This is a genomic window from Actinoallomurus sp. NPDC052274, assembly GCF_040679475.1.
Taxonomy (GTDB): Bacteria; Actinomycetota; Actinomycetes; order Streptosporangiales; family Streptosporangiaceae; genus Actinoallomurus; species Actinoallomurus liliacearum.
The window spans coordinates 1-57,103 of record NZ_JBFAUT010000046.1 but is presented as its reverse complement, the minus strand read 5'-3'; the positions used below and the strand labels follow the sequence as shown (position 1 = coordinate 57,103).

Sequence of the window (57,103 nt, the reverse complement as noted above, 5' to 3'; positions counted from 1 at the left end):
TCCTCGAGTTGACCGATGTCCACGTCGTGCACAAGGCGCGCTCGGGCGGCCTGTTCACGCGTGACCGCGTGTACGCGCTGACCGGCGCGGACCTGACCGTGCGACCCGGTGAGACGATCGGCGTCGTCGGCGAGTCCGGCTGCGGCAAGTCGACCCTCGCCCGGGTGCTGGTCGGCCTGCAGCGGCCGACCACCGGCACGGTCGCCTTCGAGGGACGTGACGTCTGGTCGATGTCCGGCGCCGCCCGCCGCGAGGCCATCGGATCGAGCATCGGCATGGTCTTCCAGGACCCGTCCACGGCCCTGAACCGCCGCCTGCCGGTCCGCCGGATCGTGCGCGACCCGCTCGACGTGCAGCGCGTCGGCACCCCGGACGAGCGCGAGGAACGCGTCCGCGAGCTCATCGACCTGGTCGGCCTGCCCGCGAGCGCGGCGGACCGGCTGCCCGCCCAGCTGTCCGGCGGGCAGCGGCAGCGGGTGGCGATCGCCCGCGCGCTCGCGCTGCGGCCACGGCTGCTGGTCGCCGACGAGCCGACCAGCGCGCTCGACGTCTCGGTCCGCGCGCAGATCCTCAACCTGCTGCGGGACCTGAAGGAGCGGTTCGGCCTCGCCATGGTCTTCGTGTCCCACGACATCCAGACCGTGCGGCGGATGAGCGACCGGGTCGTGACCATGTACCTCGGCCGGATCGTCGAGCAGACACCCGCCGAGGCCGTGCCGGGCGCGGCCCGGCACCCGTACACGCGGGCGCTGTTCTCCGCCACGCCGGGCCTGCTGTCCCCGATCGACCCCATCCCGCTGACCGGCCCGGTTCCGTCGGCGACCCGGCCGCCCTCCGGCTGCCCCTTCCGCACCCGGTGCTGGAAGGCCGACGAGACCTGCGCCGCCGAGATGCCCGGCCCGGAGGAGGACGCCGGCGGCTTCTTCCGTTGTCACCACCCCGTCCTCGCCGGCGCGACCGACCGCGAACTCATCACCCAAGCACAGGAGCGTTCATGAGCAACGCCGCACCGTTGTCCGGCGTCATTCCCCCCGTCTGCACCCCGCTGACCCCGGAGCGGGAGGTGGACACCGCCTCGCTGACCCGGCTGGTGGACCACCTGCTGGAGGGCGGAGTGCACGGGCTGTTCGTCCTCGGCTCGTCGTCGGAGGCCGCGTTCCTGCCCGACGGGCACCGCCGGGCCGTGCTGGACACCGTGATCGGCCACGTCGCGGGGCAGGTGCCGGTGCTGGCCGGCGTCATCGACATGACCGCGCCCCGGGTCGCCGACCACGCGCGGGCGGCGGCCGAGGCCGGCGCCGACGCCCTGGTGACGACCGCGCCCTTCTACGCCCGCACCCATCCGGCGGAGATCGCCACGCACTTCCGGACGATCGCGGCCGTGGCGGACGTCCCGGTGTACGCCTACGACCTGCCGGTGGCCGTGCACAGCAAGCTCACCGCGAACGTGCTGCTGGAGCTTGCCGCCGACGGCGTGCTCGCCGGGCTCAAGGACTCCAGCGGCGACGACGCCGGGCTGCGCGAGGTGATCCTGGGCCGCCGCGACCGCGGCCTGGAGTCCTTCGCGGTGCTGACCGGCTCGGAGCTGACCGTCGACTCCGCGCTGTGGATGGGCGCCGACGGCGTCGTCCCCGGCCTGGGCAACGTCGACCCGCACGGCTACGTGCGCCTGTACGACGCCGCGGCACGGGGCGACTGGACCGCCGCGCGCGAGGAGCAGGAGCGGCTCTTCCGCCTCTTCGGGCTGGTGCACGTCGGCGGCCCGCACATGGGCCGCAGCTCCTCCGCGCTGGGGGCGTTCAAGGCGGCGCTGTTCCTGCGCGGCGTCATCGCCCACCCGACGACCGCGCTGCCGCAGGTGCCGCTCGACGGCGCCGAGATCGACCAGGTCAAGTCCTTCCTGTCCGAAGCCGCCCTCATCTGACCCGTACGGAGGCCAGCGTGGCTCACCTCAGGTTCCCCCGCCGTACCGCGGCCGTGGCGCTCCTCGCCGCGGCGCTCCCGCTCGCGTCCGCCGGCGCCGCGTCGGCCAAGACGGCGCCGGAGTTCGACGAACAGGTGCTGTTCGCCCAGCACACCGACGGTTACTACTGCTTCCGCATCCCCGCCGTCGTGCAGGCGCTCGACGGCACCCTGCTCGCCTTCGCCGAGGGCCGCGTGAACAGCTGCGGTGACAAAGGCGACATCGACCTGGTGCTGAAGCGCTCCACGGACGGCGGCCGCACCTGGGGACCCCTCCAGGTCGTCCTGCCCGGCAACGGAGACACCCGCGGCAACCCGGCGCCGGTCGTGGACCGGCGCACCGGCCGGATCATCCTCATGACGACCTGGAACCCCGGCGACGACGACACCATCCGCCACCCGTTCGTGCAGTACAGCGACGACGACGGCGCCACCTGGTCCGGGGCGCGCGACCTGACCGCCGAACTCGTGAAGCCGGAGTGGAACTCCTGGTACGCCACCGGGCCCGGCCACGCCGTCCAGCTCCAGCACGGGCCGCACAAGGGACGCCTCATCGTCCCGGCCAACCACGAGGGCGACGGCGGCGCGCTGAAGGGCGGCCCGCAGGGCGGCCACCTCAATTACAGCGACGACGGCGGCCTCACCTGGAAGATCGGCGCCGACGACACCCGCCGCACCAACGACGTCAGCCCCGGCGAGCTCAGCGCGACCGAGCTCCCCGACGGCAGGATCTACGTCAACGCCCGCGACAACACCGGAACCGACCCCGGCAACCGGAACACCGCCACGAGCAGCGACGGCGGCCTGACCTTCGACCATCCGTTCCGCACCCTTCCGAAGCTCGCCGCGCCCAAGGTCCAGGGCTCGGTCCTGAGCGCCGGCCGGCGCGTCTACCTGTCCGTACCCGACCACCCGGTGACCCGCGAGGTCATGGCGGTCCGCGCCTCGGCCGACAACGGGCGCGACTTCGAGAAGGTCGGCAAGGTCATCTACTGGGGCCCGTCCGCGTACTCCGACCTCGTGCGCCTCGGCGGCGACCGGCTCGGCCTGCTGTACGAGGCGGGGCAGGCCGGCCCGTACGAGCAGATCCGGTGGGCGCGGTTCAACACCGCCTACCTCGCGACGCCCAACGGCACCCCGCCGGGCCTGCCCAAGCCGCCGCAGCCCGGCCCGACCAGCCCGGACGGCTCCGGTCACCACAACGACGGCTACGTCCGCGGCGGCATGACCGCGGCCGATGAGTTCGACGGCGTGGACGACTTCGTCCAGGTGCCGTGGAACCGCTCCCTGGACCTCGGCTCCGGCGACTTCACCTGGTCGGCGCGGATCCGCTACAGCGACACGGGCGGCACGCACTCGATCCTGTGGGCCTACCGCGTCGGCAGCGGCGCGCCGCAGATCTGGCTGCGCGCCGAGCCGGCGAACAAGCGGCTCATCGGCACCGTCGGAACCGGCGCGGGCACCGCCATGGTGAGCACCGCGCAGCCGTACAACGACGGCCAGTGGCACGACGTCGTCCTGCGACGCGCCGGGGGACGGCTCACGCTCAGCGTCGACGGGCAGGCCACCTCGGTGGCCGACCCGGGCGGTTCGGTGACCGAGGGCAAGCAGTTCACGATCGACGGCATGGACGTCGGCCAGCGGCTGGATGGAGCGCAGCGTTTCCACGGCTCCATCGCGGACGTACGGGTCTTCGCCCGCGCGGTCCCGGACGAGGAGATCGCGACCGCCCGCCGCGACCTGCGGCTGTGGCTGCCGCTCGACCGGATCGACGCGGAAGGCGCGAACGACCGATGAACCGGATCGACGGTCTGCGGGACCGCGTGGGCATCGCCTACGGCGGTGACTACAACCCCGAGCAGTGGCCCGAAGAGGTCTGGGACGACGACGTACGGCTGATGAAGGAGGCCGGCGTCTCCCTCGTCAGCGTCGGCATCTTCTCCTGGGCGTCGGTCGAGCCGCGGCCGGGGGAGTACGACTTCGGCTGGCTCGACCGGGTGCTGGACCGGCTGGCCGCGGGTGGCGTCGCGGCGTGCCTGGCGACCATGACGGCCTCGCCGCCGCCCTGGCTCACCAGCCTGCACCCCGAGATGCTCACCGTACGAGCGGACGGCTCGACGATCTCGCCGGGCGGGCGGCAGCACTACTGCCCCTCCAGCCCGGCCTACCGCGAGCACGCCGTACGCCTGGCCGAGCAGGTCGCCACCCGCTACGCCGGTCACCCGGCCCTGGCCGTCTGGCACGTGAACAACGAGTACGGCAACGTCATCCCGTGCCACTGCGACGTGTCGGCGGCGGCCTTCCGGCGCTGGCTCGCGGACCGGTACGGCTCCGTGGAGGGCCTCAACGAGGCGTGGTCGACGCGGTTCTGGGCGCAGGGCTACGGGTCCTTCGAGGAGGTGCTGCCGCCGCGTTCGCCGGCGCCGTTCACCAACCCCGCGCAGGAGCTGGACTACGCGCGGTTCACCTCCGACGAACTGCTCGCCTGCTACCTGGCCGAGAAGGAGGTGCTGGACCGCGTCACGCCGGACGTGCCGGTCACCACCAACTTCCCGCCGTCGCTGCGGCCGGTCGACCAGTGGGCCTGGGCCCCGCACGTCGACGTCATCGGGTACGACGCCTACCCCGATCCGCTCGACCCCGGCACCGAGGCCAAGGTCGCCTTCTCCTACGACGTCATGCGCTCACTGCGCGACGGGCAGCCGTGGCTGCTGATGGAGCAGGCCCCCGGCGCGGTGAACTGGCGCCCCCGCAACGCCCCCAAGCCGCGTGGCGCGATGCGGCTGTGGAGCTGGCAGGCCGTCGCGCACGGCGCCGACGCGGTCATGTTCTTCCAGTGGCGGCAGTCCCGCGGCGGCGCGGAGAAGTTCCACTCCGCGATGGTCCCGCACGGCGGCCCGTCGACCCGGATCTTCGACGAGGTGCGCGAGCTGGGCCGGGACCTGGCCGCCGCCCGCGGCCTGGCCGGCGCACGGGCACCGCGGGCCGACGTCGCGATGGTGCTGGACTGGCCGAGCTGGTGGGCGCTCGAAGGTCCGGCCCACCCCAGCTCCGACCTGCGCTTCCTCGACGCCGCCTGGGCCTGCCACCGCCCGCTCCACGACGCCGGCGTCGCCTGCGACGTCGTACGGCCGGACGCGGACCTGTCGGCGTACCGGGTCGTCGTCGTGCCGAACCTCTACCTGACCTCCGAGGAAGCCGCGCGCAACCTGGAGCGGTACGTCGAGGAGGGCGGCACGCTCGTCATGTCGTTCTTCTCCGGCATCGTGGACCCCTGCGACCGGGTTCACCTGGGCGGCTACCCGGCGCCGTTCCGGCGGATGCTCGGCCTGACCGTCGAGGAGTTCCATCCGCTGGCCGAGGACGCCTCCGTCGGGCTGTCCCAGGGCTCGGGGAGCCTGTGGTCCGAGGAGGTCCGTCTCGAGGGCGCCGAGGCCGTCGAGCGCTTCACGACCGGCGCCCTCGCAGGGGAGCCCGCCGTCACCCGGCACCGCTTCGGCCGCGGCGACGCGTGGTACCTCGCCACCCGGCCCGACCCGGCGGCCATGCGCGGGCTCTTCGACCGCGTCCGCGCGGCGGCCGGCGTCGAACCGGTCCTGCCCGGCCTGCCCGACGGCGTCAAGGCCCGCGCCCGGGACACCGAGGACGGCCGGTGGTACGTCGTGCTGAACCACGGCGCCGAGCCCGCCGACGTGCCCCTGCCGACGGCGATGCGCGACGTGCTGACCGGCGCGGAGCCGACCGCCTCGGTGCGCCTGGACCCACGCGGAGTCGCCGTGCTACGCCCGGCCTGACCGCGTCACCGAGCGCGCCGCCCACTTCAGCACCTGGGTGGCACGGGCCACCGCCCGGCCACCCAGGGCCGCGCCGACGACGACTCCGCCAAGGAGGGCGACGCCGCCGACGAGCACACGGAAGGGGCCGAACGACGCCGGCAGCAGCCAGATCAGGGACAGGCCGGCCATCCCGCAGAGCATCGACACCGCGAGCACGACGACGACGATGAGAGCGGCGGCCAGGCCCGCGCCGCGAGGAGAGGTCCGCAGCCGCCGGTAGCCCGGCGCCCGCCGCCACAGGCGTGCGCCGTCCCGGTGCTGCGGCCGGGGCAGTCCCGCCCGGCCGCAGAAGGCGACCAGGTCCGCGCCCCAGGCCCCTTTGGCGCGCAGGAGCATGCGGTCCTCGCCGTCGAGGAGGACCAGGCCCTGGCTCGGCCCGCTCCGGTACCGCCGCCGGTAGTAGTGGCCCAGTGCCTTGACCGACGACCGCGGGACGGCCACGCGCTGGTCGCCGAAGCCGTAACCGACGAGCAGGTCACCTTCGACGCGAAGCCGCACGGGCGTCCGGTCGAGCAGGTCACGCGCCGGCCTCCGGGGCCGCAACTCGACGACACCGCCGTCCGAGCCGCCGCCCTGCGGCTGCGCGACCTGATGGCCCTTCCCGGTCCGCCTTCTGCCCACCGCGGCATGTTATCCAGGGCGAACGCGAGCGGGATCGACCCGGTCACGGTGAGCCGACGTTGACACGGCGTCGGCGACCGGTCAGGGACCAGCGGAAACCTTGACCCTCTTGAGCCCGGCTGTTAGTTTTTGCGCACACTTTATGGAATAGCATTCCGTATCGCGGAAATCTGCCGTATGGGGGGATGACGGCCGGTACTGCGGAACGCGGAGGCGTCGGCGAAGGAGACCCCGATGAAGAGAATCGCGCCGATACTCGCCCTGCTGCTCATCGGCACGGCCGCCTGCTCGTCGGGCGGCGGGGCCGAGCCCTCCGGCCCGGTCGAGATCACGATCTGGCACGGGCAGGCCGACATCGCGGCCAAATCCATCGAGGGATTGGTCGCCAAGTTCAACAGCACGCACCCGAACATCAAGGTCACAACGGACTCCGGCGGCGCCACCGCCGACGCGATGCTGCCGAAGGTCACCGCCGCCCTGGCTGCCGGCACCTACCCGGACATCGCCTACGTCTACGGCTCATGGGCCGCGAACATCGCGCGCAGCCCGAAGGCCGTCGACCTGAGCACGGTCGTGCGCGACCCGAAGATCGGCTGGAACGACTTCTGGCCGAACACCCGGCAGGTCGCCACGGTCGGCCACAAGGTGATCGGGTTCCCGGCCTACGTCGATGACCTGACCGTCCTGTACAACAGGAAACTGCTCGCCAAGGCCGGGTTGCGACCACCCTCACCCGACTGGACGTGGGACGACTTCCGGACCATGGCCCGCAAGCTCACCGACGCCAGGACGCAGACGTACGGAACGACCTGGGCGACCAGCGGTGGCGAGGAGACCACCTGGACCTACTGGCCCCTGCTGTGGCAGAACGGCGGTCAGATCCTGTCTCCCGACATGAAGCGCTCCGCGTTCGACGGCCCGGCCGGCGTTCAGGGACTCACGCTGCTGCAGCAGATGGCCGTTCAGGACAAGTCCGTGTACATCGACTCCAGTCCGGCGGAGAAGGGGCAGAAGCTGTTCGAGTCCGGCCGGCTCGGCCTGTTCCTGGCCGGCCCGTGGGTGCTCCCCGACGTCAAGGCCGCGAAGGTCGACTACGGCATCGCCCCGCTGCCCGGCACGAACGGCGACCACCAGACGATCTCCGGTCCCGACGACTGGGTCGTCCTGGATCACGGGTCCCGGCGGGTCAAGGCCGCGACGGAGTTCCTGACCTGGCTGACCGCACCCGAACAGCAGCTGGTCTGGATGAACGACACCGGCTCCCTGCCGACCCGCCAGTCGATCACCAAGCTTCCCGGATACCAGGCGTACCTGGAGAGATATCCCGGCATCGACGTGGTCACCGCGAACCTGGCCAACGCCCGGCAGGTCCGTCCGGCCTCGACCAAGTACCCGCGCGTCTCCGCCTACATGGCCGGCGCGATCACGGCCGTCCTGCTCGGCAGATCCGACCCGAAGGCCGCGCTGGACGACGCGGCCCACAAGTCCGACGCGCTCCTCCGGGTGCCGGGCGCATGAGCGGGCGAAGCGAGCGAGTCAACGACACAGTGCCTCTGGTCACTCCTCCGACGAAGGAGGCCCCCGTGAACGCGCCGGCGGTGACGAGTGACGCGGACGGCCGCCGTACGACCCAGGGGAGTGAACCCGCGCGGCGCGGTGTTCGCGGCCGCGTACCCACCCGGCTCGGCGAGCACCTGGCCGGGTGGACGTTCGCCGGACCGTCGACGCTGCTGGTGCTCGGCTTCTCGCTGCTGCCGATGGCCTGGGCGCTGCGGCTCTCCCTCACCGACTCCGACCTGGTCACGTCCGGTCATTCGGTCGGCCTGGCCAACTACCGCGCGCTCGCCCACGACCCGGTGTTCTGGCAGTCGATCCGCAACACCCTGACGCTCATCGTGATCTACATCCCGGTCTCGCTGGTGCTGGGGCTGCTCGTGGCGCTGCTGCTGAACAAGCCGATCAGAGGGAGCGCGTTCTACCGCTCCTGCTTCCTGGTCCCGTTCGTCGCCTCCGCGGCGGCCGAGGGCCTGCTGATGGGCTTCGTACTGGACAAGAACTTCGGCGCGGTCAACGGCCTGCTGACCCGCCTGGGCCTGCCCGCCCAGGGGTTCCTGGACAGCCCCTCGCAGGCGATGTACGTGATCGCCGGCATCTTCGTGTGGACCCAGTTCGGCTTCAACGTCGTCATCTACCTGGCCGCGCTGCAGGAACTGCCCGCCGAGGTGCTCGAGGCGGCGGCGATCGACGGGGCGGGCCCGTGGGCGACCTTCCGGCGCATCATCGTTCCCTCGGTCCGCTCGATCTCGCTGTTCCTCGCGATCTGGGCTCTGATCGACAGCCTTCAGTTCTTCGACCTGATCCTGACCACGACCAAGGGCGGCCCGCTCAACTCGACGATCACGATCGTCTACTACGTCTGGCAGCTGGCGTTCCAGTACTTCACCGCGGGATACGGCGCCGCCGTCGCGTACGTGCTGTTCGCAGGGAGCCTGCTCGCGATCGTCGCCGGACTGGCGTTCGGCCGCAGGAAGGGGTTCCTTTCGTGACCACCTCCACCCTCTCGGCACGGCGACGCGGCAGGCCGAGCGCGCGGCATCTCGTACTCGCGCCGCTGTCCCTCCTGATGGTCGCGCCGTTCCTGCTCATGCTGGTCAGCTCGGTGATGACCAAGGCCGAGCTGAACCGTTTCCCGCCGCCCGTGCTGCCCGAGCGGATCGATCTCACCGGGTACCGCGAGCTGCTCTCGAGCTCGCAGTTCCCGCGCTGGTTCCTCAACAGCGTCATCGTGTCGGGCGTCATCGTGGTGTCCCAGGTCGTGCTGTGCAGCATGGCCGGGTACGCCTTCGCCCGAATGCGGTTCGCGGGGCGGCGCCTCGCGCTGGCGCTGGTCATCGCGACCACGCTCATCCCCTTTCAGCTCACCGTGATCCCGACCTTCTTGATCTTCCACAAGATCCACTTGATCAACACGCTCGGCGCGCTCATCGTGCCGCAACTCGCCTCGGCGCTCGGGGTCTACCTCATGACCTCCTTCTTCCAGAACTTCCCCCGAGAGCTCGAGGAGGCGGCCCGGATCGACGGCTGCTCGCGGTTCGGCGTGTTCTTCCGGGTCGTGCTGCCGGTGGCCCGCCCCGCGCTGGCCGCGCTGGCGGTGATCACCTTCATCTACGCCTGGAACGACCTGTTCTGGCCGCTCATCGCCATCACGTCGAAGGAGAGGTACACGGTGCAGGTCGGCCTGACCACCTTCCAGGGCGCTCACCAGGCGGACTGGCCGCAGATCATGGCCGGTACCGTGCTCACCACCGTGCCGGTCCTCGTCGTGTTCATCATCGGCCAGCGCCGCTTCGTGCAGGCCCTGGCCGGCGCGGTCAAGGGCTGAGGCCGTGACGTCCCCCGGCCGCCCGTACGGACGGCCGGGGGACGCCGCCATGACGCGGTCCGGGTCCGCCCGGCTCGCGCGGAGGGCGCCGGCCGCAGCCCACTCGCGGCCGGCCTCGGGCCTTCTCAGAGACGGAGGAGGCGGGCCGCGTTCGCGGCGTAGACCCGCGTGAGGACGTCCGGCGGCAGGCCGAGACCGCTGATCGTCCAGCGGCCCATCAGGGGCGGGTCGTCGGCGGAGTGCGCGAACGCCTCGTCGAGGGTCTCCAGGAACCGGAAGTGCGTCGCGTAGACGTCGGCGTCCGGCGGGAACTCGTCCGTGCCGAACAGCACGCGGTCGGGAAAGCGAAGGACCAGCTCCCGGGTCGCGCGCGGCTGGCGGCCCAGCTCGGCGATCCTGGCGGCGATGTCGATGTACAGGTTCGGGTAGGAGGCGAGCATCCGGGCGACCCAGGTCAGGTCCTCCGCGTTGCAGCCCGCGTGCACCGCGACGAACGTCGTGCGCGGATGCCGGGCGACGAGGGTCTCCAGTGCCCGCATCAGCCGTTCGAAGCGGGGGAACCGCGTCGTGTCCGCGAAGGACCAGGCGGGGTTGGCCATGAGTTGCTCGTACCGCTCGTTCCGGCCGTCCACCGGGTCGAAGAACGCGACCGGGTCGGCGGTGTGGATCGCCACCGGGACGCCGAGGTCGGCGGCGGTCTCCCACAGCGGGCCGAGCCGCCGGTCGTCGGGCAGCAGCAACGCGCCGGCGGGGTCCCTGACGTGCAGTCCCAGGTCCTTCCAGACCTTCAGGCCGCGGGCGCCGGCGGCGACCGAACGCGCCAGACTCTGGGCGGCCGCCTCGCCCGGCAGACCCCAGTCCACGTGGCAGAACGTGACGAACCGCCCGGGGTACGCGCGGTCGTACCGGTCCAGGTTGGCCTCCAGCTCCTCGCCCCACCGGCCGTCCAGGTTGACGATGGTCCGCACGCCGCAGGAGTCCATCAGACGGATCAGCTCGGGGACGTCGGGAACCGCCCAGTCCCCGGTCAGCCAGCGGCCGAGGTGGTTGTGCGCGTCGATGGCGGGCACGGCCGCGCGCGGGACCTGGGTCCGTTTGACGCGCAGCCGTGCGCGCGGCCGGTACTCACTGAGCTCCATCGGCGTACCGCTACCGCCGGATGCCGGCCGGCATCGCGTCGCCGTGCGCCTCGATCATGTCGTCGACGAGGTCGTGGATCCGCGAGAGGGACAGCGTCGCCGAGGTGTTCGGGTCGAGCATCGCGGCGTGGTAGACGTGCTCGCGGCGTCCCTCCAGGGCGGCCCGTACCGTCAGCTCGCCGACGTTGAGGAAGGTCCGGTTCAGCGCGGCGAGCTGCGGCGGCAGGTCACCGATCCTGGTCGGCCGCACCCCGGACCGGTCGACGACGCAGGGCACTTCGACGCAGGCGTCCTCGGGCAGGTTGGTGATCAGGCCGCCGTTGCGGACGTTGCCGTGCACGACGCGCCGGGTGCCGGTCTCGATCGAGTGGATGATCTCCGAGGCGAGCTCGGAGGCGGGTTCGATCTCCACGCCCTCGCCGGCCTCCAGCCGCCGTACCGTCTCGGCGTAGCCGTCGAGGTTCTCCTGCGACCATTCGAGGTAGGCCCCGATCTGGATGCCGAAGTGCTCGACCTGGTCGTCATGGCGCAGGAACCACGGCAGGTACTCCGACCCGTGCACGCTCGACTCGGTCGGGAAGTGCCCGAAACGCTGGAAGATCTCGGCGCGTACGGTCCGCCGCAGCGCGGGGTCGGCGTCGATGACCTCGGCGAGCCGCGGGTACAGGTCCTCGCCGTCGCGGGTGAAGCGCAGCACGAACGCCTGGTGGTTGACGCCCGCGGTCACGAAGCCGACCTCCTCGACCGGCACGCCGACGAGCGAGGCGAGCCGGGCCTGCGTGTCGCGCACGGAGTGGCAGACCCCCACGACGTTGCGGAACGGCGTGCCCGCGTACACCGCTCTCGGGATCATCGACATCGGGTTGGTGTAGTTGAGCAGGAGGGCGTGCGGGGCCAGCTCGGCCAGGTCGTCGCCGAGCGCGACCATCACCGGGATGGTGCGCAGCGCCCGGAAGATGCCGCCGATCCCGAGGGTGTCGGCGATCGTCTGCCGCAGCCCGTACCGTGCGGGCACCTCGAAGTCGATCTTCGTCGCGGCGAACCCGCCGACCGCGATCTCGTTGATCACGTAGTCGGCGCCGTCCACCGCGCGCCGCCGGTCCGCGTGCGCCTCCACCTTGGCGGGCAGGCCGAGGTGGCGCACCATCCAGTTCGCCATGGCCTCGGCGGTGGCCAGCCGTTCGCGGTCGATGTCGTGGAGGACGAGGGTCGAGTCGCCGAGACCCGGCAGCGTGAGGACGTCGGACAGGATGTTCTTGGTGAACTCGACGCTGCCGGCGCCGATGAAGACGATGCGTGCCATGGCCGGGGTTCCTTACATGATCGCCAGCTGGCCGCCGTCGACGACCAGCTCGGCTCCGTGGATGAAAGACGCGTCATCGGACGCGAGGAAGGCGTACGCCGCCGCGACCTCGTCGGCGTGGCCGGCCCGCCCGAGGGGGATGTGGTCCCGCTCGTACGCCGCGACGAACGCGTCGTCCGGCGTTATGGAGGCGTTCAGCGGCGTCCGGATGTAGCCGGGGCACACCGCGTTGACCCGGATGCCGTGGGCGCCGAGCTCGACCGCCATGGTCTTGGTCAGCAGCAGCACGCCGCCCTTGCTGGCGTTGTAGTGGGCGTACTCGGCCTCGCCGCCGAGGCCGTTGGTGGAGGACATGTTGACGATCGCGCCGCGGGTGCCCGCCGCGACCATCGCCCGGCTCACCGCCTGCGCGACCAGGAACATGCCGCGCAGGTTCACCCGCATCAGCGCGTCCCAGTGCGCCGGGGTGATCTCCAGGAACGGCTCGCGCCAGGCGGTGCCCGCGTTGTTGATGAGCACGTCGACCGCGCCGAGGAAGCCGGTCGCCTCGGTGACGAGCCGCGCGACGTCCTCCTCCCGCGACACGTCGCAGGCGGTCCCGGCGATCTCGCCGAGTCCCGCCAGCTCCGTCAGGGTCGCGGCGACACCCTCCAGCCCGCAGACGAAGACGCGCGCGCCCTCCTCGAGGAAACGCCGGGCCGTCGCCTTGCCGATGCCGCTCGTGCCGCCCGTGACGAGCACGCCCTTGCCGCCGAGACCGCGCATCAGCGCACCCGCCCGCGGGCCGCGACGGCGAGTTCACCGGCCGGGGCGCCGCCCCGTACGCCGTGGGCGTGGTCGAACAGGTTGCTCACCGGACAGACGTGGTTGGGGATGAGCTCCAGCCGCTCGCCGATCTCGGGACCGCCGTCGGCCGGGCACCGGCCGACGCCGTGCTCCTCGCTGAGGAACCGCATGCCGAGCTCGGGACGGCCCGCGACGACGATGTCCTCCGGCCGCCCGTCGGCGGCCAGGCACTTGGTGCCGGCGTCCACCACGAACCGGTCGGACGCGGGCCGGGCGACCACGGTCGCCAGGATCCGCGCGGCCGCCGTCGCCTCGGTCGCCACGCCGAGACGGATCATGGTGGCGTCGTTGAAGACGTAGGTGCCCGGCCGGATCTCGGTGACGCCGGGGACGGCGGCGGCGTGCCGGGCCGTCGGCGTCGAGCCGACGCTGATCTCCAGTCCGCCGCCGCACAGCCCGGCCGTCTCGACCAGGTCGGTGACCTCGCGCTCGGCGACCCGCCGCAGCTCCTCCGAGGTGGTGGTCCGGTAGGCGTGGCCGGCGTGGGTCAGCAGGCCCGCCACCCGGACGCCGGGCACCTTCTCGATCGCCCCGGCCAGCTCCGCGGTCGGCCGGCCCGGAGGCCTGCCGAGCCGGCCCAGCCCGGTGTCGACCTCGACGAACACCTCGATCGGAGCACGGCCCGCGACCCGGCCGAGCTGCTCGGCGACCTCGACGGAGTCCAGGCTGACCCGTACGCGGGCGCGTTCCCGCAGCGCCCGCAGCCGCTCCAGCTTCGGCTCGCCCCACAGCGGGTAGGCGAGCAGGATGTCCGCGCAGCCGGCGTCGGCCATCACCTCGGCCTCGCCGAGCTTGGCGCAGGTGATCCCGGCGGCGCCCGCGGCGAGTTGCGCCGTGGCCAGCTCGGGCATCTTGTGGGTCTTGACGTGCGGGCGCAGGGCCACGCCGTGCCTGGCCGCGACCGCCGCCATCTCCTCGACGTTGGCCCGCACGCGGTCCAGGTCGACGATCAGCGCCGGGGTGTCGATCGTCTCGTAGGGAACGGTCATGGTCCCTCGCCTGGCAGATAGAGGACGGCGTCGATCTCGACGAGGATGCCGGCCAGTCCGGTGGCCACCGTCGTACGGGCCGGCGGCGGCGCCGGCGTCGCGGCGGCGTAGGCGGTGTTGAACTCCGCGAAGTCGCCGATGTCGGCGAGGTAGGCGTTGATCTTCACCACGTCGGCGAGCGAACCTCCGGCCGCGCCGGCGACGGCCGCCAGGTTACGGAGGGTCAGTGCCGTCTGCTCGGCGACCGTGCCGGGCACGACCTCGCCGGTTCGCGGGTCGAGCGGGCCTTGGCCGGAGACGAAGACGAAGTCCCCGGCCCTGACGGCCGGTGAGTAGTGGCCCGCCGGAGGGGCTCCGGCCGGTGCCGCGATGGTCTGTCGTGACATGGTCACACTCCAAGGACGATGGGGCGCCCCACCTTGGGCACGAGATATTCCTGCTCGGGGAACCGCCGGTCGAGCACGTCCACGAAGGTGGCGACCGACTCGGAGTTCACTTCGAACAGGTCGTGGTGGCTGGGCAGCAGCCACCGGGCGCCGGCGACGCCGGCCAGGTGCGCGGCCTCCGCCACGGTCAGGTTCCCGACGATGCCCATCTCCTCGCGGATCCGGTCGCGGCCGTTGACCGGCAGCAGCGCCACTCGGGGCCGCAGCGCGGTCAGGGCGCGGTCGATCGACGGGTGGAGGACGGTGTCGCCCGCGTGGTAGACGGTGACGCCCTCGTCGACCTCGACGACGTAGCCGAGGAACCGGTGCGCGCCGTCCCGGACCATGACGTCGTAGCAGTCCGGTCCGGTGTACTCGGGGGAGTGCGCCGCCGGCACGGGGTGGATCCGCACCCCGTCGAGCTCCAGAACCTCCCCTGCCAGGGCGGCCCGGAAGTCCGCGCCGAGCCGTTCCACGTCGGTCTTCAGCACCGGAGGGGCGACCACGGTGAACCGGCGCCGCGCCAGCGCGGACGCGAGCGTCACGGTGTCGAAGTGATCGGCGTGCTCGTGCGTGACCACGACGACGTCGGCGTCCAGATCCGCCGGGGCGAACGGCGGCGGGAACCGCCGGGCCCACCGGCCGGGCGGCCCGAACTCGGAGTCCTCGGCGAGCCGGTCGGACAGGTAGGGATCGATCGCCACCACGGTGCCAGAGGCGCCCTTGACCAGGAAGCCGGCCTGGCCGAGCGCGCAGATCGCCACCGTTCCGGGCGGTACCCGCAGGTCGCGGAAGCCGTCGCTGACGTTCATCGACCACTCCGTGGGGACAGCAGCGCCTTGACGGGTTCGGCGCCGCCGTTCATCAGGCCGGTGAACACCGCGGCGCCGTCGGCGAGGGGGAAGGTGTCCACCCAGCTCGGGTCCCAGTCCGCCGCGATCTCGACCGCCTCGGCGAACTCCTCGCCGGCGTAGCCGAACGATCCGAGTACCCGCTTCTCGGTGCGGACCAGCTCGGTGGCGTCGAACGCGCTCTCCGGACTGAGCAGGCCGATCCAGACGGCGGTGCCGCCGGGGGCGAGCCGGGCAAGGGAGGCGGCATGGGTGACGGGCAGCCCCACGGCGTCGACGATCACGTCGAACTCACCGTCCAGGGCCGGACCGGCGTGGTCGGCGCCCTCCTGACGGGCCACCTCGCGGCGTCGTTCGGAGGTGTCGGCGACGGCGATCGACGACGCCCCCCACAGACGGGCGAGCCGCATGCACAGGAGCCCGATGGACCCGCAGCCGATCACCCCCACCCGGGCACCCTCGGGGCGGCCGGCGAGATTCCAGACGTGCACGGCGTTGGCGACGGGCTCGACGAGGCCGGCGGCGGTCCAGGACATGCCGTCGGGCAGGTCGTGCAGTGCGGACCTGGGCACCGCGACGCGCTCGGCGAAGCCGCCCGGCCGGTGCACTCCCAGAAGCGCCCGGTCACGGCAGAGTTGGCCGCGTCCTCGGGCGCACAGGTCGCAGCGGCCGCAGGAGATGATGGGATTGACCGCGACACGGCGGCCGTCGGAGGTCGTCCCGGCGAACTCATGACCCATCACGAGCGGTGGCGTTCGGAAGCCGGGGGTCCGCACGCCGTGGAGTTCACTGCCGCAGATGCCCGCGGTGGCCACCTCGAGGATGATCTCGCCGACGTCGGGGGAGGGTTCATCGACCGTGCGTAGCTCCACCACACTCGGTGCGGTGAAGACCAGTGCCTTCATCACGCCGCGAATGTAGCAGCAATCCATGATGCGGGCTAGGATTCCGTCATGCGGAAATATAGGAGTCAGGACGAATGACCGACAGCAAATCGCCCGTTGGCAGCGTCGACCGCGCGCTGCGCATCATCCAATTGCTGTCCGACAGCGGCCAGGGCGTCACCCTGGATGACCTGGCGACCCGCTCGGGCATCCCGCGCAGCTCGCTGCACCGGCTGCTCGGCGCGCTCAAGCACCGGGGCTTCGCGGCGCAGCCCGAGCCGAACGGGCCCTACTTCCTCGGTAGCGAGCTCATGGCGGCGGCGTTCCGGTTCCACGACCGGCTCGACCTGCGGGCGCTGGTCCAGCCGGTGCTGGTGCGGCTGCGCAAAGAACTCAACGAGACGGTCCACATGGCCGTCCTGGACGGCGCCGAGGTCGTGTACGTCGACAAGGTGGAGGCGATCCATCCGATCACCATGTCGTCGGTGATCGGCGGGCGGAACCCGGCGTACTCGACGGGGGTCGGCAAGGCGCTGCTCGCCTGGACGTATCCGACGGACGAGGCGATCCAGGTGTGGGTCAAGGCCCATGGGCCGCTGGCCGCCAGGACCCGCCACTCGATCACCTCGGTCACGGCGCTGGCGGAGGAGATGCGGCGCATCCGTGAGCAGGGGTACGCGCTCGACATGGAAGAGAGCGAAGAGGGCGTACGCTGCGTCGCCATCCCGCTCTTCCTCGGCCGTACGGTCCCGGCGGCCGGGGTGAGCGTCACGGCGCCCAAGGACCGCTTTCCGCCGGCTCGGCTCACCGAGGCCGCCGAACTGCTGCGCAAGGTCGTGATGGAGGAGATCGACCGCCGCGTCGGCTGACGCGCGGGGCGGCCGCCGTCCGACCGGGTTCGTCCGACCGGATCGCGTACTCCGGTCCGGCCTTGGCCGGGTGGCCCTGCGGGCGCGGCGTCACCGCCCATGGCCGCCGATGCCCGCGGCGGCGGCCGCTCGGGTGATCGACCGACGTGATTGACAGAACGTGCCCGCTCCTGGTTACTCTGGGCGTCCGAATTCTTGGAAAGCGATTCCGTATGACGGAATCATCGTCGGGCGGCGTCGACGGTCGGCCCATCGACACCGCTTCCTGGACTCCATAGGAAGCTGACATGCGACTTCTCACGTTCCGTAGCGAGAGCGGCACCCGGGCCGGGCGTCTCGACGGCGACGGCACGGTCACGACGCTCGACGCGCCCGATGTCGGCGCCCTGCTCGCCTCCGGCGCCGACTGGCGCGAGCGGGCCGCCGCCGCGGCCGGGCCTCGGGTCGCCCTCGACGGTCTGGACCTCGCCCCGGTCGTCCCCTCGCCGAGCAAGATCATCTGTGTGGGTCTCAACTACAAGCTGCACATCGCGGAGACCGGCCTGGCCACGCCCGAGTACCCCACTCTCTTCGCCAAGTTCGCCCGTGCCCTCGTCGGTGCGGGTGACCCGATCGTCCTGCCCGCCGCCTCACGAGAGATGGACTGGGAGGTCGAGCTCGCCGTCGTCGTCGGCCGTACGGTCGGCGGCGCGGACGCCGCCGACGCCCGCGAGGCCATCGCCGGCTACACCGCCGCCAACGACATCAGCGCCCGCGACTTCCAGCGCCGTACCGCGCAGTGGCTGCAGGGCAAGACGTTCGACTCGACCACACCGCTCGGGCCGGTGCTGGTCACCGGCGACGAGATCGGCGACGCGACCGACCTCGAACTGACCTGCGCCGTCGACGGCGAGGAGATGCAGCGGGGCCGCACCTCGGACATGCTGTTCGCGCCCGCCGAGCTGATCTCCTACCTCAGCCGTATCGTCACCCTCGATCCGGGGGACGTGGTGCTGACCGGCACGCCGTCCGGCATCGGGGACTCCCGTACGCCTCCGGTCCGGCTCCGCCCGGGCCAGATCGTGACCACCGCCATCGAGGGCATCGGCACGCTGACCAACGTGTGCACGGGCTCGGCCTGGTGAACGAGGTTCCCGCCTCCCGCGTGATCACCAACCCGGGCGTCATGGCCGCACGGAGACGGCGACCTACATCCGATCTTCGTCTTCGAAGCCTTCCGGCGGGGGAGGGGCGGTGGCCGAGGCGCTGGGAGAGGACGGCGGCGCCCTCGCGGACCAGGGCGCTCCACTCCTCGCGCCGCCGGTCGTCCCAGCGGATGCTCGGCACCGAGATGCTCATCCCGGCGACCATGACGGTCGTGTGGTCGTAGACGGGGGCGGCGACGCAGAACACGGCCTCGTTCGACTCGCACTCGTCGTACGACAGGCCCTGCCGCCGGATGTCGTCCAGGTGCTCCCGCAGCCGTACGGGCGAGGTGACGCTGTGGTCGGTCATGGCGGCCAGCTCGCCGTCGAGCGGGTAGGCGGCGTCCAGGGCGTCGGGGGCGAGGCCGGACAGCAGCATCTTGCCCACGCCGGTGCAGTGCGCGGGCAGGCGCCGTCCCACGGCGGAGACCATGCGGACGGGGTGGGTGCTGTCGACCTTGACGATGTACACGACGTCGGTTCCGTCGAGAACCGCGACGTGGACCGTCTCGTCGCATTCGGCGGCGACGAGCTGGGCGGCCTCGCGCGCCTCGTGGGCGAGGTCGAGCTGGTCGGCGAAGACGCTGCCGAGCTGGAACAGCCGCATGCCGAGCCGGTAGCGGGTCGGCTGTCCGGGCGTCGGGATGAGGTAGGCGCGCTCGGTCAGCGTGGTGACCAGCTCGTGGACCGTCGTCCGCGGCAGCCCGAGACGCTCGGTGATCTCCGGAGCGGACAGGGTGGGCCGGTCCAGGAAGAGCTCGAGGATGTCGAGGGCACGAGTCACCGCCGGTACCGCACGCCCCATCGCGGCCGCCTTCCCGAACGCCGTACGAAATCCCGGACAGCCTAGGAATTCTCGTCCGGCGGTGTCAACGACCCGTCACCACCGCGGACGGTCGTCCCGCTCTCACGCTCCGTGGAACTGGCCTGATGAGGCCACGAGCGTCCATGCCGCCGATTCCGGTGCTATCACTCGATGTATCGACATTGAAGCGGAGAGTGGTCATGGCGAGGAACGGCGGCGGTCCGTACGACGAGATCCTCTACCTGACGGCCGGGCTGGCCGACCTGGTGACGGGCGGGCTGCGGGGCGCCGCCCGGCGCCTGCCCGGCCTCACGGAGGTGCGAGAGGAGCTGCGGGCGCGCGGCGAGCTGGCGGTCCGGCGCACCGGCCCGGTGCCCGAGGCGCACCTGGAGGTGCTGGCCCGCCGGGTCGCCGAGCGGGGTAGGGATGAGTGACCTGCGGTTCCGGGTCGACCGTGCCCTGACGGAGTTCGTCGAGACGGAGCTCGGCGAGCTGCTCGCGCTCGACGGAGGGCTCACGCCCGTCGCCGAGCAGATGCGCGTCTCGATCGCCGGGGGCAAACGGATCCGCCCGGCGTTCTGCTACTGGGGATGGCGGGCGTCGGGTCAGCCGGACACCGACGCGATGGTCCGGGCGGCGGCGGCCCTGGAGCTGGTGCACGCCGCGGCGATCGTCCACGACGACATCATCGACCGGAGTCCGCTGCGGCGCGGCCGCGTGACGGCGCACGAGAGGCTCGGCGACGGCCTGGCCATCATGATCGGGGACCTGCTGATGGCGTGGGCGGGGCAGCTCTTCCACGCGTCGGGTCTGCCACGGACGTTCCTGGCCCGGGCGCTGCCCGTCTGGGCCACGATGGGCCGCGAGCTGGTGGCCGGCGAGTGCCTGGAGATCCTCCGCACGGGAGGCGCGCCCGACCTGGCCCGTTCCCTGGCGATCGTGCGGTTCAAGACCGGGTCGTACACCGTCGAGCGACCGCTGCAGATCGGCGCCGTGCTCGGGGGAGCCGACCCCGCGACGCTGCGCGCGCTGGCGGCGTACGCGCGTCCGCTCGGTGAGGCGTTCCAGCTCCGTGACGACCTGTGGGGCGTCTTCGGCGACCCCGCGCGGACCGGCAAGTCGGCCCTGGACGACCTGACGGGCCGCAAGCCGACCGCGTTGCTGGCCCTGACACTGGCCCGGGCGACGGAGGCCGACCGGCGGCGGCTGGGCGACCTCATCGACGGTCCGGTCACCCCCGCCGACGCCGCCGAGATCCGGGACATCATGCGGCGGTCCGGCGCGCCCGCCGAGGTCCGGCAGATGATCGACGACCGCGCCGAGACCGCCCGCGCGGCGCTTCACGGCTCCCGGCTGGCCCCCGAGGCCGCCACCGCCCTGACCCGACTGATCTGCGAGGCGACCGCTGATGAATGAGTACACCGACGAGTACCTGGACGGCCTGCGCCTCAAGGGCGACGAACTGGCCGACGCGACCGTCGGGGCGCTGTTCGGCGGGGCGGAGGTGCCCAGGTTCAACACGCTCATGCGCTGGTTCACCGTTTCCGGACAGGCGCTGCCCGAGGACGTCCCCGACGCCGCCCGTGACTACCTGGAGGCGACGGCGACCCCGCCGGAGTGGGTCGACTGGGCGGTCATGGAGCGGGCCCGGCAGTTCTTCATCGACAACGACGTGCACATCTCGACCGCCCTGTCCTTCGCGGCGATGCCGGCGTGTTACGTCGTCCCGCACATCGCCAAGCTGCTGTCCGCGACGCACTCGCTGGCCTACCCGTCGCGGCGCATGGCCGAGACCGGGCAGTTCACCGTGTACCTCATGCGGCCGGACGCGTTCGAGGCCGGCGGCCGGTTCCTCCCGGCGGCGCAGAAGGTCCGGCTGCTGCACGCCTCCATCCGCCGTCACCTGAAGCAGGCGGGCAAGTGGCCGGAGCCCGTCCCGATCTGCCAGGAGGACATGCTCGGCGGGCTGATGATGTTCAGCATCCAGGTGCTGGACGCGCTGCACCGGCTGGGCGTCCACATCACCCCCGACGGCGCCGAGGCGTACTACTACGCCTGGCGGGTGGTGGGCGCGGTCCTCGGCTGCGATCCGGCGACCATTCCGCCCGACCTCGATGCGGCCCGCCGGTTCTCCGACCGGTACATGCTCCGCCACATGGGGCCGTCCCCCGAAGGGGCGCACCTCACCGGGCAGTTGATCGAGATGTACGAGGGCGTCGTCCCCGGCACGCTCTTGGACCCGGTGGTCCCCGCTCTCATCCGCTTCCTGGTCGGCGACACCACGGCCGACTGGCTCCAGGTGCCGCGGTCGCGCTGGGACTCCGTCATCGGGGTCGTCCCGGTCCTCCTCGGCGCGGTCGAACGCTTCGAGGACCGCGGGCCCTGGGCCGAGCAACTGTCCGACCGGCTCGGCCGCCTGGTCTCGGTGCTCGAACTGTCCTCCCTGACCCGGGGACGCGTCATGCACTACGCCATCCCGCAGGAGCTGAAGGCCGAGTACGGCGTGCGCTCACCGGTATCCCGCTGGACCCCGCCACCCCCGGCCGATCTCACCTGACCGCGGCGGCGACCGTCGCATTCCGCGCGGATGCGATGTCGCGATGGACATGCGCAGCCGGAACAACGTGCGGGTCACCGGACGAGCCGGAGGGCCGGTGCTGATGCTGGCGCACGGTTTCGGGTGGGACCAGAATCGGTGGCGCGCCACCGACCCGGACACCGCCGCCGTCTTCGCCCGCACCACCTTCCTGTCGGACAGCCGGAAGGACCTGGCCGCCGTCAGCGTGCCGACCCTCGTCCTCGAATGCCGCGAGGACGTCATCGCCCCTCGGGAGGTGGGGGCCTACGCCGTCACCGACCTGCTCGACGCTTTCGGCGAGGGGCCCGACGACGATACGGCTCCGCTCGCGATCGGCGTTCCACGGGGCGCGGGCTGATCACCGCCCCGGCGATCATTGTGGAAATTCGCGATATCGGACAGTAGGCGCTTTTGGTGCGGTATTTCGCGATGGGGCGACTGTCGGGCACGAAGGGCGTTTTTGCAAAGGTCGACGATGACGTCCCTTGACAGCTTTCGCGGGGGAATTTAGCGTCTGGCCGCAGACCTCGGACAGCGTTCGAAATATCGAACATGGTGGACGGTCTGTAGCGGGGCAGGCCACCGGCCTCTTCGCGGCTTCCTGGCAACGGCACATCGGAGACCGCCTGTTCGGGGGCGGGCGGCGGATGCGCATCCCGGCCGTTCACGGCCACAGAAAGGAGCTTTCGTGCCCCTCCGCCCCAAGAAGACCCTCCTGATCGGCGTCGCCGCGCTCGCAGCGCTGGTGACCGGCACGCTGCCCGTGGTGAACGCCGCCGCGGCGCCGAGCCCGACCATCTCCAAGGACCCGTTCGGCACGCTGTCCGACGGCACCAAGGTGTGGCGCTACACCCTCACCAGCAGCGCCATCAGCGTCAAGATCATCACGTACGGCGGCATCGTCCAGCGGCTCGACGCCCCCGACCGGCACGGACACCGCACCGACGTGGTGCTCGGCTTCCCCAAGCTCGACGACTACGTGGCCAAGAACAACCCCGGGCCGTACTTCGGCGCGCTGATCGGCCGGTACGGCAACCGCATCGCCAAGGGCACCTTCACGCTTGACGGAACGACCTACCACCTGCCGCTCAACAACAACGGCAACTCCCTGCACGGCGGTCCGAAGGGCTTTGACACGAAGGTCTGGTCCGCCACCCCGGTCAAGACCAAGAACGCGGTCGGGGTACGGCTCGACTACACCAGCCCGGACGGGGACATGAACTACCCCGGCACCCTCAAGACCTCCGTGACGTACACGCTGAGCGGGAGCTCCCTGCGCCTCGACTACCACGCCACCACGGACAGGGCCACGGTCGTCAACCTGACCAACCACTCCTACTTCAACCTCGCGGGGGAGGGGTCCGGCGGCATCTACGACCATCGGCTGCGCCTCAACGCGAACCGCTACACCCCCGTCGACTCCACCCTCATCCCGACCGGGCAGCTCGCGCCGGTCGCCGGCACGCCGATGGACTTCACCAAGGCCACGCCGATCGGCGCGCGCATCCGTGACGGCTTCCAGCAGCTCGCCTACGGGCAGGGCTATGACCACAACTGGGTGCTGAACGGCTCGGGCTTCCGGCTCGCCGCCGAGGTCGGCGAGCCGACGAGCGGCCGGGTGCTGAAGATCTACACCGACCAGCCCGGCATCCAGTTCTACTCGGGGAACTTCCTCGACGGCACGCTGTACGGCACGAGCGGCCGGCAGTACCGCCAGGGAGACGGGTTCGCGCTGGAGACCCAGCACTTCCCCGACTCGCCGAACCACTCCAACTTCCCGTCCACCGTGCTGCGCCCCGGGCAGACCTACCGGACCTCGACCGTCTGGTCCTTCTCCGCGCACTGACCCCGTCCGTGTCGCCCGGAGCCGCCCGTACGCGGGCTCTGGGCGACACGACTGCTCAGCCGAGGCTCCAGAGGCGGACGGTCGCGTCGTCGCCGGCCGTGGCGAGGGTCCTGCCGTCGGGGGCGAACGCGACGGCGTCGACGACGCCCGTCCGCGTCGAGAGCGTGGTGGCGGGCCGCCGGGCCGGGGCGTCCCACAGCAGTACGGTGTCGCCCCCGGCGCAGGCCAGAATCCGGCCGTCCGGGCTGAACGTCACGCCGTTGACACGGCCGGGAAGGTCGGGCAGGGCCGCCACGAGCCGGTGGGTGGCGACGTCCCACAGGCGCACGCGACCGTCGTAACCGCCGGCCGCCAGGGTCCGGCCGTCCGGGCTGAACGCCATGCCCACGATCAGCGAGGTCAGCCGGGTCACGGTGACGGAGCGGGCGAGCCGGGCGGTGTCCCACAGCCGGATCGCCCAGGTGCCCGCGGTGGCCAGGGTGGTCCCGCGCGGTGCGAAGGCGGCGGTGAACATGCTCTCACCGTGGGCCGGCAACGTGGCGACGGCGCGGTGGTCCGCGACGCCCCACAGGCGCACCTCGTCCCCCGCGCTCGCGAGGACCGCGCCGTCCGGGCTGAAGGACAGGGCGCTGACCCCGTTGCCGTGCGTGTCCAGCGTCGCGATCCGGCTACGCCCGTCGCCGCTCCACAGCAGCACCTTGCCGTCGTATCCCGCGGTCGCCAGGGTCCGGCCGTCCGGGCTGAACGCCGCGGCGAACACGTCGTACGCGTGGCCGGTGAGGGTCGTCGTGAGCCGCCGGTCGGCGAGGTTCCACAGCCGTACGGTGTGGTCCGCGCCACCGGCGGCGAGAGTACGCCCGTCCGGGCTGAAGGCCACGGTGTAGATCTCACTCGGGCCCGCGGGCATGGAGGCCAGGAGCCGTGGAGCCGTGGCCGCCGGGCGGGGCCGCCGCTGGGCCCGCCGCGCGACGTCGTGGTCGTGGTTCGGAACGGTCACGAGGGCGAGCGCGAGGGCCGCGACCGGAGCGGCGATGAGCATGGTGCGGTGGCGCCCGGGCCACGCCCGCGCGCGGGGCGAGGCGTGGCCCGGGCGGGTCAGGTCGCCGGGCGCGTTCGCCGGCCGCGCGCCCCCGGCTCTCGCCCCCGCCGTGGAACGCGTCCGGTCGACGTCCGATCCGGCGGACCGTCCGGACGCCCGGGCCCGGTCGGCGACGGCGGCGAGGAGGACGGCCGTCGTGCCGGCTCCGAGGCGTTCGCCGACGTCCTTGTGGAGCAGCCCGTCCAGGACCGGACCGAGCGGGCCGGCGTGCGGCGCCGGAGCCGGCTCCTCGGTGATGATCGAGTGCAGCATGGCGTTCGGGTTCACGCCGTTGAAGGGCCGCCGGCCCTCGACGGCGTAGAACATCGTGGCGCCGAGCGACCACAGGTCGGACGCCGCGACGGCGGGTTCGCCACGGGCGCGTTCGGGCGCGAGGTACGCGGGGGCGCCCATGACGACGTCGGACTGGGTGAGGGCCGGGTCGCCCTCGACGGTGGCGAGCCCGAAGTCACCGAGCACGACCCGCCGGCCCGCGAGCAGGACGTTGCCGGGCTTGACGTCGCGGTGCAGCACCCCGGCCAGGTGCGCGGCGCGCAGGGCGTCGAGTAACTGCAGGCCGATGTCGGCGACGCGCCGCGGAGGCAGCGGGCCGTACGTGCGCACCAGCTCACCCAGAGACCGCCCGTCGACGTACTCCATGATGATCCACGGATCGTCGCCGTCCTCGACGACGTCATGCACGGTGACGACGCCGGGATGGTCGAGCCGGGCCGCCGAGCGGGCCTCCTGGAGGGTCCGCCGGCGCTGTTCGGCGCGCTGCTCGGCCGTGGAGTAGGTGGGAAGGAACAGGCGCTTGGCGGCGACGTCGCGCTGCAGGCGTTCGTCGCGGGCGCGCCACACCACCGCGAAACCGCCCCGGCCGATCTCCTCGAGGAGACGGTACTGCCCGGCGATCAGCCGCCCTCGGCCATCCGGCATGGCAGGACGATAACCGTCGGCCCGCCCCGGAGGATAGGGACCTTCGGTCCGTCGTCCCCGGGCGGCCGGCCGCAGCCGCTGCGGGGACGGCCGGGGGTCATCGGGGCTCATCGGGCGCGGCTCGCGTACACGACCACGTCGCGCAGGTAGTGCCCGGACACCGGGTCGAACGCGCCGCCGCAGGTGATGACGCGCAGCTGCGGGTCGGGGGTCGCCCCGTAGACGTCCGCCGTGGGGAAGTCCTCCTTGGAGATGGACCGCACGCGATCGACGGTGAAGGCCGCCACACGGCCGGTCGCGTCGGTGACCAGGATCCGGGCGCCCGGTCGCAGGGACGCCAGCCGGGTGAAGACGGCCGGACCCGTACGGGAGTCCACGTGCCCCGCGATCACGGCCGGTCCCGTGTCGCCGGGCCGGACGCCGTCGGCGAACCATCCGGCGCGCGCGGGGTCGCGCGGTGGGAGGAGCCGCCCGCGCGGGTCCGTCGTCAGGCGGTCCAGCGGCGATCGCACGCCGATCTCGGGGATCCGCAGCGTCACCGGCTCGGCGTACGCGCCGGGCCTGCCTCCGCCCTCGCCGTCGGCGTACGCGCCGGGCCCTTCTCCACGCTCGGCGTCGGCGTACTTGCCGGGCCTGCTCCCGTGCTCGGCGTCGGCGTACGGGCGGGGCCTGCTCCCGCGGTCGGCATCCGTGTACGGACCGGGTCGGTCCCCTCGGCCGACCGCCGCCGGTGCGGGGGGCAGCGGGATGAGCCGGGCGGAGACCACCCACGGCGGCGGGGCGACCCGGCCGGCCAGCCCGCCGAGCCCCGCCTCGACCGGGCCGCGCGGCGTCCGGCGGGGCGCCGCGGCGTCGCGCAGGTCGAGCAGGCGCGGTCCCGACGTCCCGTCGAGCACGAACAGCGTGTGCACGGAACCGGCGCGCAGCGTGACCCGTGACGTCACGGGCGCCCCGGACCCGCCCGTGACGCGGACCGTGGCCGCCCCCGCCCGCAGCGAACGGTAGGACGTGACCTCCGGGAACCGCAGGTCCCCGGCGAGGGCGTGGCCATCGGCGGTGACGGTCACGACCGGCCGCTGCAGCGACGCCTCGATGACGCGGAGCGCCACGCGGCCGGCGGGCGCGGTGCGCGCGTCCTCCAGGATCCTGAGCGTGAGGCTCTTGTACGGGCCGAGGCCCGCGACGGTGTAGGCGGCGCGCGGGCGTACGTGGACGTGGGCCGACAGCACCGGCGGGCTCGTCGCGGCCGCGTCGACGGGGCGCATCGCGACCGTGTAATCGCCGCCGCCGAGCCGCTGGTACGGCGAGAGCACGCCGTAGCCGACGTGTTTGAGCACCAGGCGCGGCGTGCTCCGCCCCGCGGCGTACAGGTAGACGTCGACGGCGGGAGTGTCGGGGGACAGGTGCGCGAGCCGGAGGTAGCCGTCGCCCGGCGCGGCCAGGGCGGAGGAGGCGCCCGGCAGCACGACGCCTAAGACCGTGACGGCGACGATGACGGATCCGCGCATACTGCGGGTCCGGCCGGCGGAGCACGGGGGACGGGGCGTCATGACGGCCTCCTGACAGGCTCGCGCCCGCGAGCGGCGCGGGCTGTTGACGTCGACGGAAACGGTGCCGACCGGGAGGACCCGGCCGATCCTGCCGCTGCGTGAAGTCTTCCTCACGGAGCGCCGTCATGTCCGGTGATCCGGCCGATGCGCGGTGAAGCCGCCCGCCCCCGGCGGGGCGGAAGGGCGGGCGGCGGACCGCGACCGCCGGGTCAGGCGGCGCCGCCGGCGGTCACCGCCGGAGCCGGCCTGCCGACGGGCGACCGGCGGCTTACGGCGGGAGCCGGGCGGCGGACGCGGCGGACGCGATCTGCCCTTCCAGTCGCTTGAGAACGGACAAAGGTTGCCGCCACGCCACAATTCGCCGCTCCCCTTCTGGGTGGCGTGGTGTTCCAAAGCAGCGAAACCGGTATGGCCCAGGGAGGCTATTGCCACCCGCGCGGCACATGTGGTGCCATTTGAGCCCTCTAAGATCTTGATGTTTCACAATTGTTGACGGAGACGGCGAGGCCATCAATGCGTTCTCCCAAGCGTTCCGGCAGGTGGTCCCTACGGACCAGGCTGCTGGTGCTGAGCCTCGTCCCGATCGTCTGCCTGGCCGGGGTCTGGGCGTTCGCCGCCTTCCTCGCCTCCCGCGACGCGATCGGCAAGTACAAGGCGTCGACCGCGTACCAGAAGGTCACCATCCCGGGAGCCAAGCTCGAGGCCGCGTTGCAGCGGGAGCGCGCCGTGTCGGCCGTCCTGCTGACCACCAGGGGTCGGCAGGACCGGCAGGAGGTGACCGACGGCCGGGCCGCCGTCGACACCGCGCAGGCGGAGTTCCGCAGGTCCGCGCTCTCAGGCGACGCCCAGCGCTCCGTCAACCCGACGACGCGCCAGCGGCTCGACGACCTGTGGCAGCAGCTCGACGGGCTCACCGCCCTGCGCGGCCGGGTCGACGCCGAGTCCGTGGACGCCCTCGGCGCGATCGGTGACTACAGCACCGCGATCGAGTCGGTGATCCGGGTGTTCAGCACGATGATCGTCATCGACGACGCGGAGATCTACCAGCAGGGCACGGCGCTGGTCGAGTCCGCCACCGCGCGCGAGCTCGTGATGCGAGAGGACGCCCTGGTGACCTCGGCGCTCGCGACCAGGAGCCACCGGATCAGCGCTCAGGCCTACGGAGTGTTCGCGCAGAGCGCCTACAACGAGCGCTATCTCTTCGACGCGGCGCGTTCGCGGGCGAGACCCGCCCTGCGCACTCCGTGGGACAAGATCGTCGACTCGCCGAGCTTCAACGCCTTCCGCGCGCTGGAGGACGCGATCATCGCGACGCGGCCCGGCGCCCGGCTGCCGGCGCAGTCCGTCTCCTGGCAGGCGACGATCGAGCCGCTGATGCGGGCCTGGTCGCAGGCGACCATCGACGCCGGCGCGACGCTGACCAGCGAGACGAAGCCGATCGAGCGCAGATCCATCCTCTTCCTCTCCCTCACGGCGGGGATCGGGATCGTCGCGCTGGCGCTGTCGATCGTCGTCTCCCTTCTGTTCGGCCGGACGCTGGCGCGGGAGATGGCCGTCCTGCAGCGGGCCGCCCTCGACCTCGCCCAGGTTCGCCTGCCGCGGGTGATCAAGCGGCTGCGTGACGGCGAGGAGGTCGACGTCGAGGCCGAGAGCCCTCCGGTGAAGGGCGGCGGCAGCAAGGAGGTCTCCCGCGTCGCGGACGCCCTGGGCACCCTGCAGCGGACCGCCGTCGAGGCCGCCGTCGGCGAGGCGCGGCTGCGGAAGGGGATCAACAAGGTCTTCATCAACCTCGCGTGGCGCAACCAGTCATTGCTCCACCGGCAGCTCGCGATGCTCGAGACGATGGAGAAGCAGGCTCGTGACCCGGACGTCCTCGACGACCTGTTCGCGCTCGACCATCTCACCACGCGCATGCGCCGCCACGCCGAGGGCGTGGCGATCCTGTCGGGCGCCGCGCCCGCCCGCGGCTGGCACAACCCGGTCGGTATCAAGGACATCCTGCGCGCGGCGGTCGCCGAGGTGGAGGACTACACCCGCGTCGTGGTCGAGTCCGCGACTCCGACGGCGCTCGACGGTTCCATCATCGCCGACACGACGCACCTGCTCGCCGAGTTGATCGAGAACGCCACGGCCTTCTCCCCGCCCACCACGCAGGTGCAGGTCCGCGGCGAACTCGTGGCCCACGGCTACGCGATCGAGGTCGAGGACCGCGGCATCGGCCTCAACGACGAGGAGCTCGCCGAGGCCAACGAGAAGCTGGCGAACCCCCCGGAGTTCGACCTGCTCGACAGCGATCGGCTGGGCCTGTTCATCGTCGGCAGGCTCGCCACCCGGCACGGGATACGCGTCACCCTCGGCACCTCGCCGTACGGCGGGGTGCGGGCGGTCGTGCTGGTCCCGCCGGATCTGCTGGCCGGCGACCAGGCGTTCGACTACGACGACGCGTTGCCGGAACAGCCCGCCATCGACCCGGCCTGGCATGCGGTCGCCGAGGTCGAGGCGCCCGCCGACCCGGCCTGGCGTGCGGTCGCCGAGGTCGAGGCGCCCGCCGACCCGCCTCCGCCGCCCCTGGCCGCGCCGCTGGAGATCGCCGCCCCGGTCGGCGGCGGCCAGTGGGAGGAGCAGGCCCAGTGGTCGGACGACCGGGCCGTCCCCTGGCCCACTCCGGACTGGGTCGGCTCCGGCTGGGCCGGCGAGGACATCCAGGCGCCGTACGAGGGTTGGACCGACGAGGACGCACCCGAACTGCCGAGGCGCGTCCGCCAGGCGAACCTCGCACCGCAGCTCCGGAAGGAGCAGACCGGGCCGGAATCCACGGCCGACCAATCGATGACCACACGCCCGCCGGAGGAGACCCGGTCGCTCATGGCATCGCTTCAACGGGGTTGGCAGCGCGGCCGCCAGGCCCCGGACCTCGACGAGTAGCCGCGAAGGTGAGGGGCCGATGCTGGATACGACCGGTGAGCTGAACTGGTTGCTCGACGATCTCGTCGGGCGGGTCGCCCGGGTGCGCCACGCGATGATCCTGACCGGCGACGGACTGCCGATGGGGACGTCGCAGGGGATGGACCCGGAGGAGTCCGAGCGGTTCGCCGCGCTGGCGGCCGGGCTGTACAGCCTGGCCCGGACGGTGAGCGAGCGCGTCGAGGGCGGAGGCATCCGCCAGACGGTGATCGAGCTGGAGAAGGCGTTCATGTTCGTGGTCGCGGCGGGTGACGGCACGTGCCTGGCGGTCGTGAGCGAGGGCGACGCGAACATCGGCCTGATCGCGTACGAGATGGCGCGGCTGGTCAAGCGGGTCCGCCGCCACCTGGCCACCTCCGCGCGCTCGGCGGCCGCGAGTCCGGACGGACCACCGGGGGGAGCGTGATCCCCCGTGACCGCGTCCAAGCGCCGATGGTTCGACGACGCGGCCGGCCCGGTGGTCCGGCCGTACGCGGTGAGCCGTGGCCGGACCCGGTCGTACGGGGAGACACTCGACCTGCTGGCGGTCGTCGTGGGCCGGGCGCCGGCCAGGGCGGACCGGCGGTGGCTGGACCCGGAGCACCTGCGGCTCCTCGGCCTGTGCCGGCGGCCGATGACGGTCGCCGACCTCGCCGCCGACGTGGGGCTGCCGCTCGGCGTCGTCCGCGTCCTGCTGGGAGATCTTCGATACTGGGGCCTGATCAGCGTGCGGCCTCCCGACACGCGTTCGTACGCGCACGACGAACGCATACTCAGGACTGTGCTCAATGAGCTATACACACTTTGACTCCGGCGTCACCGCGCAGGACTCGCCGATGGCGATCAAGATCCTCATCGCCGGCGGATTCGGGGCGGGCAAGACCACGTTGGTCGGCACGGTCAGCGAGATCCGGCCATTGCGCACCGAGGAGGCCCTCACCAGCGCGGGGATCGGCGTCGACGACACCTCCGGGGTCGAGGCCAAGGAGACCACGACGGTGGCGATGGACTGGGGCCGCATCACCTTCCGGAACAACGTGGCGCTGTACCTCTTCGGGACCCCGGGCCAGCACCGGTTCTGGTTCATGTGGGACGAACTCGCCCGGGGGGCGGCCGGCGCGGTGGTCGTCGTCGACACCCGGCGGCTGGCCGACGGCTTCGCGGCGATCGACTACTTCGAGCAGCGCGGCACGCCGTTCGTCGTGGCCGTCAACCGCTTCGACGGCGCGCCGCGGTACGACGTGCACCGGGTCCGCGCGGCCCTCGACGTCGCCCCCGATGTGCCGATCATCCTGTGCGACGTGCGGCGCCGGGAGTCGGCCAAGCTGGTCCTCGTGTCCATCGTCGAGCACGCGCTGCGCCTGGCCGGCCGGCGCGTCCCCACGGGCTGAGGACCGGTCGGCGCGCCCCCGCGAGGTAAGGACCGGCCGACCGGAAGCGGACATTTTTCTGAACCGCCGCCATGATGGAACGTTCCATTGCATACTCGGCGGAGCGGAGGGGGCCGTGGCGACCGGCCCCGCCGTGGTGGCGGTCCGAGGGACGGCGTGAGAATGGCACGACCGACGAAGGAGGTCGCATGAGCGAGGCGAAGACCGAGATTCGTACCGAGGGGGCTCCCACTCCGCTGCCGGTGTTCTCCCAGGGGGTGCGCAAGGGACCGATCCTTCAGGTGTCCGGCCAGGGCCCGCAGGACCCGGCGACGGGGGCGTACCTCCACGCCGGGGACGTGAAGGCGCAGACCCGCCGGACGCTGGAGAACGTCCGCGCCGTCCTGGAGGCGGGCGGGGCGTCGGTCGGGGACGTGGTGATGTTCCGCGTCTACCTCACCAGGCGCGCCGACTTCGGGCCGATGAACGAGGAGTACGCCGCGTTCCTCGAGGAGCACGTCAAAGACGGCGTCAAGCCGTGCCGGACCACGCTCATCGCCGAACTGCCGAACGAGGCCATGCTCGTCGAGATCGACGCCCAGGCCGTCGTCGGCTGAGGGAGCGGCATCCCGACGCCGGGCGCGGCGTCTCCGGCCTGAGCCGCGCCGTGTCCACGGGGAGCCCTGGAGGACGCGGCCGGTCGCCGGATCCGCCGGTGAACGCGGTACGCGCGCGAGATAGGAGATGACGTTGGAGCACACCGAGACCCGCGCCGCCACGGGCGAGATCGACGCCGAGCGGGTCGCCGAGCTCGCGGCCGAGCGGCTGGACTGGCGCTTCAAGGCCGTTCCCGCCTCGGCGTGGGGGAGTACGGTGGCCGGCTTCGTGGCGGGGCGGCCCGCGCTGGAGGACCTCGGCACTCCGCTGCTCACGCTCGACGCGAGCGCGCTGGAGCACAACCTGCGCACGATGGCCGGCTGGTGCGCGGCGGTGGGCGTGGACCTGGCCCCGCACGGCAAGACCACGATGGCCCCGGCCCTGTGGGAGCGGCAACTGGCCGCGGGCGCCCGCGCCATCACCCTCGCCAACCTCTCGCAGCTCGGGGTCGCCCGGGCGTTCGGCGTGCGGCGCGTCCACCTCGCCAACACCGTCCTGGACCCGGCGGGGCTGCGCTGGATCGCCGCCGAGCTCGACCGCGACCCGGACTTCTCCGTCACCTCCTGGGTCGACTCGGTGCGCGCCGTCGAACTCATGGAGGAGGCGCTCGGCGGCGGCCCGGTCGAGCCATCGCGGACGCTCGACGTCTGCGTGGAACTGGGCGGCGCGGGCGGCCGTACCGGCGCCCGTACGCTCGACGAGGCGCTGGCCGTCGCGGAGGCCGTCACGACGGCCCGGCACCTCCGGCTCGTCGGCGTCAGCGGCTATGAGGGCGCGCTGGCCCACGGCTCCGTCGCGGAGGCGGTCGCCGTGCTCGAGTCCTACCTCGGTGACCTGCGGGAGCTGCACGACCGCCTCCGCGACGGGCGGCTGCTGGACGCGGCGGACGAGACCGGCGACGCCGTGATCACCGCCGGTGGAAGCGCGTGGTTCGACGTGGTCGTCCGCGTCCTCGCTCCGGCCTCGGACGCCCGTACCCGGGTCATGCTCCGCTCCGGCGCGTACCTCATCCACGATGACGGGTTCTACCGTGGCGTCTCGCCGTTCGCCCGGGAGGAGGGGGCCGTGCGACTGCGCAGCGCGATGCACGGGTGGGCGCGGGTCCTCTCCCGGCCGGAGCCGGGGCTGGCCCTCCTGGACGCCGGCAAGCGCGACCTTCCCTGCGACGAGGGCATGCCGGAGCCGCAGTTCGTACGCGGACGCGGGCCGCTCGCCGCCGGCGCGCGCGTCAGCGCGCTGAACGACCAGCACGCGTTCCTCCGGGACGCGGACGTGTCGGTGGGCGACGTCGTCCGTCTGGGCCTGTCCCACCCCTGCACGGCGTTCGACAAGTGGACGCTCATCCCGGTCGTCGACGACGCCGCGGCCGACGGTCCGGTGGTGGTGGATCTGGTCCGGACCTTCTTCTGAAGATTCATTATATGAACTACGGGACGGTAACTGACGAAATTGTTTGATCGATTTCCATGGCCGAGCTCGATTCGGTACTGTTCTACCGTTTTATGCCCCGCATGCATGATCGCTTGCGCCCCCCCGACAGCGACTCATGAAAGGACGCCACCGTGGGTACAGCGGTGCTCCCCCGCGAACTGCCGCCCCGCCTCGTGACCGCCGCCATGAGCGCCTCCGCGGATGTGGGAATATGAACATCTTTCTCTGGACTCCCCTGCTCGTCCTCCTGTCCGTGACGCTCGCGGTGCGGGGGCGCCGCCGGTCCGCAGCGGCCGCGCCCGACCCGAACGCCTATCCCGAGTCGATGACCGCCGTGCTGCCTCCCGGCGACGAGGAATATCTCGCCTGGCTGGCCGATGATTCCTGGCCGAACGACGAATATCTTGATCTCGAACGCACCTGGCGTGCCGAACTCGAGCCGATCACTGTTGATCACGACAGGCCCGTATGTCCGGGCTGTGAGCGTCCCGGGGACGACGTCTGGCCTTGCCCGAATTGTGGGCTTTTGGTGCATTCGACATGCGGTCACGGAATGCGCCGCAGAAAGATCGCCAAGCCGTACCGGACCCGTGACATGGACGCCGAGTCCGTCGTCGCCGAGTGGGTCTGCCGCCGGTGCGCGTCGGTCGTCGGACTCGACGTGGACCGCGGCGACGAGGAGACCGGGCACGGCCTGCACCAGTGACCCGACGGGGCCCGGCGTTGACGCGCCGGGCCCCGTCTGCTTACGGTCGTCATACCGACCAGTCGGTATGCTGACGGGCCGGGCAGACCCGACGGCCGCAGTGGCCGCGTCCGCGAGGGGACGGCGATGGACTTCGCATTCGACCAGACCACCATCGAGTACCGCGACCGGCTGCTGGAGTTCATGGACTCCCACGTCCATCCGGCCGAGCCCGTCTACGCGGCGCAGGCCGCCGAGCTCACCGGCACGTGGGCCACTCCGCCGGTGATCGAGGACCTGAAGGCCGAGGCGCGCAAGCGCGGCCTGTGGAACCTCTTCCTCCCGCACGAGCCGTACGGCGCCGGCCTGAGCAACCTGCAGTACGCCCCGCTCGCCGAGATCATGGGCCGCTCGCCGAAGATCGCGCCGGTCGCGCTCAACTGCGCGGCGCCCGACACCGGCAACATGGAGATCCTCGCGCTGTTCGGCACGCCCGAGCAGAAGGAGCGGTGGCTCGAGCCGCTGCTGGACGGCGCGATCCGCTCGGCGTTCTGCATGACCGAACCGGCCGTGGCCTCCTCCGACGCCACCAACATCGGGCTGCGCATCGAGCGGGACGGCGACTCGTACGTGCTGAACGGCCGCAAGTGGTGGACGTCCGGCGCGCTCAGCCCCGAGTGCGAGATCTTCATCGTGATGGGCGTGACCGACCCGGACGCCCCGCCGTACCGCCGGCAGAGCATGGTGCTGGTGCCGAAGGACACGCCCGGGGTCACCGTCGAACGGGGACTGCACGTCTTCGGCTACGACGACGGCACGCACGGCGGCCACGCCGAGATCTCCTTCGACGACGTGCGGGTGCCGGCCGGCAACATCCTCCTCGGCGAGGGCGAGGGCTTCCGCATCGCGCAGGAGCGGCTCGGGCCCGGGCGCATCCACCACTGCATGCGCGCCATCGGCATGGCCGAGCGCGCCCTGGAGCTGATGTGCGAGCGGGTCGTGTCGCGGGTCGCCTTCGGCGGGCCGATCGCCGACCAGGGCGTCGTGCAGGACTGGATCGCCGAGTCGCGCATCCGGATCGAGCAGGCGCGGCTGCTCGTCCTGAAGACCGCGTGGCTGATGGACACCGTCGGCAACAAGGGCGCCCGGGTGGAGATCTCGGCGATCAAGGCGCTGGTGCCGGAGATGGCGAACTGGGTGATCGACCGGGCGATCCAGGCGCACGGCGGCGCGGGCGTCTCGCAGGACTTCCCGCTCGCCGAGCTGTGGGCGGGCGTGCGGACCCTGCACCTGGCGGACGGCCCCGACGAGGTGCACAAGCGGTCGATCGCCCGCCGCGAGCTCGCCGCCTACCGGGGCAGATGATGGTGGACGAGCGCCCGCTGCCGGAACGGCTGCTGGCGGTGGCCACCCGGCTGTTCGCCGAGAACGGCTACGAGGGCACCTCCGTCCAGGAGATCGTCCGGGCCGCCGGCGTCACCAAGGGGGCGATGTACCACTATTTCGCCGCCAAGGATGATCTGCTCTATGAGATCTACCACCGGTTGCTGGCCCTGCAGACCGACCGGCTGCGGCGGTTCGCGGGCGGCACCGGCCCGGCGGAGGAACGCCTGCGCGCCGCCGCCGTCGACGTGATCGAGACGAGCATCGCGCACCTGGACGAGCTGACGGTCTTCTTCCGCTCGATGCACCTGCTGCCGGCCGAGAAGCAGAAGGCCGTACGGGCGGAGCGGCGCCGCTACCACGAGTGCTTCCGGGCCCTGGTGGAGGAGGGTCAGCGGGAGGGGACCTTCCGGCCCGGCGTCCCGGCGGACCTGGCGGTCAACTTCTTCTTCGGCGCGGTGCACCAGCTGAGCACGTGGTGGCACCCGGACGGGCCGCTGGACGCCGCGGCGGTGGGCGACTACTACGTCGGTCTCTACCTCGACGGGCTGCGGGAGGGCGGCGACGGCTCGCCGGGCCGATGAATCATTCGCCGCCGCTGCGGTAGATGGAGGACATGGAGAAACTGTCATTGGAAGCCCGGGCTCGCGAGCAGCTGGACCGGGCCCTGAACGACTCGGCCGGCCGCAGTGCCACCACGGTCTACGGAGGGCACGAGCACGTGCTCCGGCAGACGCTCATCGCGCTCAAGGCCGACACGACGATGGACGAGCACGTGGGCCCGGAGGAGGGCACCGTCCAGGTGCTGCAGGGCCGCGTCCGGCTCGTGGCGGGGGACGACTTCTGGGAGGGCCGGACCGGCGACCTGATCTTCGTGCCGAAGGCCCGGCACCGCGTCGAGGCGATCGAGAACTCGACCATCCTGCTCACCGCCGTCAAACTGCCGTCGGCGCCGGAGAGCCTCTGAACCCACTCCGGGCGGGCCGGTGACCTGCACCGGCCCACCCCGGTCACCGCCGCCCCTTGACCGTAACCGACCACTTACCTGAGCATGGGGGGCGATGCGGAAGGCGGTGGCGTCATGACGACCCGGTCCGGTCCGGCCCCATCGGAGCTCGGCCTGTCCTCGCTGGAGTTCTGGGCGCTGCCCGGCGAGGAGCGCGAGGCGGCCTTCGCGGACCTGCGCGCCCGGGAACATCCGGCCTTCTTCCCCGAACTCCCCGTCCCGTTCGTGCGGCCCGGTAAGGGCTTCTACGCGCTGGTACGGCACGCGGACGTCAGTGAGGCCAGCCGCCACCCGGAGATCTTCAGCAGCGAGCCGAGCGCGACCAGCATCCCGGACTTCCCGGCGTACATGGAGCGGTTCTTCGGCTCGCTGATCAACATGGACGATCCCCGGCACGCCAAGATCCGCCGGATCGTGTCCCGCGCCTTCACCCCGAAGATGCTCGCCAAGACCGAGGAGGACGTCCGGCGGCGCGCCGCGCGGATCGTCGACGAGCTGATCGAGACCGGCCCGGGGGACTTCGTCGCGAAGGTCGCCGTACGCCTGCCGGTCGAGGTCATCTGCGACATGCTCGGCATCCCCGAACGGGACTACCCCCGGGTCATCGAGCGCACGAACGTCATCCTGGGCAACTCCGATCCCGAGTACACCGGGATCAAGCCCGGACGGGTCGGTCGCGTCACCGCGGCCCGGGCGCTGTTCAAGATCATCTGGGCGGCCCGCGACCTGCACCGGCTCGCGGCCGGCCTGGGCCGCCAGCGCGTCGAGAACCCGACCGGCGACCTGGTCTCGGCGCTGGTCAACGCCAACGTCGACGGCGAGCGCCTGACCGTCCGCGAACTCGGCTCGTTCTTCCTGCTGCTCGTCGTCGCCGGGAACGAGACGACCCGGACGGCCCTCAGCCACGCGCTGAAGCTGTTCACCGACTTCCCCGACCAGCGGGAGCTGCTCCTCGAGGACTTCGAGGGCCGGATCGGGGGAGCGGTCGAGGAGATCGTGCGCTACTCCACACCCGTGATCTTCATGCGCCGCAACCTCACCCGCGACCACGAGATGAACGGGCACACCTACCGAGCGGGCGACAAGGTGCTGCTGTTCTACAATTCCGCCAACCGCGACGAGGCGGTGTTCGAGCACGCGGACGTCTTCGACATCACCCGCGGCCCGAACCCGCACGTCGGGTTCGGCGGGCCGGGCCCGCACTTCTGCCTCGGCGCCAACCTCGCCCGGCGGGAGATCACCGTGATGCTCCGGGAGCTGTTCACCCGGGTCCCGGACATCCGCGCCGCCGGTGAGCCCGACCGCCTGCTGTCCGGCTTCATCAACGGCTACAAGCGCCTGCCCTGCACCTTCACCGCCCCCTGACCGCGATCAGAAGAGCAGGTCCTCGGCCTGCCTGCCGGACGGGTCCGCGCTCAGCAGTTCCGCGTGGAGGTCGTCCATGTGGCGGCCGGGTTCCTCCGTGTCACCCGTCGTCTCGTGCAGCGACCACTCGGGGAGCGAGTCGTCGTCCAGGTCGTGGTTGGGCACGTCGAGCGCGTACAGGACGGCGAAGGCCGCGTCGCAGGCGGCGCGTCGCGCCAGGGTGACGACGTCGGCCCGGTCGGCGCCGGCGTCGAGCAGGCGGCGGGCGGCGGGAATGCCGTCGATCTCGCCGGGCCGCTCGAGGCTGTTGATGGCGTACTCCCAGATGTGGCGCAGCAGCAGGAAGCGGGCGAGCTGCGGGATGTCCTCCCCGACCTCCAGGCGCGCCTCCTCCTCCGGGTGCTCGGCGCCGAGCCCGGCGAACCGGTCGCGCAGCGCGAGCGCGCGGGCGCGGTCCGCCTCGGAGAGGGTCTCCAGCCATCCGGTCCAGCCCGATGGGGCCGATGATGCAGACGTCATGATCGCAGTATGGCCGCGCCACCCGGCCGGCGATGCCGGCGGGGTGGCGCGGGAGCGGGCGTGCGTCCGGGTCAGGAGGGAAGGCTGACGAACCTGGCGAGGAACTCCCGGGCCGGGGAGGAGTCCAGGCGGTAGTCGTAGTTGGTGTCCTTGCAGGCGTCGTCGTCCCCGCTGATCGTGGTGGCCACCAGGAGGTCGGTGTTGCCGAGGAAGTTGGGGCCGCCGGAGTCGCCGAAGCAGGTCCCGCCGTCGCCGCGGTCCGGCTGGAGCTTCAGCCACCGGTGGGTGAGCCCCTGGTAGGAGATCGACGTCCGGCTGCGGGTGTCGGTGTAGACGAACTTCATCTTGCGCTTCACCTTGGACGGGTTGAGCGACCCGTACCCGACCGGCGTGAACTTGGCGTCCTTCAGCGAACCGTCGGCGCGCATCCGGGACAGCAGGTCCTTCGAGGGCAGGCTGGCGGGCTTGATGCCGACGATCGGCGAATCGAAGACCACGACGGCCATGTCGTACCGGTCGGCGTCGGAGTCATAGCGCTCGTCCGGTATGTACCGGCCGGTGTAGACGGCGTCTCCGGTCTTGTAGTGACTGGAGAAGGTCACCCGTGCGGTGCCCTTCTCGCCCTGCCGGCAGTGGGCCGCGGTGAGGAACACCGTCGGCGAGATGAGTGTGCCGGTGCAGTAGGACCAGGTGCCGTCGGGGTACGGCTTGCCGGCGATCAGGGCACCGACCGACGGATGGTCGTTTCCGTCGGGAGATCCATTGGTGATCGCTGATGCGGGGGAGGCCAGACCGACGATCATAAACGCAGAAATTGCAACGGGGGCGGCAAAGCGCATGGGCAGACCTTAAACGGAAATACCGCCTTCAGTCCAAATGATCAGGAAAAGATCTACTTACCGCCTCGGTCCTCCGACCTGCGGATACATCGCCGCATCGATGATCCGAATGGTGTGGCACGAGCGGGCCGAGCGGACGCGCCCGGCCATCCGGAAAGACGAGCGAGTCGAAGCCGTAGCGGTCCCGCGCCGTGATCAGGAAAGGCCGATTCGCCGTGCGGCCCGGTCCCAGGCGGCGTCGTCGCCGCGCGGGTGGTAGAAGGTCAGATCCTGCGTGCGGCGCACCAGCTCGCGCGGCTCGACGGCCGATCCGTGCGCGCGGGCCTGCACCAGAGCGTTCCCGATCGCCGTCGCCTCCACGGGCCCGGCGACGACCGGCAGGCCGCAGGCGTCCGCGGTGAGCTGGCACAGCAGCGCGTTGCGCGCCCCGCCGCCGACGATGTGCACGACCTCGACCGACCTGCCGGAGAGCCGGGCGGCGTCCCGGATCGCGGCGCGGTGCCCGAGGGCGAGGCTCTCCAGGACGCAGCGGACGACCGCCGCCCGTCCCTCCGGCGGCCGCTGGCCGGTCCGCGCGCAGTACGCCGCGATCCGCGCGGGCATGTCACCCGGCGGGAGGAACGCCTGGTCGCCCGGGTCGACGAGCGCGGCGAACGCCGGCGCGTCCGCCGCCGCGGCCAGCAGGTCGGGCAGCGACGCCTCGGCCCGCCACGTCCGCAGCGACTCCTGCAGCAGCCACAGCCCCATGACGTTGCGCAGGTAGCGGATCGTGCCGCCGACTCCGACCTCGTTGGTGAACCCGGCGACCCGGCTCTCCTCCGACAGCACCGGCGCGTCGAGCTCCACCCCGGCCAGCGACCAGGTGCCGCACGACACGTAGCCGAAGCGGTCGTGCTCGGCGGGGACCGCCAGGACGGCCGAGGCGGTGTCGTGCGAGCCGACCGTGGTGACGGGCAGCGCGTCCGGCAGCCCGGTCTCGGCCGCGACGTCCGGCCGCAGCGTGCCGATGACGTCGCCCGGCCGGCGCAGCGGCGGGAAGATCCCGGTCGGCAGCCCGAGGCGTTCGATGAGGGAGTACGCCCAGTCGCCCGCGCGCACGTCGTACAGCCCGGTCGTCGAGGCGTTGGTCATCTCCGCGCCCGCCTCGCCCGTCAGCCAGTACGCCAGCAGGTCCGGGATCATCAGGAGCGTGCGGGCGGCCTCCGGCACCGGTGCCGACAGCAGCTGGTACACCGTGTTGAACGGCAGGAACTGCAGCCCGCCGACGTCGTACAGCGTCTGCGCGCCCAGCTCGGCGACCACCTTGTCCATGACGCCGTCGGCGCGATCGTCCCGGTAGTGGACGGGGTTGCCCAGGAGGGTCCCGGCGGGGTCGAGCAGCCCGTAGTCGACGGCCCAGGAGTCAACGCCGATCGAGGCGACCCCGTCGGCGGCCCGCAGCCCGTCCAGGACGTGCCCGTACAGGCCGAGGACGTCCCAGTAGAGGGTGCCGCCGGCGCGTACGGGGCGGTTCGGGAAGCGGTGCGCCTCCCGGAGGGTCAGCTCGTCCTCGCCCACCCGGGCGACCATCACGCGCCCGCTGGAGGCGCCCAGGTCCACGGCGGCGAATGAACGGGGGGTCATGAGGCATCCTTCGTCGGTCGAATGACCAAGGCGCTGCGCCGGCCGATGCCCTCGCTTCGCTCGGTCATGACTACTGCTCCGAGTCCGTGATCACGATGGTCAGCCGGCGCGGGCCGTGCACGCCCTCGACCCGGGACAGCTCGATGTCGCTGGTGGCCGACGGGCCGGAGATGAACGTCAGCGGCCGTTCGGGGGAGAGGCCCTCGAGCGCCTCGGGAACGTCCGCGGCGATCCGCGCGGCCTCGACCACGACGACGTGGTGGTCCGGGACGAGCGTGAGCGCCCGGCGGCCCTGCCCCGGGCCGTGGTCGAGCACGACCGTACCGGTCTCGGCGATGGCGACCGCGCAGCCGGTGATCACCCCGTCCAGGGCGTCGAGCTCGGCGACCGACACCGGCGGGTCGTCCCGTACGACGTCGACCTCGGCCGTCCACGCCTCGGGCAGGCCCTCCGGGGCGACGTAGCGGCCGCGCAGTTCGCCGAGCACACCGGGCAGGTCCGCGGCGGCGATCCGGCGGACCTCCGCGCGGTAGTCGGCGGCGCGCTCGGCGAACAGGGCCACCGCGTCGCCGTCGTGATGGCGGCGGAGGTACGGCCGGGGCAGCGCGGCGTACGCGGCGGCGTCCGCCGGCGCGTCACCGAGCCGCCGCAGGATCTCCTCGCGGGCGTTCACGATGATCGTTTCTCCCACCAGTCGCGGAAGGTCTCCCTCGCGGGGACGGGCGCGTCACGCGTGTCGGTCCAGCGCGTCAGGGGGCCCGGCAGCCGGCGGATGCCGCCTCCGCGGCCGAGAATCCGCCCGGCCGTGCCCGCCAGACGCTGCCCGAAGGCGAGCCGGGTGGGGGAGCGCAGCGTCCAGGCGGCGAACCGCATGGCCGCCTTCTCCGCGCGGCCGTGCACGGCGCGGGACCGCAGGTGCACGAGCACCTCGGGGATGTCGATGGCGACCGGGCAGACCTCGTAGCAGGCGCCGCACAGCGTCGAGGCGTACGGCAGCGAGTCGTCGACCGGCGAACCGGATCCGCGCAGTTGCGGCGACAGGATCGCGCCGATCGGCCCCGGGTACGGCGACCCGTACGCGTGCCCGCCCGCGCGCTGGTAGACGGGGCAGACGTTGAGGCAGGCCGAGCAGCGGATGCAGCGCAGCGCCTGCCGGCCGACCTCGTCCGCGCGCGTCGCCGTACGCCCGTTGTCGACCAGGACCAGGTGGAACGTCTGGCCCTCGGTCGCGCCCGACCAGACCGAGGTGTAGGGGTTCATCCGCTCGGCGGTCGAGGAGCGCGGCAGCAGCTGGAGGAACACCTCCAGGTCCCGCCAGGCGGGCACGACCTTCTCGATGCCCATCACCGAGATCAGCGTCTCGGGGAGCGTCAGGCACATCCGGCCGTTGCCCTCGGACTCGACCACGACGAGGGACCCGGTCTCGGCGACCGCGAAGTTCACCCCGGACACGGCGACCTTCGCGGCCAGGAACCGCTCCCGCAGGTGGGCACGCGCGGCCTCGGCCAGCCGGGCGGGTTCGTCGGTCAGGTCGTCGGGCGCCCCCGGCATCTCCCGGCGGAAGATCTCGCGGATCTCGGCGCGGCCCCGGTGAATCGCCGGGACGAGGATGTGCGAGGGACGGTCGTTTCCGAGCTGGACGATGAGCTCGGCCAGGTCCGTCTCATGCGCGTGGATGCCCTCGGCGGCGAGCGCCTCGTTCAGGCCGATCTCCTGGGTGGCCATCGACTTGACCTTCACGACGTCGGTCTCGGCGGTGGCCTTGATCAGATCGGTGACGATCCGGTTCGCCTCGGCGGCGTCCCGGGCCCAGTGCACGGTGCCGCCGCGCGCCGTCACCTGCTCCTCCAGGAGCCGCAGGTAGTGGCCGAGGTGCTCGATCGTGTGATCCTTGATCAGCTTGGCCGTCTCGCGCAGCTCCGCCCAGTCGGCCAGCTCGCTCACGGCGGCGGCGCGCTTGGCGCGGATCGTCGTGGTGGCGTGCGCGAGGTTCCGGCGCAGCCGCGTGTCGCGCACAGCGCCGCGCGCGGCCTCCGGGAAGGCGGGCATCCCGACGTACGTCGGCATGCGCCCGCCGGACCGGGGCGCGGCCCCGGCCGTTCGCTGGGTGGGGGACATGGGAGGTTCGCCGATCCGCTCGTTCAATCGGTGGCCGCCAGGATCTCGGCCAGGTGGAGGGTCCGTACGCCCGTGCGCAGCCGGGACAGCAGGCCGCCGATGTGGGCGAGACAGGAGTTGTCGGCCGCGCAGACGACCTCCGCGCCGGTCTGCCGGATCCGGGCGACCTTGTCCGCGCCCATGGCGGCCGATACGTCGGGGTTCTTCAGCGCGAAGGTGCCGCCGAAGCCGCAGCACTCCGCCGCGTCGGGGAGTTCGACGAGGTCGATGCCGCGTACGGCGCGCAGCAGGCGCAGCGGCCGGTCCCCGAGACCGAGGGCGCGCAGGGAGTGACAGGTCGGATGGTAGGTGACGCGGTGTGGGAAGTACGCGCCGACGTCCTCCACGCCGAGCACGTCGACGAGCAGCTCGGACAGCTCGTGGACCCGCGTCCCGGTCCTCCGGGCCTCCTTGGCCAGGCCCTCGTCGCCGATCGTCCGGGCCACCCGCGGGTGGTTCTCCCTGATCATGCCCGCGCAGGACGCCGACGGGACGACGACCGCGTCGAACGATTGGAACGTTTTAACATAATCCTTGACGAGCGGCCCGCACTCCCGGTCGTACCCGGTGTTGTAGTGCATCTGACCGCAGCACGTCTGCGCCGTGGGGAAGACGACCTCGTGGCCCAGGCGCTCCAGCAGGGTCACGACCGCCTTGCCGGTTCCGGGGTAGAGGGTGTCGTTGAAACAGGTGACGAACAGGGCGATGCGCATGTCAGCGGCTCGATTCGCGGACGACCAGCTCGGGCTGGAACATGATCTGCTGGTGTGCGTGGCCCCGGGGGTCGTCGCACTCCTCGAGCAGGAGCTCGGTGGCGATCTTGCCGAGCTGGTAGGTCGGCTGGCGGATGGAGCTGAGCGGCACCGCCGCCGCGGAGGAGAACTCGATGTCGTCGTAGCCGATGAGGGCGACGTCGTCCGGCACCCGTACGCCCGCCTGGGACAGCGCGCGCAGCACACCGAGCGCCAGCAGGTCGTTCGCGCAGAAGATCGCGTCGGGCAGGCCACCGGCCAGGAGCTTCTCGGCGGCGAGGCCGCCGCCGCTCGCGTTCATCTCGGGGACCACCACGTCCTCCAGGACGCGGGCGGGCCGCCCCGCCGTGCGCAGCGCCCGCCGGGCGCCCTTGCGCCGCTCCGTGCACTGCCGGATGCCGAGCGGGCCGGTGACGTACGCGAGACGCTCGGCGCCCCGGTCCAGGAGATGGGTCACCGCCAGGTCCCCGCCGGCGACGTCGTCCACGGACACCGAGCACCCGTCCCCGGTCGCGGGGTGGTCGACCAGGACGACGGCGACGCCGCGGTCGCGCAGGTCCTCCAGGAGTGACAGGTCCTCGTCGGCCGGCGTGATCAGGACGCCGCGGACCCGCTGCTCGGCCAGGACCCGCAGGTTGCGCGCCTCCCGGCCGGGAGACTCGCCGGAGTTGCAGAGGATCACCGCGTGGTCCCGGTCGCTGACGACGTCCTCGACGCCGCGCGCGACCTCGACGAAGAAGGGGTTGCCCACGTCGAGCACCACCAGGCCGATGGCCCGGCTCTGCCCGGCCCGCAGCGTCGCGGCCGAGCCGTTGCGGACGAAGCCCAGCTCACGGATGGCCTGCTGGACCCGGGCCCGCGTCGGCGCGGCGACGCGTTCCGGCCGGTTCAGCACGTTCGAGACCGTGCCCGGCGACACGCCCGCGCGCTGCGCGACCTCCTTGATCCCCACGGTGACCAACGCCGTACCTCTTCCCAGATGTGATGGCGTTCACTGTGACGCCAGTATTAAAACGTGTCAACAGCCCGAGTCGAGACGTTTGGCGCGACCTGGCGGTGATCTGGTCGTTATCTCGTCGAGATATCCGCAGGTCAGGCTGCGTTTCAGCGGTGCGAGGCCAGGTTCGGCCGAAAACTGACTCTTGACGTGTCCCGGCGCACAGACCTAGCGTCCTCGGTCAATCACGTTAAAACGTTTTTATTCCGTTCACACGGAGGAAACATGAGCGAGCGGCGCGAGCGAATCGAAAGCACAGCGCGCCTGGTCACTCCTCCGACGAAGGAGGGCGCGTGAGCGAGCGAAGCGAGCGAGCCATGAGCGCAGCGCCTCTGGTCACTCCTCCGACGAAGGAGGGCGCATGAGCGAGTCGCCTCCGATCCTCGCCCTGAAGGACGTCAGCAAGGCGTTCGGTGCGGTGCGGGCTCTGCAGGACGTCTCCCTGGAGCTATGGGGCGGAGAGATCCACGCGCTCGCCGGCGAGAACGGTGCGGGCAAGTCCACTCTCGTCAAGACCCTGGCGGGCGTGCACCGCCCTGACCAGGGCCAGGTGCTGCTGGACGGCCGCCCCGTCGAGTTCCACGGTCCCGGAGACGCACAGCAGGCCGGCGTCGCCGTGATCTACCAGGAGCCCACACTCTTCCCCGACCTGTCGGTCGCGGAGAACATCTTCATGGGCCGTCAGCCGCGTTCCCGGTTCGGCCGCATCGACCGCCGGGTCCTGCGGGCCGAGACGGCGAAGCTGTTCGACCGGCTGGGCGTGGCCCTCGACCCCGACCGGCCCGCGCGCGGCCTGTCCATCGCGGACCAGCAGATCGTGGAGATCGCCAAGGCGATCTCGCGGGACGCCCGCGTCCTCATCATGGACGAGCCGACGGCTGCGCTGTCCGGCAACGAGGTCGCGCGCCTGTTCACCGTCGCCCGCACCCTTCAGGACCAGGGCTGTGCGCTGCTGTTCATCTCGCACCGGCTGGAGGAGATCTTCGACCTCTGCCAGCGGGTGACGACGCTGCGCGACGGCCGCTACATCTCCACCGAGACCCTCGACGGGCTCACCGCCGACGACCTCGTCCAGCGGATGGTCGGCCGGGAGCTCGACACGCTGTACCCCAAGCAGGAGACCACGATCGGCGAGACGGTGCTGAAGGTCTCCCGGCTCACCCGGGAGGGCGTCTTCACCGACGTGTCCTTCGAGGTGCGGTCCGGCGAGATCGTCGCGCTGGCCGGCCTGGTCGGCGCGGGACGCAGCGAGGTGGCCCGCGCGGTCTTCGGCATCGACCGCTACGACGCCGGGACCGTCGAGGTCGGCAAGGTGCGGCTGGGGGGCGGCAGCCCGACCACCGCGATGTCGGCCGGGCTCGCCCTGGTGCCCGAGGACCGGCGCCAACAGGGTCTCGTCATGGACGGCACGATCGAGCGCAACATCGGCCTCACCCAGCTGCGCTCCCTGCGCCGCGGCCCGGTCATCTCCCGGAAGGTCGAACGCGACCGGGCGGCCGACTGGGCGATCCGGCTGCAACTGAAGTACGCCCGCCTCAGCGACGTCGTCGGCGTGCTGTCCGGCGGCAACCAGCAGAAGGTGGTCCTCGCCAAGTGGCTGTCCACCGAGCCGTCGGTGCTGATCATCGATGAGCCCACCCGCGGCATCGACGTCGGTACCAAGGCCGAGGTGCACCGGCTGCTGTCCGAGCTGGCCGGCGAGGGCCTCGCGGTACTGATGATCTCCTCGGACCTGCCGGAGGTGCTCGGCATGGCCGACCGGGTGCTGGTCATGCACGAGGGCCGGCTCACCGCCGAGATCCCCAGGGAAGAGGCCACCGAGGAGACCGTCATGGCCGCCGCGACCGGCCAGCCCCGACAGGAGGCCGCGTAAATGGCAGCGATCACTGCCGACACCGGCGGGCGCCGGTTCGTCGACACCGTCCTGCGCGCGCGGGAGCTGAGCATCCTCGCGGCGCTGATCGTCCTCGTCGCCGTGACGACGGCGGTGAACTCATCGTTCCTGTCGACGCAGGGCGTCAAGGACATCTTCCTCAACGCCTCGATCCTGGCGCTGCTGGCCGTCGGCCAGACGATGGTCGTGGTCACCCGCAACATCGACCTGTCGGTCGGGTCGGTGGTCGGGCTGGTGGCCTTCGCGTCCGGGAAGTTCGTCGCCGGGCACGACCGGGGCGTCCTGCTGGTGCTCGTCGTCGGCATGCTGATCGGCGCGGTCTGCGGCCTCGTCAACGGCGTGCTGGTCAGCTTCTTCAAGGTTCCGGCGCTGGTGGTGACGCTCGGCACGCTGTACGTCATCCAGGGCCTGGACTACTACTGGGCGCACGGCCAGCAGATCAACGCCGCCGACGTGCCCGCGTCACTGCTCGACCTGGGCAACGGCAGCGTGCTCGGCGTCCCCTACCTGCCGCTCATCACCGTGGTCGTGATGGTCGCGGTCGGGTACTACCTGCGGGCCTACCCGTCGGGCCGGGAGTTCTACGCCATCGGCTCGAACCCGGACGCCGCCCGGCTCGCCGGCATCGCGATCCGCAAGCGCGTCCTCACCGCCTACGTCGTCAGCGGCGTCCTCGCCGGGCTGGCCGGGGTGCTGTGGCTGGCCCGCTTCGGCACCGTCGTGGCGGACGCCGCGCACGGCTGGGAGCTGAAGGTCGTCTCCGCCGTCGTGGTCGGCGGCGTGGCGATCGTCGGCGGCCTCGGCAGCGTGTACGGCGCCGCACTCGGCGCGCTCCTGCTGACCACCATCGGCAGCGTCCTGGTGGTGCTGAAGGTGAACTCCTTCTGGCAGGACGCCATCGCCGGTCTGCTGCTGCTCCTCGCGATCAGCGTGGACCGCCTGCTCAGCCTGCGCGTCACCCGCGCGCTGCGAAGGAGGAACGCCCGCCATGGCGCCTGAAGCCCCCGCGAAGGCCCCCGCCGTGCCACCGCGCGCCGAGGCCCCCCGCCCGCTGACCCGGTTCGTCCGCTGGGACGTCATCGTCACCGCCCTGCTGATCGTCGTGTTCCTCGGCGGCGCGTTCGGCACCTCCGACTTCGCCACGAGCGACAACCTGTCCTTCGCGCTGGGCGACCTCAGCGAGATCGCGCTGATCGCGCTGCCGATGACCCTGCTGGTCGTGGCCGCCGAGGTGGACCTGTCCGTCGCGTCGGTGCTCGGCCTGTGCAGCGCGCTGTTCGGCGCGCTGTGGGACGCCGGCTGGGCGATCGAAATGATCATCCCCTTCCTCCTGGTGGTCGGCGTGGTCGCCGGGCTCATCAACGGCCTCCTCGTGACCCGGCTCGGACTGCCCTCGCTGGCCGTCACCATCGGCACGATGACCCTCTACCGGGGGCTCGCCTACGTCGTGCTGGGCACCAAGGCCGTCGCGGAGTTCCCGCAGAACTACGCGGACATGGCGACCAAGACGGTGCCGGGCACCCCGATCCCGTACCCCTTCGCGCTGTTCATCCTGCTCGCCATCGTGACCGCGATCGTCCTGCACGCCACCGGCCTGGGCCGCGCGCTGTTCGCGATCGGCGCCCAGGAGGAGGCGGCGTTCTTCGCCGGGATCCGGGTCAAGCGCATCAAGCTGCTGCTGTTCGTGGTCTCCGGGGTCGTGTCGGCGTTCGCCGGCGCGGTCTACACGCTCCGGTACGGCAGCGCCCGTGCCGACAACGGCCTCGGCCTGGAGCTCGCCGTCATCGCCTCGGTGCTGCTCGGCGGCGTCGACTTCGACGGCGGCAAGGGCACGCTCGGCGGCGTGGTCGCCGGCGTGCTGCTCATCGGCCTGCTCCGCAACCTGCTCATGCTCCGTGACGTCGCGACCGAGATCCAGTCGATCGTCACCGGCCTCCTCCTCATCGTCTCCGTGCTCACGCCGCGGATCGCGGCCACCGTACGCGAGGCACGACGACATCACCGCGGCCCCACCCCGTCCGCGTCCTCCTGAACCCCGCGGCACCCCGAACTTCTCCTTCTCCCCAGCGAACGACGAAAAGGAATCCCCCCATGACCAAGCGCCCCCTGGCGGCCGTGGCCATCGCCGCCGCCCTCGCCGTCGGCGCCGCCGCCTGCGGCGGTACGACGAAGAACTCCTCCGGCGACGACGCCAAGAGCGCCGCGACCAGCGGCGCGTCGGCGAACCCGAACGCGCCCCTCAAGAAGGGCCTCAAGCTCGCCTTCCTTCCCAAGCAGGTGAACAACCCGTACGAGACGATCGTCGACAACGCGGGCATCGACGGGGCCAAGGAGTTCGGCGGCACCGCCAAGGAGGTCGGCCCCTCCGACGCGTCGGCGTCCTCGCAGATCTCCTACATCAACACGCTGATCCAGCAGCGGATGGACTCGATCCTCATCGCGGCCAACGACCCGAACGCCGTCTGCGGCCCGCTCAAGCAGGCGATGTCCCGCAAGATCAAGGTGGTCGCGTACGACTCCGACGCCTCCAAGGACTGCCGCGACGTCTTCATCAACCAGGCCAGCTCCGAGGAGATCGGCCGTAGCGAGATCAAGCTCATGTCCGAGCTGATCGGCGGCAAAGGCAAGATCGCGATCCTGTCGGCGACGGCCAACGCCACCAACCAGAACACCTGGATCGAGTACATGAAGGACGAGCTGAAGAAGCCGGAGTACTCCGGCATCCAGCTCGTCAAGGTCGCCTACGGCGACGACGACGACCAGAAGTCCTTCCAGCAGACGCAGGGTCTGCTGCAGGCGTACCCGGACCTGAAGGGCATCATCGCCCCGACCACGGTCGGCATCGCCGCCGCGGCCCGCTACATCGACGGCTCGAAGTACAAGGGCAAGGTCGCGGTCTCCGGCCTCGGCACGCCGAACCAGATGCGCAAGTTCATCAAGGACGGCACGGTCGCCAAGTTCGAGCTGTGGGACCCGAAGAACCTGGGCTACCTCGCGTCGTACGCGGCCGCGGCCCTCGCCTCCGGCCAGATCACCGGCGCGGAGGGCGAGAAGTTCAAGGCCGGCAAGCTCGGCGAGCGCACGATCGGCAAGGACGGCGAGGTCATCCTCGGCCCGCCGACCGTCTTCGACAAGTCCAACATCGACAACTACAACTTCTAGGCGATCGGTGGCGGGGCCGCCGGACGCGGCCCCGCCCCCATCGCGGGAGGAGCCCCCGTGCAGCGCGTCTGTTTCCTGCTGAAGGTCAGGCAGGACCGGCTGGAGGAGTACCGCGAACGGCACGAGGCGGTGTGGCCGGACATGCTCACCGCCCTGCGCGCGGCCGGCTGGCGCAACTACAGCATCTTCCTGCGCGACGACGGGCTGCTCGTCGGCTACCTCGAGACCGATGACTTCGACGCGGCGCGCGCGGCCATGGAGAACACCGAGGTGAACGCCCGCTGGCAGGCGGACATGGCGCCGTTCTTCGAGGACCTCGACGGGCGCCCCGACGAGGGCATGGTGCCGCTCGCCGAAGTCTTCCATCTCGACTGACGATCGGGGATCACGAACAATGACAACCGACAGGACCCAGGTGAAGGCGGCACTGCGCGCACAGCGCATCGAGACGCCGTCGTGGGCGTACGGCAACTCCGGCACCCGCTTCAAGGTGTTCGCCCAGCAGGGCGTGCCGCGCACGCCGCAGGAGAAGATCGACGACGCGGCGCAGGTGCACCGCTACACCGGCGTCGCGCCGACCGTCGCGCTGCACATCCCCTGGGACAAGGTGGACGACTACGGCGCGCTGGCCGCGCACGCCCGTGAGCGCGGCGTCACGGTCGGCGCGATCAACACGAACGTCTTCCAGGACGACGACTACATGCTGGGCAGCGTCACCAACCCGGACCCGAAGGTGCGGGAGAAGGCGCTGAAGCACCTGCTCGAGTGCGTCGACATCATGGACGAGACGGGCTCGCGCGACCTGAAACTGTGGTTCTCCGACGGCACCAACTACCCCGGCCAGGACGACATCCGCGCCCGGCAGGACCGCCTCGCCGAGGCCCTGGCCGCGGTGTACGAGCGGCTCGGCGACGACCAGCGGTTCCTGCTGGAGTACAAGCTGTTCGAGCCGGCCTTCTACACCACCGACCTGCCGGACTGGGGCACGTCGTACGCGCACTGCCTCAAGCTCGGCCCGAAGGCCCAGGTGGTCGTCGACACCGGGCACCACGCGCCCGGCACGAACATCGAGTTCATCGTGGCGTTCCTGCTGCGTGAGGGCAAGCTCGGCGGCTTCGACTTCAACTCCCGCTTCTACGCCGACGACGACCTGATGGTGGGCGCCGCCGACCCGTTCCAGCTCTTCCGGATCATGCACGAGGTGATCCAGGGCGGCGGATTCACCGACGAGATCGCGTTCATGCTCGACCAGTGCCACAACATCGAGCCGAAGATCCCCGGCCAGATCCGCTCGGTGCTGAACGTGCAGGAGGCCACGGCCAAGGCCCTGCTGGTCGACGTCGAGGCGCTGCGCGAGGCGCAGCAGGCCGGCGACGTGCTCGGCGCCAACGCCGTGTTCATGGACGCCTACAACACCGACGTCCGGCCGCTGCTCGCCGAACTGCGCGAGGAGATGGGCCTGGACCCGGACCCGATGGCGGCCTACGCCCGGTCCGGCTACTTCGAGAAGATCCGCGACGAACGCAAGGACGGCCAGGCGGCCGGCTGGGGAGCGTGACCTGATGCCCGAAACATCGATCGTGGTCGACCAGAGCCGGCACGACGCCGCCGGCCGTCCGGGCTGCCGGCTTCCAGGCCGGCGCGGAGCGGGAAGGCAGGGAGCGCGATGAAGCGTTTGGCAGCGGTCGTGGTCGCCGGCGCGGTACTGGCCGCGACGGCGCCGGCGGCGCACGCCGACACCGGGCTGCGCGTGTCGAACCTGGAGACCGAGCACGCGACGAACCCGCTCGCGGTCGCGGCGGCCAAGCCCCGGCTGGGCTGGCTGCTCACCTCCGCCGAGCGCGGCCAGCGGCAGACCGCGTACCGGATCGAGGTGAGCCTGGGCGGCCACCGCGTCTGGGACTCCGGCAAGGTCGCCGACGCGCGGAGCTACGACGTGGCGTACGGGGGGCCGGCGCTGCGGCCCGCCACCCGGTACACCTGGCGTGTCCGTGTCGCCGACGCGCACGGCCACTGGTCGGCGTGGAGCCGCACCGCCTGGTTCGAGACCGCGTTCACCGGCTGGCACGCGTCGTGGATCGGCGCTCCCGCGCAGGACGCCCGCACCCCGGACCTGACTGGGACGAACTGGATCTGGTACCCCGAGGGGGACCCGGCGAGCAGCGCCCCCGCCGGCATTCGCTACTTCCGGCGCACCTTCGACCTCGCGAGCGTGCCGGCCGGGTCCCGGCTGGTGATGACCGGCGACGACGGCTTCACCGCCTGGGTGAACGGCACCGAGGTGGGCGGCCGTGAGCCGGAGCCGACCGCGGAGAACTGGCGCCACCCCATCGTCGTGGACGTCACCGACAAGCTCCGCGCCGGGGCGAACACCATCGCCGTCGCCGACACCAACGGCAAGGTCAGCGCGGCCGGGCTGCTCGGCCGGCTCGAACTGGGCGACAAGAAGATCGACACGGACGGCTCGTGGAAGGTCACCGACAAGGAGCCGGCGGGCGACTGGAAGACGGCCGGTTTCGACGACTCGGCATGGCAGCCGGCGAAGGTGCTCACCGCCTGGGGCGGAGCGCCGTGGGGCAAGGTCTACGCCGAAGAGCCCACGCTGCCGGAACCACTGCTGCGCAAGGACTTCACCGTCGGGCACAAGAAGATCGCCAGTGCCCGCCTCTACGCCGCCGCCGGCGGCTATGAGGAACTGAGCCTCAACGGCCGGAAGGTCGGCGACGAGGTCCTCGAACCCGGCTTCACGCGGTACGACAAGCGCGTCGAGTTCGTCACCCGCGACGTCACCAAGATGCTGCGCCGCGGCGGCAACACCGTCGGCGCCCGCCTCGGCCGCGGCTTCTACGGCATCACCCAGCAGAATGCCTGGAACTGGCAGCAGGCGCCGTGGCACGGCGAGCCGAGACTGCTCGCGCAGCTCGTCATCACCTACGCCGACGGCAGCACGCAGACCGTGGCCAGCGACGGCACCTGGCAGTACGCCCAGGGCCCGGTGCGCTTCGACTCGCTGTACGGCGGCGAGACCTTCGATGCCCGCGCCGACCGGCCCGGCTGGAACACCCCCGGCTACGACGCCGGGACCTGGCAGCGGGCCGAGACGCTGCCCGCACCCGCCGGCACCGTGGTGCCGGAGGAACACGAGCCGATCCGCGTCACCGACACCATCAGGCCCGTCTCGGTCACCAGTCCCAAGCCGGACACGTACGTGGTGAAGCTGCCGGCCGTCATCGCGGGCTGGGCGCGCATCCGCGTACACGGCCAGGCCGGCACCACGGTGACCATGAAGTACGGCGAGAAGCTCAACGCCGACGGCACCGTCAACTCCGCCAACGGCTTCGTCACCGGGCAGTCCCAGACCGACCAGTACACGCTGTCGGGCAAGGGCGTCGAGACGTGGGAGCCCCGCTACACCTACAAGGGCTTCCAGTACGTCCAGGTCACCGGCTGGCCGGGCACGCTGACCGCCGACGACATCGACGGCCGCGAGGTCCACTCGGACGTACGCTCGGTCGGCTCGTTCGACAGCAGCAACGCGCTGTTCGACCGGCTGCACCAGATGACCCGGCAGACGGTGCTGAACAACTGGTACGGCATCCCCACCGACACGCCGCTGTACGAGAAGAACGGCTGGACCGGTGACGCCCAGCTGATGGCGGCGACCGACTCGTTCGAGTTCGACCTGCGGCGGCTCTACGAGAAGTGGATGACCGACCACCGCGACAGCCAGGGCGAGGACGGGCTGATCCCCGGCATCGTGCCGGACAACGGCTGGGGTCAGGGGTACTACGGGCAGGCCCCGCCGTGGCACGCGTCGTTCACGATGATCCCCTGGCTCATGTACGAGCGGTACGGGGACCGGGACGCCCTGTCGGCCGACTACGCGGCGATGGGCCGGTACATGGACGCCTGGCTCGGCAAGTCCTCCAACGGCATCTACCCGAGTTCGCTCAACGACTACCTCGCGCCCGGGTACGAGGGGAACAGCCCCGAGGATCCCAAGCTGGCCGGCACGGCGTACACGTACGCGAACACCCTCGCGGTGGCGAACGCCGCCGAGGTGCTCGGCCGGACCGCCGACGCCGCGCGGTACCGCGCGGCGGCCGACAAGATCCGTACCGCGTTCAACGACACGTTCCTGCGCGGTGACGCGTACGTGACGAGCACCGACCCCGGCTACCGGCAGACGAACGCGCTGCTGCCGCTGGCCTTCGGGATGGTGCCGGCGGCGTCGGAGAAGGCGGTCACCGACCGGCTCGTCCGCGACATCACCGAGCGCGGCGACCACCTCAACACCGGGGCGCTGGGCACCAAGTTCCTGCTCACCGAGCTGACGAAGCGCGGGCAGGGAGAGCTCGCCTACCGCGTCGCGGACCAGCAGACCTACCCCGGCTGGGGCTACTGGGTCGCGAACGGCGCGACCACGCTGTGGGAGCGCTGGGACCTCGACGCGCGTTCCCACGACCACGTCTTCCTCGGCGGCGCGATCGACGAGTGGTTCTTCACGGACCTGGCCGGCATCGCGCCCGCCACGCCCGGCTACGACCGGATCACCATCGCGCCGAAGCCGCTCGGCGACCTGACGTACGTCGACGCGTCGACCCGCACGCCACACGGCCAGGTGGCCGTGCACTGGAAGCGCGCCGGCGGCGCGCTCACCCTCCGCGTGGAGGTGCCCGTCGGGGCGACCGCGCAGGTGACCGTTCCCGGCACCGGCCGGGTCGGCCCGCCGCCCGGGGCCCGGCCGCTGGACGGCCGGCGGTACGAGGTCGGCTCAGGTTCCTATCAGTTCCAGGTGAGGAGCGTTCGATGACGGGCAACCCGCCCGAGGTTCAGCAGTTGCTCGAGCGTTCGCACGCGCTCGGGTCCGATCCGCGCAACACGAACTACGCCGGCGGCAACGCGTCCGCCAAGGGCGTCACCGCCGACCCGGTGACCGGTGGTGACGTCGAGTTGATGTGGGTGAAGGGCTCGGGCGGCGACCTCGGCACGCTGAAGGAGTCGGGCCTGGCGGTGCTGCGCCTGGACCGGCTGCGCGCCCTGGTGAACGTCTACCCGGGCGTCGAGCGCGAGGACGAGATGGTCGCCGCGTTCGACTTCTGCCTGCACGGCAAGGGAGGCGCGGCGCCGTCGATCGACACGGCCATGCACGGCCTGGTCGACGCCGCGCACGTCGACCACCTGCACCCGGACTCCGGGATCGCGATCGCGACCGCCGCCGACGGCGAGGAGCTGACCCGCCGGATCTTCGGCGACCGCGTCGTGTGGGTGCCGTGGCGGCGGCCGGGCTTCCAGCTCGGCCTCGACATCGCGGCGATCAAGAACGACAACCCGCAGGCCATCGGCTGCGTCCTCGGCGGCCACGGCGTCACCGCGTGGGGCGCCACGAGCGAGGAGTGCCAGGCCAACTCCCTCGACATCATCCGTACCGCCGAGGCGTACATCGCCGAGCACGGCCGGCCCGACCCGTTCGGCGACGTCATTCACAGGACGCTGCCGGAGGCCGAGCGGCACGAGCGCGCCGCCGCGCTGTTCCCGCTGATCCGCGGGCTGGCCTCGACGGACCGGCCGCAGGTCGGGCACTACACCGACTCGCCGGAGGTCCTGGACTTCGTGGCGCGGGCCGAGCACCCGCGGCTCGCCGCGCTCGGCACCTCCTGCCCCGACCACTTCCTGCGCACCAAGGTCCGGCCGCTCGTCCTCGACCTGCCGCCGACCGCTCCGCTGGAGGACGTCAAGGCCCGGCTGCGCGAGCTGCACGAGGCGTACCGGGAGGAGTACCGCGCCTACTACGAGCGGTACGCCACCGAGGACTCCCCGGCGATGCGCGGCGCGGACCCCGCGATCGTGCTGGTCCCCGGCGTCGGCATGTTCAGCTTCGGCAAGGACAAGCAGACCGCCCGGGTCGCCGGCGAGTTCTACGTCAACGCGATCAACGTGATGCGCGGCGCCGAGGCGCTGTCCACCTACGCCCCGATCGCCGAGTCGGAGAAGTTCCGCATCGAGTACTGGGAGCTGGAGGAGGCCAAGCTGCGGCGCATGCCGAAGCCGAAGCCCCTCGCCACGCGCGTCGCGTTCGTGACCGGCGGCGGTTCGGGCATCGGCGCGGCCACCGCGTACCGGCTGGCCGCCGAGGGCGCGTGCGTCGTCGTCGCCGACCGCGACGCCGCCGCGGCCGAGAAGGTCGCCGCGAGTATCACCCAACCAACCGACCCCGACCGACCTCCCGTGCTCGGCGCCTCCGCGCTGCGGGCCTCGGATGTCGCGGTCGCGGTGGCCGTGGACGTCACCGACGAGGAGGGGATCGCCGCCGCGCTGCGCGACGCGGTCCTGGCCTTCGGCGGCGTCGACCTGGTCGTCAACAACGCCGGGCTGTCGCTGTCCAAGCCGCTGCTCGACACGACGGTCGCGGACTGGGACCTGCAGCACGACGTCATGGCGCGCGGCTCGTTCCTCGTCTCGCGCGAGGCCGCCCGCGTGATGATCGAGCAGGCCATGGGCGGCGACATCGTCTACGTCGCCTCGAAGAACTCCATCTTCGCCGGGCCGAACAACATCGCCTACAGCGCGGCAAAGGCCGACCAGGCGCACCAGGTGCGCCTGCTGGCCGCCGAGCTCGGCGAGCACGGCATCCGCGTCAACGGGATCAACCCCGACGGCGTGGTGCGCGGTTCCGGCATCTTCGCCGGCGGCTGGGGCGCCAAGCGCGCGGCCGTCTACGGGGTGCCGGAGGAGAAGCTCGGCGAGTACTACGCCCAGCGAACCCTGCTCAAGCGCGAGGTGCTGCCGGAGCACGTCGCGAACGCGGTCTTCGCCCTCACCGGCGGGGACCTGACCCACACCACGGGGCTGCACGTGCCCGTGGACGCCGGAGTGGCCGCGGCCTTCCTCCGCTGACCGACCGGGTGCGGGGCGGCACCGCCACCGGCCGCCCCGCACACCACCCTCCGCCCATCTCTCCGCCCGTCACCGACTCCCACCGCCGCCCGCCGCACGTGGCTCTCGCGTGCCGTCTTCGTCTTCCACCATGCCGTCCGCGCCGCGGCGACCACCGCGCGTGCGACCGACCCCATCCCGATCGACGGCCGCCGGCGCTTCGACCGCCGCGGCTGACAGACCGGCGGGGGGGGGGGGGGCCCCCCCCCCCCCGCCCCCCCCCCCCCCCCCCCCCCCCCCCCCCCCCCCACCCCCCCCCCGCCCCCCCCCCCCCCCCCCCCCGGGGGGGGGGCCGGC

General features: G+C 71.9%; 50 protein-coding genes and 1 pseudogene (1 of these 51 cut by a window edge). 33 read left to right on the top strand and 18 right to left on the bottom strand.

The features are described from left to right. The 4 genes in view from AB0K82_RS31420 to AB0K82_RS31405 are tightly spaced (at most 17 nt apart) and all read left to right on the top strand, a layout consistent with a single transcriptional unit that may run on beyond the window. Positions 1–998, top strand: partial view of an ABC transporter ATP-binding protein gene (locus tag AB0K82_RS31420; protein ID WP_364404020.1) — the 3' portion only. 25 nt of this gene lie to the left of the window's left edge; only the last 998 of its 1,023 coding nucleotides appear in the window; its start codon lies beyond the left edge, outside the window; the stop codon is at positions 996–998. Further along, positions 995–1,924, top strand: coding sequence for a dihydrodipicolinate synthase family protein (locus tag AB0K82_RS31415; protein ID WP_364404019.1), 930 nt, complete (start codon positions 995–997; stop codon positions 1,922–1,924). The genes AB0K82_RS31420 and AB0K82_RS31415 overlap by 4 nt, the downstream gene beginning before the upstream one ends. Positions 1,925–1,941: 17 nt before the next feature. Next, the gene (locus tag AB0K82_RS31410; protein ID WP_364404017.1) at positions 1,942–3,759 is read left to right on the top strand and encodes a sialidase family protein; all 1,818 of its coding nucleotides are present in this window, start codon (positions 1,942–1,944) and stop codon (positions 3,757–3,759) included. Next, a complete protein-coding gene (locus tag AB0K82_RS31405) occupies positions 3,756–5,756 on the top strand; it encodes a beta-galactosidase (RefSeq protein WP_364404015.1) in 2,001 nt (666 codons plus the stop codon). Before AB0K82_RS31410 ends, AB0K82_RS31405 begins: the two co-directional genes overlap by 4 nt. On the opposite strand, the gene AB0K82_RS31400 is transcribed toward AB0K82_RS31405, so the two are convergent. Further along, complete coding sequence (locus AB0K82_RS31400; RefSeq protein WP_364404013.1) at positions 5,742–6,419, bottom strand: hypothetical protein; 678 nt, start codon at positions 6,417–6,419, stop codon at positions 5,742–5,744. The genes AB0K82_RS31405 and AB0K82_RS31400 overlap by 15 nt on opposite strands. Before the next feature lie 234 nt (positions 6,420–6,653). On the opposite strand from AB0K82_RS31400, the gene AB0K82_RS31395 reads away from it, so the two are divergent. The 3 genes from AB0K82_RS31395 (at position 6,654) to AB0K82_RS31385 (ending at position 9,801) form a co-directional block, all read left to right on the top strand. Continuing rightward, complete coding sequence (locus AB0K82_RS31395; RefSeq protein ID WP_364404011.1) at positions 6,654–7,937, top strand: ABC transporter substrate-binding protein; 1,284 nt, start codon at positions 6,654–6,656, stop codon at positions 7,935–7,937. 65 nt (positions 7,938–8,002) lie between these two features. Continuing rightward, positions 8,003–8,965 (top strand): sugar ABC transporter permease, encoded by a 963-nt coding sequence (locus tag AB0K82_RS31390; protein WP_364404009.1) that lies wholly within the window; start codon positions 8,003–8,005, stop codon positions 8,963–8,965. Beyond that, positions 8,962–9,801, top strand: a complete 840-nt coding sequence (locus tag AB0K82_RS31385) for a carbohydrate ABC transporter permease (protein WP_364404007.1) — start codon at positions 8,962–8,964, stop codon at positions 9,799–9,801. The genes AB0K82_RS31390 and AB0K82_RS31385 overlap by 4 nt, the downstream gene beginning before the upstream one ends. Before the next feature lie 125 nt (positions 9,802–9,926). On the opposite strand, the gene AB0K82_RS31380 is transcribed toward AB0K82_RS31385, so the two are convergent. The 7 genes from AB0K82_RS31380 to AB0K82_RS31350 are packed head-to-tail and all read right to left on the bottom strand — an operon-like array spanning position 9,927 to position 16,259. Then, on the bottom strand, positions 9,927–10,940 hold the full coding sequence (locus tag AB0K82_RS31380; protein WP_364404005.1) for an amidohydrolase family protein: 1,014 nt from the start codon (positions 10,938–10,940) through the stop codon (positions 9,927–9,929). A gap of 10 nt (positions 10,941–10,950) precedes the next feature. Next, positions 10,951–12,243: an alpha-glucosidase/alpha-galactosidase gene (locus tag AB0K82_RS31375; RefSeq protein ID WP_364404003.1), complete on the bottom strand. Its 1,293-nt coding sequence runs from the start codon at positions 12,241–12,243 to the stop codon at positions 10,951–10,953. A gap of 12 nt (positions 12,244–12,255) precedes the next feature. Beyond that, complete coding sequence (locus tag AB0K82_RS31370) at positions 12,256–13,008, bottom strand: SDR family oxidoreductase (protein WP_364404001.1); 753 nt, start codon at positions 13,006–13,008, stop codon at positions 12,256–12,258. Further along, the gene (locus AB0K82_RS31365) at positions 13,008–14,078 is read right to left on the bottom strand and encodes an alanine racemase (RefSeq protein ID WP_364403999.1); all 1,071 of its coding nucleotides are present in this window, start codon (positions 14,076–14,078) and stop codon (positions 13,008–13,010) included. The genes AB0K82_RS31370 and AB0K82_RS31365 overlap by 1 nt, the downstream gene beginning before the upstream one ends. Beyond that, the gene (locus tag AB0K82_RS31360; protein ID WP_364403997.1) at positions 14,075–14,464 is read right to left on the bottom strand and encodes a Rid family hydrolase; all 390 of its coding nucleotides are present in this window, start codon (positions 14,462–14,464) and stop codon (positions 14,075–14,077) included. Before AB0K82_RS31360 ends, AB0K82_RS31365 begins: the two co-directional genes overlap by 4 nt. A 2-nt stretch (positions 14,465–14,466) precedes the next feature. After that, positions 14,467–15,315, bottom strand: a complete 849-nt coding sequence (locus tag AB0K82_RS31355; RefSeq protein WP_364403995.1) for an MBL fold metallo-hydrolase — start codon at positions 15,313–15,315, stop codon at positions 14,467–14,469. Beyond that, on the bottom strand, positions 15,312–16,259 hold the full coding sequence (locus tag AB0K82_RS31350) for an alcohol dehydrogenase catalytic domain-containing protein (RefSeq protein WP_364404054.1): 948 nt from the start codon (positions 16,257–16,259) through the stop codon (positions 15,312–15,314). Before AB0K82_RS31350 ends, AB0K82_RS31355 begins: the two co-directional genes overlap by 4 nt. A gap of 74 nt (positions 16,260–16,333) precedes the next feature. On the opposite strand from AB0K82_RS31350, the gene AB0K82_RS31345 reads away from it, so the two are divergent. Both AB0K82_RS31345 and AB0K82_RS31340 read left to right on the top strand, forming a co-directional pair. Next, positions 16,334–17,107 (top strand): IclR family transcriptional regulator, encoded by a 774-nt coding sequence (locus tag AB0K82_RS31345; protein ID WP_364403993.1) that lies wholly within the window; start codon positions 16,334–16,336, stop codon positions 17,105–17,107. 287 nt (positions 17,108–17,394) lie between these two features. After that, the gene (locus AB0K82_RS31340) at positions 17,395–18,231 is read left to right on the top strand and encodes a fumarylacetoacetate hydrolase family protein (protein ID WP_364403991.1); all 837 of its coding nucleotides are present in this window, start codon (positions 17,395–17,397) and stop codon (positions 18,229–18,231) included. Between the two features lie 136 nt (positions 18,232–18,367). Here AB0K82_RS31340 and AB0K82_RS31335 read toward each other — a convergent pair. Continuing rightward, positions 18,368–19,096: pseudogene (locus AB0K82_RS31335) on the bottom strand (IclR family transcriptional regulator); the annotation flags it as partial. Positions 19,097–19,296: 200 nt separating this feature from the next. On the opposite strand from AB0K82_RS31335, the gene AB0K82_RS31330 reads away from it, so the two are divergent. The 5 genes from AB0K82_RS31330 to AB0K82_RS31310 all read left to right on the top strand — a co-directional run bounded on the left by AB0K82_RS31330 (position 19,297) and on the right by AB0K82_RS31310 (position 23,520). Then, positions 19,297–19,530 carry a hypothetical protein gene (locus tag AB0K82_RS31330; protein ID WP_364403989.1) on the top strand — a complete coding sequence of 78 codons (234 nt, stop codon included), beginning with the start codon at positions 19,297–19,299 and terminating at the stop codon, positions 19,528–19,530. Continuing rightward, a complete protein-coding gene (locus AB0K82_RS31325) occupies positions 19,523–20,512 on the top strand; it encodes a polyprenyl synthetase family protein (RefSeq protein ID WP_364403987.1) in 990 nt (329 codons plus the stop codon). The genes AB0K82_RS31330 and AB0K82_RS31325 overlap by 8 nt, the downstream gene beginning before the upstream one ends. Continuing rightward, complete coding sequence (locus AB0K82_RS31320; protein ID WP_364403985.1) at positions 20,505–21,653, top strand: oxygenase MpaB family protein; 1,149 nt, start codon at positions 20,505–20,507, stop codon at positions 21,651–21,653. The genes AB0K82_RS31325 and AB0K82_RS31320 overlap by 8 nt, the downstream gene beginning before the upstream one ends. 43 nt (positions 21,654–21,696) lie before the next feature. Then, positions 21,697–22,032 carry a hypothetical protein gene (locus AB0K82_RS31315; protein WP_364403984.1) on the top strand — a complete coding sequence of 112 codons (336 nt, stop codon included), beginning with the start codon at positions 21,697–21,699 and terminating at the stop codon, positions 22,030–22,032. A 330-nt stretch (positions 22,033–22,362) separates the two neighbouring features. Continuing rightward, complete coding sequence (locus AB0K82_RS31310; RefSeq protein WP_364403982.1) at positions 22,363–23,520, top strand: aldose epimerase family protein; 1,158 nt, start codon at positions 22,363–22,365, stop codon at positions 23,518–23,520. 55 nt (positions 23,521–23,575) lie between these two features. Here AB0K82_RS31310 and AB0K82_RS31305 read toward each other — a convergent pair whose 3' ends face one another. Together AB0K82_RS31305 and AB0K82_RS31300 are read right to left on the bottom strand one after the other, a co-directional pair. Further along, positions 23,576–25,537 carry a serine/threonine-protein kinase gene (locus AB0K82_RS31305; protein ID WP_364403981.1) on the bottom strand — a complete coding sequence of 654 codons (1,962 nt, stop codon included), beginning with the start codon at positions 25,535–25,537 and terminating at the stop codon, positions 23,576–23,578. A 107-nt stretch (positions 25,538–25,644) separates the two neighbouring features. Beyond that, a complete protein-coding gene (locus AB0K82_RS31300) occupies positions 25,645–27,087 on the bottom strand; it encodes a class F sortase (RefSeq protein ID WP_364403979.1) in 1,443 nt (480 codons plus the stop codon). A gap of 513 nt (positions 27,088–27,600) precedes the next feature. On the opposite strand from AB0K82_RS31300, the gene AB0K82_RS31295 reads away from it, so the two are divergent. The 11 genes from AB0K82_RS31295 to AB0K82_RS31245 all read left to right on the top strand — a co-directional run bounded on the left by AB0K82_RS31295 (position 27,601) and on the right by AB0K82_RS31245 (position 37,927). Further along, the gene (locus AB0K82_RS31295; protein ID WP_364403977.1) at positions 27,601–30,012 is read left to right on the top strand and encodes a nitrate- and nitrite sensing domain-containing protein; all 2,412 of its coding nucleotides are present in this window, start codon (positions 27,601–27,603) and stop codon (positions 30,010–30,012) included. Positions 30,013–30,031: 19 nt separating this feature from the next. Next, positions 30,032–30,457 (top strand): roadblock/LC7 domain-containing protein, encoded by a 426-nt coding sequence (locus tag AB0K82_RS31290; protein WP_364403975.1) that lies wholly within the window; start codon positions 30,032–30,034, stop codon positions 30,455–30,457. Positions 30,458–30,463: 6 nt separating this feature from the next. Then, on the top strand, positions 30,464–30,838 hold the full coding sequence (locus tag AB0K82_RS31285; RefSeq protein ID WP_364403974.1) for a DUF742 domain-containing protein: 375 nt from the start codon (positions 30,464–30,466) through the stop codon (positions 30,836–30,838). Then, entirely contained in the window at positions 30,819–31,421 is a 603-nt protein-coding gene (locus tag AB0K82_RS31280) for an ATP/GTP-binding protein (protein ID WP_364403972.1), read from the top strand. Before AB0K82_RS31285 ends, AB0K82_RS31280 begins: the two co-directional genes overlap by 20 nt. 188 nt (positions 31,422–31,609) lie before the next feature. Then, positions 31,610–32,017, top strand: coding sequence for a RidA family protein (locus tag AB0K82_RS31275; protein WP_364403970.1), 408 nt, complete (start codon positions 31,610–31,612; stop codon positions 32,015–32,017). 127 nt (positions 32,018–32,144) lie between these two features. Beyond that, the gene (locus AB0K82_RS31270; protein ID WP_364403968.1) at positions 32,145–33,467 is read left to right on the top strand and encodes an alanine racemase; all 1,323 of its coding nucleotides are present in this window, start codon (positions 32,145–32,147) and stop codon (positions 33,465–33,467) included. Between the two features lie 274 nt (positions 33,468–33,741). Continuing rightward, complete coding sequence (locus AB0K82_RS31265; protein ID WP_364403966.1) at positions 33,742–34,194, top strand: hypothetical protein; 453 nt, start codon at positions 33,742–33,744, stop codon at positions 34,192–34,194. Positions 34,195–34,320: 126 nt separating this feature from the next. Further along, the gene (locus AB0K82_RS31260; protein WP_364403964.1) at positions 34,321–35,538 is read left to right on the top strand and encodes an acyl-CoA dehydrogenase family protein; all 1,218 of its coding nucleotides are present in this window, start codon (positions 34,321–34,323) and stop codon (positions 35,536–35,538) included. Then, a complete protein-coding gene (locus AB0K82_RS31255) occupies positions 35,538–36,140 on the top strand; it encodes a TetR/AcrR family transcriptional regulator (protein ID WP_364403962.1) in 603 nt (200 codons plus the stop codon). The genes AB0K82_RS31260 and AB0K82_RS31255 overlap by 1 nt, the downstream gene beginning before the upstream one ends. A 32-nt stretch (positions 36,141–36,172) precedes the next feature. Next, positions 36,173–36,523, top strand: a complete 351-nt coding sequence (locus tag AB0K82_RS31250; protein WP_364403960.1) for a cupin domain-containing protein — start codon at positions 36,173–36,175, stop codon at positions 36,521–36,523. 114 nt (positions 36,524–36,637) lie between these two features. After that, positions 36,638–37,927 (top strand): cytochrome P450, encoded by a 1,290-nt coding sequence (locus AB0K82_RS31245; RefSeq protein ID WP_364403958.1) that lies wholly within the window; start codon positions 36,638–36,640, stop codon positions 37,925–37,927. A 6-nt stretch (positions 37,928–37,933) separates the two neighbouring features. Here the strand turns inward: AB0K82_RS31245 and AB0K82_RS31240 are convergent, their stop codons facing one another. The 7 genes from AB0K82_RS31240 to AB0K82_RS31210 form a co-directional block, all read right to left on the bottom strand. Then, a complete protein-coding gene (locus AB0K82_RS31240) occupies positions 37,934–38,446 on the bottom strand; it encodes a hypothetical protein (protein WP_364403956.1) in 513 nt (170 codons plus the stop codon). A gap of 71 nt (positions 38,447–38,517) precedes the next feature. Further along, positions 38,518–39,249, bottom strand: coding sequence for a trypsin-like serine protease (locus tag AB0K82_RS31235; protein WP_364403954.1), 732 nt, complete (start codon positions 39,247–39,249; stop codon positions 38,518–38,520). Between the two features lie 231 nt (positions 39,250–39,480). Continuing rightward, positions 39,481–40,908, bottom strand: a complete 1,428-nt coding sequence (locus AB0K82_RS31230) for a rhamnulokinase family protein (RefSeq protein WP_364403952.1) — start codon at positions 40,906–40,908, stop codon at positions 39,481–39,483. 70 nt (positions 40,909–40,978) lie between these two features. After that, positions 40,979–41,599, bottom strand: a complete 621-nt coding sequence (locus tag AB0K82_RS31225; protein ID WP_364403950.1) for a lactate utilization protein C — start codon at positions 41,597–41,599, stop codon at positions 40,979–40,981. After that, the gene (locus AB0K82_RS31220; RefSeq protein ID WP_364404052.1) at positions 41,578–42,957 is read right to left on the bottom strand and encodes a lactate utilization protein B; all 1,380 of its coding nucleotides are present in this window, start codon (positions 42,955–42,957) and stop codon (positions 41,578–41,580) included. Before AB0K82_RS31220 ends, AB0K82_RS31225 begins: the two co-directional genes overlap by 22 nt. Positions 42,958–43,049: 92 nt before the next feature. Continuing rightward, positions 43,050–43,778, bottom strand: a complete 729-nt coding sequence (locus tag AB0K82_RS31215) for a (Fe-S)-binding protein (RefSeq protein WP_364403949.1) — start codon at positions 43,776–43,778, stop codon at positions 43,050–43,052. A gap of 1 nt (position 43,779) precedes the next feature. Further along, positions 43,780–44,778: a substrate-binding domain-containing protein gene (locus tag AB0K82_RS31210; protein ID WP_364403947.1), complete on the bottom strand. Its 999-nt coding sequence runs from the start codon at positions 44,776–44,778 to the stop codon at positions 43,780–43,782. A gap of 397 nt (positions 44,779–45,175) precedes the next feature. On the opposite strand from AB0K82_RS31210, the gene AB0K82_RS31205 reads away from it, so the two are divergent. From AB0K82_RS31205 to AB0K82_RS31170, 8 genes are all read left to right on the top strand, one after another. Further along, positions 45,176–46,687, top strand: coding sequence for a sugar ABC transporter ATP-binding protein (locus tag AB0K82_RS31205; protein ID WP_364403945.1), 1,512 nt, complete (start codon positions 45,176–45,178; stop codon positions 46,685–46,687). Next, positions 46,688–47,707: an ABC transporter permease gene (locus tag AB0K82_RS31200; protein ID WP_364403943.1), complete on the top strand. Its 1,020-nt coding sequence runs from the start codon at positions 46,688–46,690 to the stop codon at positions 47,705–47,707. It abuts the gene before it with no gap. After that, positions 47,697–48,740 carry an ABC transporter permease gene (locus AB0K82_RS31195; protein ID WP_364403941.1) on the top strand — a complete coding sequence of 348 codons (1,044 nt, stop codon included), beginning with the start codon at positions 47,697–47,699 and terminating at the stop codon, positions 48,738–48,740. Before AB0K82_RS31200 ends, AB0K82_RS31195 begins: the two co-directional genes overlap by 11 nt. A 59-nt stretch (positions 48,741–48,799) precedes the next feature. Next, entirely contained in the window at positions 48,800–49,870 is a 1,071-nt protein-coding gene (gene rhaS, locus AB0K82_RS31190) for a rhamnose ABC transporter substrate-binding protein (protein WP_364403939.1), read from the top strand. Between the two features lie 57 nt (positions 49,871–49,927). Beyond that, positions 49,928–50,245 (top strand): L-rhamnose mutarotase, encoded by a 318-nt coding sequence (locus AB0K82_RS31185; RefSeq protein ID WP_364403938.1) that lies wholly within the window; start codon positions 49,928–49,930, stop codon positions 50,243–50,245. 19 nt (positions 50,246–50,264) lie between these two features. Next, entirely contained in the window at positions 50,265–51,428 is a 1,164-nt protein-coding gene (gene rhaI / locus AB0K82_RS31180; protein WP_364403936.1) for an L-rhamnose isomerase, read from the top strand. Between the two features lie 108 nt (positions 51,429–51,536). Continuing rightward, positions 51,537–54,683 carry a family 78 glycoside hydrolase catalytic domain gene (locus tag AB0K82_RS31175; RefSeq protein WP_364403934.1) on the top strand — a complete coding sequence of 1,049 codons (3,147 nt, stop codon included), beginning with the start codon at positions 51,537–51,539 and terminating at the stop codon, positions 54,681–54,683. After that, positions 54,680–56,767, top strand: coding sequence for a bifunctional aldolase/short-chain dehydrogenase (locus AB0K82_RS31170; RefSeq protein ID WP_364403932.1), 2,088 nt, complete (start codon positions 54,680–54,682; stop codon positions 56,765–56,767). The genes AB0K82_RS31175 and AB0K82_RS31170 overlap by 4 nt, the downstream gene beginning before the upstream one ends. Positions 56,768–57,103: the final 336 nt, after the last annotated feature.

Bases quoted from the DNA above. Each gene is read 5' to 3' on its own strand.
- AB0K82_RS31415 (WP_364404019.1), top strand. From the start codon at position 995: ATGAGCAACGCCGCACCGTTGTCCGGCGTCATTCCCCCCGTCTGCACC.
- AB0K82_RS31405 (WP_364404015.1), top strand. From the start codon at position 3,756: ATGAACCGGATCGACGGTCTGCGGGACCGCGTGGGCATCGCCTACGGC.
- AB0K82_RS31395 (WP_364404011.1), top strand. From the start codon at position 6,654: ATGAAGAGAATCGCGCCGATACTCGCCCTGCTGCTCATCGGCACGGCC.
- AB0K82_RS31380 (WP_364404005.1), bottom strand. From the start codon at position 10,940: ATGGAGCTCAGTGAGTACCGGCCGCGCGCACGGCTGCGCGTCAAACGG.
- AB0K82_RS31375 (WP_364404003.1), bottom strand. From the start codon at position 12,243: ATGGCACGCATCGTCTTCATCGGCGCCGGCAGCGTCGAGTTCACCAAG.
- AB0K82_RS31370 (WP_364404001.1), bottom strand. From the start codon at position 13,008: ATGCGCGGTCTCGGCGGCAAGGGCGTGCTCGTCACGGGCGGCACGAGC.
- AB0K82_RS31365 (WP_364403999.1), bottom strand. From the start codon at position 14,078: ATGACCGTTCCCTACGAGACGATCGACACCCCGGCGCTGATCGTCGAC.
- AB0K82_RS31360 (WP_364403997.1), bottom strand. From the start codon at position 14,464: ATGTCACGACAGACCATCGCGGCACCGGCCGGAGCCCCTCCGGCGGGC.
- AB0K82_RS31355 (WP_364403995.1), bottom strand. From the start codon at position 15,315: ATGAACGTCAGCGACGGCTTCCGCGACCTGCGGGTACCGCCCGGAACG.
- AB0K82_RS31350 (WP_364404054.1), bottom strand. From the start codon at position 16,259: ATGAAGGCACTGGTCTTCACCGCACCGAGTGTGGTGGAGCTACGCACG.
- AB0K82_RS31345 (WP_364403993.1), top strand. From the start codon at position 16,334: ATGACCGACAGCAAATCGCCCGTTGGCAGCGTCGACCGCGCGCTGCGC.
- AB0K82_RS31340 (WP_364403991.1), top strand. From the start codon at position 17,395: ATGCGACTTCTCACGTTCCGTAGCGAGAGCGGCACCCGGGCCGGGCGT.
- AB0K82_RS31330 (WP_364403989.1), top strand. From the start codon at position 19,297: ATGGCGAGGAACGGCGGCGGTCCGTACGACGAGATCCTCTACCTGACG.
- AB0K82_RS31325 (WP_364403987.1), top strand. From the start codon at position 19,523: ATGAGTGACCTGCGGTTCCGGGTCGACCGTGCCCTGACGGAGTTCGTC.
- AB0K82_RS31320 (WP_364403985.1), top strand. From the start codon at position 20,505: ATGAATGAGTACACCGACGAGTACCTGGACGGCCTGCGCCTCAAGGGC.
- AB0K82_RS31315 (WP_364403984.1), top strand. From the start codon at position 21,697: ATGGACATGCGCAGCCGGAACAACGTGCGGGTCACCGGACGAGCCGGA.
- AB0K82_RS31305 (WP_364403981.1), bottom strand. From the start codon at position 25,537: ATGCCGGATGGCCGAGGGCGGCTGATCGCCGGGCAGTACCGTCTCCTC.
- AB0K82_RS31300 (WP_364403979.1), bottom strand. From the start codon at position 27,087: ATGACGCCCCGTCCCCCGTGCTCCGCCGGCCGGACCCGCAGTATGCGC.
- AB0K82_RS31295 (WP_364403977.1), top strand. From the start codon at position 27,601: ATGCGTTCTCCCAAGCGTTCCGGCAGGTGGTCCCTACGGACCAGGCTG.
- AB0K82_RS31290 (WP_364403975.1), top strand. From the start codon at position 30,032: ATGCTGGATACGACCGGTGAGCTGAACTGGTTGCTCGACGATCTCGTC.
- AB0K82_RS31280 (WP_364403972.1), top strand. From the start codon at position 30,819: ATGAGCTATACACACTTTGACTCCGGCGTCACCGCGCAGGACTCGCCG.
- AB0K82_RS31275 (WP_364403970.1), top strand. From the start codon at position 31,610: ATGAGCGAGGCGAAGACCGAGATTCGTACCGAGGGGGCTCCCACTCCG.
- AB0K82_RS31270 (WP_364403968.1), top strand. From the start codon at position 32,145: ATGACGTTGGAGCACACCGAGACCCGCGCCGCCACGGGCGAGATCGAC.
- AB0K82_RS31260 (WP_364403964.1), top strand. From the start codon at position 34,321: ATGGACTTCGCATTCGACCAGACCACCATCGAGTACCGCGACCGGCTG.
- AB0K82_RS31255 (WP_364403962.1), top strand. From the start codon at position 35,538: ATGGTGGACGAGCGCCCGCTGCCGGAACGGCTGCTGGCGGTGGCCACC.
- AB0K82_RS31250 (WP_364403960.1), top strand. From the start codon at position 36,173: ATGGAGAAACTGTCATTGGAAGCCCGGGCTCGCGAGCAGCTGGACCGG.
- AB0K82_RS31245 (WP_364403958.1), top strand. From the start codon at position 36,638: ATGACGACCCGGTCCGGTCCGGCCCCATCGGAGCTCGGCCTGTCCTCG.
- AB0K82_RS31240 (WP_364403956.1), bottom strand. From the start codon at position 38,446: ATGACGTCTGCATCATCGGCCCCATCGGGCTGGACCGGATGGCTGGAG.
- AB0K82_RS31235 (WP_364403954.1), bottom strand. From the start codon at position 39,249: ATGATCGTCGGTCTGGCCTCCCCCGCATCAGCGATCACCAATGGATCT.
- AB0K82_RS31230 (WP_364403952.1), bottom strand. From the start codon at position 40,908: ATGACCCCCCGTTCATTCGCCGCCGTGGACCTGGGCGCCTCCAGCGGG.
- AB0K82_RS31220 (WP_364404052.1), bottom strand. From the start codon at position 42,957: ATGCCCGCCTTCCCGGAGGCCGCGCGCGGCGCTGTGCGCGACACGCGG.
- AB0K82_RS31215 (WP_364403949.1), bottom strand. From the start codon at position 43,778: ATGCGCATCGCCCTGTTCGTCACCTGTTTCAACGACACCCTCTACCCC.
- AB0K82_RS31205 (WP_364403945.1), top strand. From the start codon at position 45,176: ATGAGCGAGTCGCCTCCGATCCTCGCCCTGAAGGACGTCAGCAAGGCG.
- AB0K82_RS31200 (WP_364403943.1), top strand. From the start codon at position 46,688: ATGGCAGCGATCACTGCCGACACCGGCGGGCGCCGGTTCGTCGACACC.
- AB0K82_RS31195 (WP_364403941.1), top strand. From the start codon at position 47,697: ATGGCGCCTGAAGCCCCCGCGAAGGCCCCCGCCGTGCCACCGCGCGCC.
- rhaS (WP_364403939.1), top strand. From the start codon at position 48,800: ATGACCAAGCGCCCCCTGGCGGCCGTGGCCATCGCCGCCGCCCTCGCC.
- rhaI (WP_364403936.1), top strand. From the start codon at position 50,265: ATGACAACCGACAGGACCCAGGTGAAGGCGGCACTGCGCGCACAGCGC.
- AB0K82_RS31175 (WP_364403934.1), top strand. From the start codon at position 51,537: ATGAAGCGTTTGGCAGCGGTCGTGGTCGCCGGCGCGGTACTGGCCGCG.
- AB0K82_RS31170 (WP_364403932.1), top strand. From the start codon at position 54,680: ATGACGGGCAACCCGCCCGAGGTTCAGCAGTTGCTCGAGCGTTCGCAC.